Source organism: Paenibacillus gyeongsangnamensis (assembly GCF_027533625.1).
Classification (GTDB): domain Bacteria; phylum Bacillota; class Bacilli; order Paenibacillales; family NBRC-103111; genus Paenibacillus_G; species Paenibacillus_G gyeongsangnamensis.
The window spans coordinates 230,687-279,549 of the sequence record NZ_JAQAGZ010000009.1; the positions used below are offsets into that span (position 1 = coordinate 230,687).

The window sequence follows — 48,863 nt, forward strand, 5'->3', positions numbered from 1 at the left end:
TATAGAGGCCAATTATTCGGGTGAGGTAGCCTCACGTTATCGGTATCAGGGGTCTGATGATGAAATCGGGATTATATCTTCGGTAAGTGAACCCTTTTGTTCAAGCTGCAATCGTGCGCGTCTTGCTGCAAACGGTCAGCTATTCACATGCCTCTTCGCCACACAAGGGACAGACTTGATGAGTTTGATTCGGTCCGAATCAAGAAATGAAATCGTTAGAGATAAGATAGCGGAAATTTGGAATCTTCGACACGTTCAATATTCGGAGGAACGTTTTTTGAAGACCGACCTACGAATCGTCAGAAGATTGAAATGCATTATATCGGGGGATGACAACGCAATAATTGCTTGATTCCGCCGATTAGCGGAAGAGCCCACACAAAAACCTGTACAGCCGCTGAGCAGAGGCTTCATTCTGCAACCAGTTCTTTTCCATTAGCTAATGCGAATCTCCCTTGAAATCCTAAGTTTTCACATTTTCACATGTATAACATCAATAAAAAGAAGTGTGCTAATTGCTTCATAGAACGATGTACGAGTACGCTTAACAAGTCAGTCCAGGCTGTCTTTTCGATATTTACATTTTTTAATGAACCCCGACTTCCAGTCCGTAGATGCACAAATTACCGTGCGCCTAGTCAGGACAAGGGATACTGCGATTTTGGATAACATCGCATGGCTACGGTTAAAGCAGTGAAATGAATATGAACGAGCATGAGTCCCAGTCAGCAAAGCAGGACATGCGAGATTCTGTGAATGGGGAAGGAGAATATATCACTGAGCTAACATTGGTGGATCGCCTTGTGAAATAACTGTTCTTCTGCTGCTTGGAGAAGACCGTATTTACAACAAAATGAGATCGAAGTGGATCACAAGTACGAAGAGGCAAGCGAGCAGAGATACGTTCGCCCATAGCTATCCTGACTTGCTGGAAAGTTAAGGGTAGCATTAAGCCGCAAGGCGGAGCTGTGAACCAAAATGGTAACAAGATCTCACCGCCCCTTAATATCCTCGACTGTGATCTAGTAAATCTGGCTCTGAATACTTCCCGTTCTCCTCCAAATTCCCTCAAGTCGTCAAAGTTGAAAAACTAAGAGTGTTTGAGAAAACAGGACAAAAATTACTTTAAAGTGGGAGGAATGAATATGTATGCGAGAGGTATTTACTTTCAGCTACATGAAGATAAAGAACAACGGATAATACATGTGTTAGATTTGGGAGATGGTGTGCCGCTGATAAATGCTGTTCCCCTTCTTCAAAAACAACTAAACATAAAGTACGATAAAAATAATAATTGGTATTGGATCACATACAATACGGATGGAGATATCTATGAGCATAGCGCAGAGCTGATAAAACACTTAGATTATAATGAAACACATCTATATGAGCCATATACTATGATTTCTAAGGAACGTCATGAAAAATTAATAGCATTTTATCAGAAACGATTCACCTTTTGAATGCTCGTGTTTTAGCCATCAATGATATGGTTGGGGACTAGAAGCATTATCAGTCCGACGTAGAAAAGTTGATCCATCGAGCATAAAAACGATTCGTTGAAACAAGCGTAGCCGTTTCAACGGGATAGTTCATACATTAGACGAGTCTGTCAAGAATTTTGTATAAACTCTCAAAATCGATCTATGTGATCAATCAGCTTCCAACTGACTAAAAGGCTACTTTAGCGTTTGGGTAACGCCCCCCAATCCCTTTTAGTCGGATGTTTCTTACCTTGGGTTTATTCGACAAGATACAAGTATTATCCTGCCCGATCGTATTATGAGGTCAGCCATTTTTTTTGGTTGATCCTTTTTTATTTTGAAGAAATTGATGAGTATGATTTAATTCAATCGATCCCAGGAGTCGGACCTAAAATTGCTGCCACAATTTTAGCGGAGATTGGAGAAATCGATCGATTTCATCATCCAAAGAAGCTCGTAGCTTATGCCGGTATAGATCCAAGCGTCTTTTCGTCCGGAAAGTTACGGTAACCCAGAATCGAATCACCAAACGCAGGGCGAGACAACTGCGATACGCCTTAATTATGGCTGTTCAATGCGGGTTGACGCGTTCACGAAATACTCGACTTAAGGAATATTACGACCGAAAGAGAGCCGAAGGAAAGCCACACAAAGTAACCCTGGTCGCGTGTGCCATTAAGTTGATTCACTGGATCTTCGCAATCTTAAAAACTAAAAAGACATTCCGCACTATAACCTTCAAAAAAAACATGGGGAAATGGAGGGTTATTTGGCATGCCTACTTTTCACTATATTACAGCAGTTAACATTATCGTGCTGGAAATCTTGACAAGCTATTAGCTGGTATAGCTTAATAGGGCATACCGGATTTTTCCCATCTTCCATTAATTGTATGTCAACCCACTCGCTAAGCCAAGTCAAATTTTCAAAGGTGGGGGAATTTTAAATGAGCGAATGGTGGATTTTTCAGTTGACAAATACAATCATGCCCGTCTCTCCATGTAAAGGGCTTTGTCCGTCTGCTAGACCTTAATGACCAGCGGTGGTACATTCTGCTGCTGAATAGCTTGTACAAATTAGACTGGAGATAAATCGTACAAACTGCCATGAATCCGTCGCTGATTATAAAATAGGATATAGTCTGATACGGTCTGATAAGCATCCTGATAACTATCAAACTCATGTCTGGATAGACAATCCTTCTCCAGAATGGCATGAAACGCCTCAATATGTGCATTTTTGTTCGGTGTTTTTGGCGGTTTTCGCTCATGCTCTACCTGAAGCTTCAAACAGGTTTCTTCAAAGACATGGCTAATGAACTGCGGACCGTTATCGGTACGAATCATCGGTAGGGACTCTTTACCAAAGAGTTGTCGTTTCCAAAGGGCACGTTGTACGATCTGCGCGGCATGTTTGCCTTCGCAAGACAGACCCATGTGGTAATCGATGATCGACCGATCATAAACATCAATGAGGCTCAGCAGGAAAAAGAACCGCTCTTCTGCTGCGATATAACCGTACTTTACGTCTATTCCCAAAGTTGATTAGAGCCCCGGATTTCCCGGTTATTTGCCAGCTTTCTGGGATACTGCACCCGTTTTCGCCGTTGAGGCTGAAGGATGTCTAGTTCATGGCAAAGTCGATATACACCATGCTGCCGCTTGAGGCATACGGTTAATTTTCGATAACCATAGGTTGACTCTTCCCCGGCAATGAGCTCCATCAGCCATTCCTTGATCAGATTGTCACTGATGGGACGCTTTTGGTGGTTGAAAGAATACCTAGGGATTGGACGACCACCATTGTATACTCGTTCTTTCTTGAAATGCTTTTTTCGGTAGTAATACGTAGCTTCATTGAACCCGACGATTCGCAGCAACACTGCAGCTTTATACCCCCGCGCAATCCATGTGTCGGCGATCTCTATTTTGTCCGATAGGCGGGGTTCACCTTTTTTACGAGGTCACGCAGAATCGCTATCTCCAGATCCTTTTCACCCAGCAGTTTCTTTAACTTGTCGTTCTCATATTCCAACTCTTGAAATTCCTTGGGTGATGGCGTATAAGCCGTTATTTTTTTGGCTTCCGGAGCGGTCTTTTTCTAATCTGTTTGTTTGGATTGACGAATCCATCGGGATAACATCTTGCCGTCAATTCCATGACGTCTTGCGACTTGATTGGCATTTCCTACTTCGAGTGCTTCTTAGATGAGCTGCTGTTTAAATTCCTTGCTGTAACTCTTCCGCTGCATCTTTCATCCCTACACTTTGCTTAATTCATATTGTAGTGGATTAAGGGAAGGTACTTCCACAACGGCAAACAGCCTGCATCCGGGCGCAGTCAGTACGAACATAGGCATCGATCGCGATACCGGCTTCGGCAAGGCAATCCACGCCGTGCTGCGTCCATTCTTCCTCACCTCGGCGCAGGGCGCGGAGACGGCTCTTTATTTGGCTTCGAGCCGGAGGTTCGAACGGTCAATGGGGAGTACTTTTACAAAAAGAAAGTGGCGGCAACCTCTGCGAGAGCGAAAAATGATGAACAAGCACACCGGTTTTGGGAATGGAGCGAGCAAGAAGTCGGGCTCACATCGGTTCCTGTATAAGGCAGCTATGATAAGCAAAAGGCACCGTTCTCAATATGGGTCAGTTTCAGTATAATCTACGTAATCAATTCTCTATAATTTGCAAATCGAAACAGCAAAGACTAGGACTAACAGGAAAGTGCACAACGACCACATGCTGCCGGCATTACTGGGCGGCCTGTTCAGTTATAAAGGAAAAGATACAAGCATTATGCCAAGCCAGCGACCTAAGGATCATAGAAAGTCAAGCAAAAGTTGAACCTCGGATAAATTGTACCGAAGTTCAACTTTTACTTGACTTAAATAGACTCTCGGAAGTCGAAGGGGGATAAGAGCGGCAAATAGCGAAAACAACTGGAAATTCGGATATAACCGAAGTGCAAACTTCCGTTTTCAAGATATTTTCAAAAGTGGGCATGTCAAAGAAGCCGTTTCATTAGATTTTTTTTAAAATGAGCCGAGTTATGCCACAGGCAGGTTCACAAGATTTCGAAGCTCTTTCAGCTTTTCTTCCTGGTGGACATACCAAGCGTCAATATGCTGGCACATTATAATGCCGTATGTGCGGATGTACCACATCTTCGTTGAGCGATGTCGGCCGGACTCCAATTTGTAATCGATCTTCTCCCGTTTGTTGGAACGTTCGACCGTCGTACGACGCTTGTAAATGAGCTTCCACTTTTCGGAGTCGCGAGGTGTTTCCGGGAAAAGCCGCGGGTTGTCTTTGCAGGATATATGGAAAGTACGTCCATGCTTCGCGGTTGTGCAGGGCTTGGAGCATAAGTTTTCCGTACCTCGTTGTAGTGGGCAAATCCACTTGTGGCGCTTTCGTTTCTTTTCGTAGCCGTTGCGGTGCATCTTCTTTCCAATGGGACAAATGGGAATGCCTTCTGGTGAGATGCGCATATTGCCGTCTGTCTCTAGATTCTTGTACCACGGACATTAAGGTCGATGAAGGGTTCAATCTGTTGATGCTGCAGAAGATCATAGATTGCCCCGGCATCATGCGCGGCATCGAGGAGCATCTTATCCAATGTGCCCAAGGTGAAACGTTGCGAAAATTCAATGGAACTGACGACAAAGCTTACCGCATCATGGCGAGAGGCGGGCTGAAGTCTTGGATACAAAGGCAGATCGTGCTTACTGTTAGCAGCAGTGAGCATGTACAGATGGTATCCGTTGAAATACCTCTCCCGAGCGCTGTCCCAACCGGAGTCGCAGTCTGGCTGGGAATAGAGACGGGGATGGTTGCAATTCGCAAGGCCCTGGGCACTGCAAGTACAAGTCGATTTGCTGCGGGTGTAAGCAGCCGTTTGAAGGGGCGTGCCATCACCGGCAACATCAAGGGCGCTTGGATCTCCAAGCAAGCCGAGTTGTGCAGAAACCGCAAGGATCTGAGACTGAAAAAACTCCATCAGGCGGTCAAAGGGTTGGTCTTTCCGGGATGCTCCATATTTTAAATACCGGTTAACCAAACGCTGAACCTTACCAGGTGAAGTGGTTGGCGCCTTCTCTCCCTTCTTGCCTTTCTTGGGTTTTCGTTTCTTCGGCTTCTTCTTTGGTTTCAAATGGTTTTCGTCTGCAGCCCAGAAACGGGACAGGACATCGTAGAAAGTACCGACGCCGGGGATGTCGCCGGGTTCAAAACCGCTGAGAATGGCATAGAGAGGAACCCTATATAGTTCATCGACCCACTTGGTCAGGCCAATCTCTGGGTTGGTCATGAGAAATAAAAGGTATGATCGTAGCATGGAGGCGGGGTCACGGGGGGCCGGTCCTCTCAGATCGTAATAGTCACGCAGGTAGGTGGCTGTAAACGAAAGATCGGTAATAAGACAGCGGAGGATGAGGGGCCAGTCTGAGTTCACGAGCACGAGGATACCGCCGGAATAGTGCTGGCGAAGCTGCTGAAGCACAAAGCTTTGGTAAGCGGAATGCGAAACATAAACCGGTTTCAAGTGAAACACCCCAATTCGGTTGGTAAGGTAGAAGACACCCTTCTCACGCGATTTTGGGGCGACTTTAAAAAGTCAAGTGTTTTTTGCAAGAAATTGGCGAGTTTTAGAAATGTTTTTTCCAGTTTGAAGCTTGATCAAATAAAAATTCCCCCCAATAAATTGGGAGGAATCTCATATTGATGGTACGAGCAGAGCCTTGTTCCATCTGCCTCGGCATTGCCGAGAGGCTATTTAAAATATTGGGAGGGTTTCGTAGGTCTTTCCGAACATAATGGACTTAGTAGGAACGCCCATCCACGATTCAGCTAGGGTTCCAAAGACTGAACGGAAGTCGATTCCATACTTGAAGTCTCCGAAGGCATCGAGATTATGAAAGTTCGGAAGGTCTCCGTAAAGTCCTCCCTTTACCTTTCCTCCGATGACAAATACCGGATTCGCGGTTCCGTGGTCAGTTCCTCCGCTTGCGTTTTCGTGAACTCGCCGACCGAATTCACTGTAGACCACGATCACGACTCGATCCAGTACATTTCGCTGTCGGAGGTCTTGGTAGAAGGCATAGAGGGTTTCGTCGACCGTAGACAACACTCTCGCATGGGAGTTTCGTTCTGACTCGTGTTCGTCGAACCCTCCTTCAAGTTCGGTTACGTAGGCTTTCGTCGGCAAACCGGAAGCGATACATTGGGCAATAAAACTTAAACGTTGAGAGAATCCGTATTTAGAAGGATAAAGACTAGTCGGGTCTTGATATTTACTCGTTTTTACAAGTCTGTCCGATGCGATTAATGCGGATAAACCTCGGTCGAAGTTCTTGTACATAGCCGAGATAGCTCGGTCACGGCGGGCGATCTCGTCGGCTTTCGCGTGCATAACGAATTTAAAAGCTCGGGGATCGTCTATACGTGGATACTGTAAGTTTTTAGCATCTAAGGCTTTTGTCGTTGCACCGACCGTTAAGGCAAACAACGGGTCTTTCTTCTCGTTCGCGAGATCAGTATAACGTCCTACCCATCCGGTAGTTTCAATTCGATTCGGAGAAGACGTTTGCCATATCTCCTGAGCTTCAAAATGAGAACGGCTTGAATCAGGATAACCTACGTTCTGGATAATTGCAAGTTTACCGTCTCCGTAAATCGACGATAAACCTTTAAGAGATTGTTGAAATGCGAGAGTGTTATTTATCGGGATAACTTCATTTTGCTTATAGCCGATCGTCGGGCGAGCATCGTAGTAGGCTCCGATTCCGTAGGGAATGATCGTGTTAAGACCATCATTACCTCCTGTTAACTGAATAACTACGAGCACAGGGTCCGTAGAGGCAACAGAATCGGCTTTTACGAATTGTTCGGCGAAACTATTAAATAAGAGCGGGGTCAGCCCGAAAGCGGTCATTGTTTTTAGGGACAGTCCTAAGAATTCCCTTCTGCTCATCGGATTACTCATCGAATACACTCCTTAGGTATACTGTGCTTCGGGAGACACATAGACTAGATACAATAAACCTCTCAGCAACTGCATAGGGTCATTTTGCCCGTTCGCGTAGTCGTTTAAAGCTTTTCTTGTAGTCGGGGAGATGTCGTAGTATCCCGCATAGTCTAGGACTTGATCTACAGCGGCAGTTCCCGTTGACTTATCTAAACCTAGTTTTTCATATGTCGCGGTATTGCAGATTTTCTCAGCGTAGTTTCCGCGAGCAAATAGATAACTTGCCGAGAGCCACCAATTGCCACCCTTCCATCCGGCGACGTTCGGGGGTTTAAAGAGAGTCATACCCATTTGGTTTACGAGGTAGAGATCATGAATTGAGAATTCATAGGTCGGAACTTTCCTTATCAAGTCGGTCATATATTCCGTAGGGTCTTTCACTATCGATCTTAAGGCTTTATCGGAATAGAAAGCATCCGATAGGAAGATATCTCGGAATAAACCTTTTATATCGTACCCACTATCGAAGAAGCGGTCAGCAAAGGGTTTGATATCCTGATCGGTAGGATTCGGGAATACGAACTTATTCCAGACCTTCTTTACAATAAAGTTCGCACAGTCTAGCGAAGATGTTAGAATCCGAATGACATCATTAAGATCATAGTCGCCACGTTTACAGAAGACTGTTTTGAAGGAATCGTCAAAAGAGTTCCGGTCAAAATAGACGGTCTCGGATTCGCTATTTAGTCTCCAACCGGTCAGAGACTTTGCTACGTCTTTTACGTCATCCTGATTATAGTTTTCGACGCCGACTGTAAAGAGTTCCATAAGCTCTCGGGCGTAGTTTTCGTTAGGAGCTTTCTTCACGTTGGAACGATTATTTAGGTATATCATCATTGCAGGTTCGATAGAGACCTCATACAGGAAGGTCTTAAAATTCCCAAGAGCGTGAGATCGGAGAAATTGATTCTGCTCAGCCATATAAACCGGACTCACCGAAGTTAAAGACGATGTAAAATGATTATGCCAGAACAAAGTCATTTTCTCCAAGAAAGAGTTCGCGGTAGTTATGATTTCGTTATACCACCAAAATATCAATTCTTCGTTACTATTTTGATAGGTCAAGTCTACATTAGGACTCGGAGAGGTAGCGGGGGCATTTAGTATTTGGTCTACGATATTCTTGATCGGAGTACTTAGGTAGCTCTCAACTTCCGACTTCGATGTACCGAAACGAGTTCGGCGTAGTAGGTGCAATATTTTCTCTTTATCGTTCATAAAAGTTTACCTCACCGTCAATATTAGTTGACCAAGATCAGTGCCGCCGTAAGAAACATTAATTTTACTCTGTCCGGTAGGGAGATTAACTCCTGAAACAGAAACATTACCGTTCGCGTCGGCTATGTTAGCCCCACTTAGGTCTAGGTTATCACTCTTGATAGTAAAGTTCTTCGGGTCTACGGAAATTCTCAGCTTTTGTCCTAATTGATCTTTTACTGAGAAGCTAAATGATGTATCTCCGGACTTAAGTTCCTCTGGAGAATAAACCAAGGAGGTAGGGATTTGCTCGGGAAAAATCTCTAGTCTCGCTTGATAGGAGAAGTCACCAATAATAATTCCTACCTGCGCAATTCCAGGAGTGACAGGTATCAATTTTCCGGTATTATCGACTTTCACTATCCGCTCGTCGGTACTATAATACGTATGATCCCCGATGTCTATATCTTTTAAGTTAACAGAAGTTCCATTTTGATCAACAGCGGTGTCCACTACCATCATCAGGTCGAGGTCACGATTCCCATCATTTTGTACGGTAACGTACTTAGAGTCCCAAGTCTTACCTGAGAGAGTTACCGTTTTAAACGATGTAGGTCGATATCCTACGGCGGCGTCGTAGATAGTAGCCGTTGTCGCGGCAGAGTCTATAATCTTCCCTTTTCGATCCTTTAAGGTCGCAGTATATGTTACAGTTGAGCCAACAGGGAGCGGATTCGAAGTATTGTCGAAGTATCCGTCTTTTGTTACATGAGGGTCGTCGCTAGAGAATTCCACGGTTTCCCCATCACGGAGAGGTACGGAATCACCATTTTCGTTATATGTTAGATACAGAAGGCGGTCTTTCTCGACTTCGCCAGCATGTATCGATAGGCGAGTCTTAAAGGTCTTAATTGTTTTCACAGGAGAACCTTGCCACGTTACGGTAAAATTATAATTCAATCCGTTGTACTCGACAGTCTCCCAAGTTTGTCTTGCAGGCTGGAGGGAAGGTACGATTATCGTCGTTGTTTTTCCGTCCGTAAAGGTTACGTCAACTGAAGTAGGTGAGGTAGCGATCGCTTTCGTGATTGCGAGCGTTGAAGGTTCGGAGTCATGTGTTCGCTTATACTCTGCGAGTGCTACGGCGGCGATATCACCGCGCTTTATCGGGGTATCGATTTCAGAGACGGTTTCGGGAATTCCTACACGTCCGAGAATAAGGTTAACTTCATGACCGGTAACGTGGTCGTCAGGATAGAAAAGAGTATCGGTCTTTCCGTTAATCCATCCTTTTGTGTTCGCGGTTGCAACTACACTATCCGACCAATGGGTTTTCGTATCCTCGAATTTACTATGATCGGAAGCAAGCGGAAGTTCAAGAAGGTGAACGAGCACCGCTGTAAACTCTGCGCGGGTAACAAGGTCGTCTTCTCGGAAGTCGGTCATAACCGATTTATCCTTTAGGATTTCGAAGTCAGATTGACTATGGGTTTCAGATAGTACAGGGTGCTTTTGCTGAGCGATCGCGTTCGCACAAGAAGAAGTCATTAGACCTAATAACAGCAGGGTCGTAAAGATTCGTGATTTCATACGTACCTCCTAATTCCATTGATTTAGCAGATAAACTCAAGGTCGTAGGTATTCTACCTTGGGGTTCGTCTCGTTGATATTGTACGGTTTCGTTAGTTTCGTTAGGTTCTGGTCCATAATCGTATTTAGTTGATGCATAAGCAGGTGATGTCACAAATAGCATCAACGCACCAGTTGCAAGTAATATTCTTCAAAGTTATCCTCTATAAATTTTGATGTTTCTATCATTACTTATATCGAAATTGCTTTAAGAAAATATGAGAAATTTTTTTGTGGTATAACAATCTTGGTCAGGCTTGTGTTTGACATATGTATCAAATCATGGTTTTTGTACAGATGTCCGTTGGTTATCGCTCAACTAAACGGGCGAGTCTGTCAAGAATTTTGTGTAAACTCAGTGATTCCAAAGTTTGAAGCCGGACTTGACATGGAGCCTCTGGCGGGCATGACTTCTCGCGATTGGGCGATGCTGGAAAGTTAGCATCGCGAGGCTGACCAGCCTATCATGCCCGCCCTCTCCATGTAAAGTCCTTTAGCGGACCTGTACACGTTCGGGGAAGTGCACTGTGAGCTGCAGCAGGATTTGTCCCCAGTTTTGAACGCGCCCCGTCCACTTACGAATAACGTCCATTGTCGCAAGATATAGCATCTTGAGCAATGCCTCATCGGTCGGGAAGATACTTTTCCCCTTTGTGACCTTACGAAGCTGACGGTGGTAGCTTTCGATCATATTCGTTGTGTAGATTAATTTACGCAATTCTGGGGAGTATTTAAAAAAGGTAGCGAGCTCCTCCCAATTGTTCTGCCAAGAACGTACAATCAGCGGATACTGCTTGCCCCAAACCGCTTCAAATTGGTCTAATTCCTGTAGTGCAGCTTCTTCTGTCGGAGCGGTATAGATGGGACGTAACGCGGCGGTAACCTTCTTCAAGTCTTTGTAGGACACGTATTTGATGGAATTGCGGATTTGATGAATAATGCACTTCTGAATTTCGGTCTTCGGATAGCATACTGCAATGGCATTGCTGAATCCTTTCAGATTATCCACACAGATGATCAGAATATCCTGGACGCCACGGTTTCTCAAATCCGTCAAAACGCCCAGCCAGAACTTTGCAGATTCGTTCTCGCCAATCCAAATGCCGAGCACATCTTTGTAGCCTTCCAGGTCCACTCCAATGCGGAACGCTGTTGTACTTTGCGATTAATTCGTGGATTTTGGTCACGCTGTTGGTGTTCGATGAAAATAAAGTTGTAGACTGGAGTCATTGATCCCACGCGTTTTTTGGATTTATAAATCGGCAGCTAATGGGAAATAAGTTTTAGACTGATCCCAAAATGCGCCCGCCATCGGCCTGATTTTCTCGGCCAAACCTTTGGCTACCGCACCGGCATCAACGAATTTCCCGACAAGTTCCGTGCCTTGAAATGCAAAGGCAGTTGTAACGATCAAGGCTGCTGCCCCGAGAATCACGACGAAAGAACCGATAATCGTATCCGCACGTTCGTATTTCATCCAACGAGGAGTCAGACGCTTGTCGATCACGTTAGACTGTTGGAAGAACAATTGCCAAGGGGCCACTGTAGTTCCAACCATACTTATGATAAGCAGCATGACATCAGAGTTAATGCCACCTTGCACATGAGGGATAAAAAAGTCATGAATAACCGAATGAGCGTTTGGACGGCTCATGAAAGCAAGTGGAATCGCTAAAAAGTTAGCCGCTACGAAGAGATACATAAATGATTCCCACGTCCGAAAATTGCCTGCTACGGTACATGCAATCAGCAACAATACGGAAATAGGCACGGAAATATATGAACTGATCCCGAAATATTGCATCGCCAAATCGATTCCTATGAATTCGGTGACGAGGGTTAAACAATTGACAATAAACAAGTCACCGACAGAAAATGCTCCCCAAAAACGACCATACCGTTCAAAGATTAGTTTCGCATGTCCTACACCGGTTACGAGTCCGAGACGAATGACCATCTCCTGATTGACTATTAAAACAGGAACGAGTAATAAAAGTACCCAAAGCATCATAATTCGACATTATCGACTAGTATAATAGCACCAATATAACCAATTTACGGTATATTATAACTCTATTCGACATTATCAATTGTATAATTGATCCGATATTACCAATTTACGGAATCTGAGAAAATCTTAAAACTCTTCTTACAATCAATTAACAAATCTCTTCTAGACTTTAAATGCAGCAGTTGTTAATTCATAGTTAATTCATAGTAAAAAAATAGTTAAAACAACACTGCTGAGAAATTGAATTTTAAAAAAAGGAGAGTAATTATGAAAAAAATCAGTAAAAAGATGTTTGCCATTGTATTGGCGGCAACGGTAGTCGGATCCGGAACAGCCATGGCTTCTTACAATACCGTAGCAGGCCCGCAGTCGGACACTACCGGGGTTACCCCTCACGGTTGGTTTTTGTCCCCTGCCGGAAAACAGCTAACGTTGGGTAGTTTCCCTATGGGTGGGGCAATCAGTCGAGATCATAAGTATCTCGTGGTGTCCAATGATGGAGCAGGTACTCAATCTTTGCAAGTGGTGGACATTGCACAGCAAAAAGTAATTCAGACAATACCTTACCAAACTCCAGAATCCCTCTTCCTTGGTGTAACTTTCAGTCCCGATGGAAAGAAATTGTACGCCTCTGCTAGCGGCAATGACAAAATTCGAGTTTTCAATTTCGATAATGGGATCCTTACCGAACAATCCCCAATCATAATGAAGAATCAAAAAAATACCAAAATCTATCCGGCAGGAATCTCTATATCACCCGACGGTAAGTTCTTATATACGGCAAACAATTTGGATAATTCCGTTTCTCTCATTGACCTTTCTACAGGTACTATCACTGCAACCATTCCGGTTGGCAAGGACCCATATATGGCGCTTCTCAGTCGGGATGGTAGTACCTTGTACGTGAGTAACTGGGGAGAGAGCAGCATTACTGTCTTAAATGCAAAAGACTTAACCGTTCAAAAGACGATTACTGTGGGATTACACCCGAATGCTTTAGCTGAAAATCCAGTGAATGGAAACATCTATGTAGCAAATTCGGATAGCGATGAAATCTCCATTGTGGATCCAAAGCAGCAGCAAGTGATTCAAACCGTTTCCCTCGCACCGTATCGTAATGCGCCAACAGGCAGCATTCCGAATGCTCTAACGGTTAGCCCTGACGGAAAAACGCTCTACATAGCAAATGCAGGTAATGATGATATTGCCGTAGTGGATCTTGGTAATGATACAGCAAGTGTGAAAGGTCTGATTCCTACCGCTTGGTACCCAACAGGCGTTTACCTGACTAACGACGGAAAGCAGCTGATGGTACTCAATGCAAAAGGATTAGGTGCAGGTCCAAACCCTCAGCATACGATTAATTCCTTTACCGCCGACAATTGGGCCTCTCACCAGTACATTGGAAATATGATTCAAGGAACCATGTCCTTTATCGATGTACCAAGTGATAAGCAGCTCAGTGAGTATACAAAACAGGTCAATAACAACAACCAAGTAACCCAAGCAAGTAAAGACGGCGGGTTCAGCCGGGTGAAAGGAGAAAAAGATTCACCCATTCCTCGCTTTGCTGACCAAAAATCTCCTATAAAACATGTGATTTACATTTTCAAAGAGAACCACACATACGACCAAATATTTGGAGATTTGGGGAAAGGCAATGGTGATCCGAATATAACTCAGTTTGGTAAGAAGATTACGCCAAACCTGCACAAACTTGCGAATCAGTTTGTAACCTTAGATAATTTCTATGCAGATGGAGAGGTCAGTCAGGATGGACATCCATGGATGACTCAGGCTGAAGCCAATGATTATACGCAGAAGAGCTGGCCGGCAAACTACTCTTACCCTACTAGCCGTAAAGCAGGGGGCGATGCTGATGCCACAAAAGTAAGCAAAGGATTTATATGGAACAATGCGTTTAGATCCGGTGTAACGTTCCGTGATTATGGCGAGGCTGTGAATTATAATGCAAAGACGGGAATCTCTACGCCGAACGATCCCAGCATGGGGAACAACATCGATGCGCAATACCCAGGCTGGGGTAGCCCTCTATCCAGTATCTCCGATGTTCAGCGTGTAGACGAATGGGCGAAGGAGTTCCATCAGTTTGAACAAAACGATAACTTGCCACAGCTTGAAATGGTATTGCTGCCAAACGATCATACAGAAGGGACAAAGCCGGGAGCCCTCACACCTTCGGCATTTGTGGCCCAAAACGATTACGCTCTCGGCAAACTGGTCGACATTGTGAGCCATTCGAAGTATTGGAAAGATACGGCGATCTTCGTGGCAGAAGACGATGCCCAGGATGGGCCGGATCACGTCGACGCACATCGAGAGGAAGCTCTCGTCATCAGTCCTTACACACAAACAGGGAAAGTGGATAGCACCTTCTACGATCAAATGTCGATGTATCGTTCAATTGAGAACATTTTGGGCATGAAACCGATGACCCAGTTTGACGCTTCAGCGATTCCAATGCTAAATGCTTTTACGAATCATCCGAACTTCGCGCCTTATACGGCTGAACAACCGACATATCCACTGAATGAAGTCAATGGGAAAAATGCACCGATGGCCGAAGTTTCTAAACAAATGGACTTCTCTAAACCGGATGCCGCTGACCATAAATTGCTCAATCTGGCAATTTGGAAAGCAACCAAAGGGGATCAACCGTACCCTGAATCTAAAAAATAAACTAGTATTTACACGAATCTTTTAAATTCCATAAGCCGCTCTCTTGAGAGAGAGGCTGAGACTGTCGACGAACCCATGTCGGCAGTCTTTTTTTGCCCTTTTTCTTCGACAAATTACCGCGTTAATGTGGTATAATGATACGTCTTGGTTACACGCGGGGCATCCACCGAATCTGATATACCGAAGATGGATCATAAGTTCGTAATATTTCAATTGCTGATCAAAAATAAATTTTATTACAGGGACAACCGTTGACACTACCACAGGTGCCGTAACGGCTACCGCACCTTAAACGATGGACAAACTCATTACAACTTTGTTGCTCTTGACATTTATTTTTGGAATCGCTGTGTTCATTTTTCTTGGTAACGGCGGGATTGTACAAGATTTGCAAACAGGTCACAACCAGGTGACCAATACAAGACGAGGTTTTGACTAGGAAAGAACCAGAGACAGAGAGAGGATTGGCTTATGACAAAAAATCCGTTTATCCATGTCTTGGTCAATGAAAAGGGCATTGCTAACTTAATAGTCACCTTGTTAATCATGCCCTTGCTTTTATTTTTATGCTTTTCCATCGTGCCATTTTTCGTTTATTCAATGCGTCTCGATCACATGCACTTGATTGCCAACCATGCGCTTAAAGAAGCGGAAGCCGTTGGCTATGTTAGCCCTACCGTCATTGCCAATACCAATGCAAGACTTTCAGCGCTCGGACTAGGAAGTGTTGCCGTCGGGGGAACGATGTACCCCTCTTTTGCAGGCAGCACGAGTACAAAAGTGCTGAGAGATGCGCCGAATCCGACCATTACACTGACGCTGAAATATCCAGCTCCAAACTTAACCAAAATGCTAGCCGCCATACGGGGAACAGGGAGTAATGCAACAAACGAAGGGTTTTATCTGATCACCCTTTATGGAAGAAGCGAAGCGTATAACTGAAGGGAGGTTTTTAGGTGAAATGGCTGACTGTACTTCGCCAGCGAAATGAGGACTTGTTTCGCGAGCAGCGCGGCGGCGTACATATTTTGTTATTTGATTATCCAACTAGCTCAGGATAGGTAATCGTCGTAGTTGAAAGGCAACAATGAACCAGCCGATTAAATAATTCACTCTTGATCTCGCGGCGGTTAAACCGATAACAAAACTCATCAAGATAGGATTGCAGATGCTTTGAGTCTAGGCCGTGATAAGTTCCACCAATAAAAGCCTTCGCATTAGAAATGATCGTGTGAAGCCATTTCAGATGATCCGGATTTTCTTCCAGGTTGTACTCTTTCGCTTCATGGTGAAAGCCCTTCTTGGCCAAAGCTCTGTAGGAACCATATCTATCGCTGGCAATCGTTGAACCCGTTTCGATGTACTTCGTTGCAAAGTCCGTCAGAGTCGTTCCTTTGACATTAGGAATCACTTGCATTTTCAGATATTTGGGACAACCTTTCTTATCTAGAGATAATGCTACGAGCACGGGAGTTTGTTCAGTGCCGCGTCCACGTTTCCCGCCTTCCGTGGGCGCCCCGAAAAAACCTTCGTCGAGCTCGACAATGCCAGCAAGCGTATAGGTAGCATCACGTTCGCCCATCGCCTTACGGATTTTGTGAGTGATTGTCCAAGCCGTCTGATAGGCGATTCCAAGTTCTTCGGACAACTGTGTGGCTGAGACGCCACGTTTGTCTTGGGCGATCAAATATATGGCCCAAAACCATTTGAGTAAATCGGTTCTTGTCTTCTCAAAGATCGTGCCAGCAATCACTGTCGTCTGGTGTTCACAGCTTGCGCACTCGTACAGAGGCAATTTGCGAGTCTTAATTTCATAGGCTTTCGAATGATTGCATTTTGGGCAACGATACCCATCGGGCCACTTCATTTTGAACAAATGCTGGTGGCAATCTTCTTCGGATTGAAACTTCTTTTGAAATTGAATAAGGTTGATCGATTCTTGCTTAGCCATGATACCCACTCCCGAACGTACGTTTGATTTCATTATACCAAACGAATGTTCGCGTTTAAAGAGCGTCCTGAGCTAACTGGAGAATCAAAAAAGCAAATATTGCTGAAAAAATCGGCTCAAGGGAGAACAAAAAACCTACACTTTCTGGTGTGGTGTACTTTTGTGCTATAGATTGCATAACAAAGCCATAAGCACTACAAATAAATGCTAAGCCGAAAATTGCCACCCAATGTACAAGGGTACTTGGCAATGTAGCTTCTTCAAAAACAAATGTGCCTAGAGCTGCATAAATTGCAGCGAATCCAAGCTGATAAATGCCTAATTGTAACGCATCCACCTCTCGCACGAAATGGTTTGAAGCAATAATATGAATTGCGTAAAGCAAAGCGCCAGCTAGGCAATAACTAGCGCCAACGTCAAATGTAAGATGATCACGAGCAGTTAGTAATAACAAACCAATGGATACAATCACAACACCGACAACGATTTTTGGTGCTGGGAATTTGCGTTTGAGGACTGCTTGAAAGATAGGGACGATAACTACAGTAGTTTAGTTAAAAATCCTGCTGATGTCGCAGAGGTATGCTGTACACCATATAGAAGCATAAAAAAGATACCGAATAGTAAAGCACCGGAGATGGAAGCATATCTTAACGTTTTAGCTCCAACCTTGACCATCTTGTTCATAAAGATGAGCGCAGTAACAAGAAATGCAATTCCACACCGCAATGCCACTATGGTTGATGGAGACATCCCATCAACCCCCAGCTTCATAAACAAATAAGATACTCCCCAAGCCAGTGATACAGAGGCTAAAATTAGATTTGCTTGCTTTTGTGTCATTATATCCACCTTAACTCCTATCATCACGTCTTGAAAATTATCTTACCCAAGCGTACGATATAAGAGAAGTGAATATATTTTATAATGAACATTAGAAAAACTTATATTCGTCCGGAGGCATTATGAAGAGATCCAAATATGAAGTATTCATTAAAGTTGTTGAGTTCGGTAGCTTGTCACGGGCAGCAGAATATTGTAATTATTCTCAATCAGCAGTGAGTCAAATTATAACTTCCCTGGAAAATGAATTTGGCACCAAATTACTAAATAGAAGTCACGCCGGAGTTTCAGTTACTTCAGACGGCGAACAATTGATACCTTATATCCGAAAATTGAGCAGTGCACATAACGAGCTTTCAGAAAAGGTTTTTGAGTTGCTTGGTATTGAGAGTGGACTTATTCGGATTGGTACGTTTTCTAGTATCTCCTGTCATCTGCTTTCTTCACTCCTAAAAGATTTTAAGGCGCAGCACCCGAATATCAAGTTTGAGCTGATGCAGGGAGATTACCGTCAGATAGAAATATGGATCGCCGAAGGAACAGTTGATTTTGGTTTTGTTGATCTACCTACATCAAAAGAATTTGAGGTAATCCCCATCAGTGAAGACCGAATGCTCGCTATTCTACCGGCTAACCATCCATATGCCAATAAAGAGTCCGTGCCTTTACATCTATTCGAGCATGAACCGGTCATCCTATTGGAAGTGACTAAAAAAGAAGTGCTCGAAAATGTTTCGCCAAAATGATATAAAAGCCAGAATTGAATATCGTATAGATGATGACTATACAATTATGTCCATGGTGGAAAACGGGCTTGGTATTAGCATATTAGCTGAACTCATCTTAAAAAGAACTCAGTATCATATCGTTACAAAAGAAACAAGTCCAAGTTTCTCAAGGAGGATCGGAATAGCCATAAAGAACAAGAAGCAAGCCTCAATGGCTGTTAGGTGCTTTCTTGATTTTATTGTAGAAAACAATGAAAGATATATCAGTCTCGTCATTCCATAGAATTTTAAACATTTGATAGTTTTAATTTTATATTGCGCTTGGTTATATCCTAGTAATGAATTGCTGTTCTACTTTCTAAAGACTCCGCGGTAGCCTCATGATGTTTCTGAGCTATTGTCTCCCATTAGTTAAGCCAACCAGTACATTTAACTGCTAAATCCCAAGCTGATTTGAATTCCGACACACTGGAATACCTATTTTGTCTATTTGCTTTTACAGCCCTTAAAGCAACCTCATAAAGTTCCTTTCCGGCTTCCCAACATTCAAATGAACGGTCTAACTCTCCTCCGAGCAGGGCAAACGCGGTTGCTCCCATGGTAAATACGTTTGTACATCCGTCTATCTGAGCACCGAGAGAAAACTCTTCCGGGGACATAAACCGGGAAGATCCCCGTAATCTCCCCATTTTATTGAAATAGGGACTTCTTCGATAAAGGTCAATATCGCATATTTTTATCTCATTATTAGAGAAATCGTACAGTAGACTCCCATCATAAAAATCAATAGCCACAAAGCCTTTGCTTTCAACAAATTCATGAAAAGAAAAGATGTGATCCAATGTGTGTATCCTTTGTTCCACTGATAAGTGTTTATATCGATAGAATGGTGATTTAGGATCATTGTATTTTGATGGGGGTGGAAAAGACCCAGTGCGGGTGAAGGGATTCTCCGTTAAGCCATTCGAATATAGCTGCGTAACCGGCTCCAGCTTTATAATGATCAATTAGTTTAATTAAGGTGGGGTGACTCAATTTTTTATAAAGTGGCATGGCTTCCTTTAAAATTGAAACTTAATCTCCTTCACTGAACATATATTATTTATCTAAGTTAGAACAAGAGAAAAAATCATTATAAGTTCTCCTTCTCCCCCCGTTTCTTGAGCAAATCTGCCCTCAGCATTACTTCATTGCAGAGCATCATCATTTAGTGCTACTCCCTTCTGGCTGCGATATTCTGCAGGCATCATATCGAATTCTTTCTTGAACAGATTCCTGAAGTACCTGTAATCCATATAACCAATGTCTTCAGCGATTTGCCTCACTGTTTTATCGGTACTGAGAAGCAGCCTTCGTGATAGCTGCATCTTCCTTTTGACAAGGAACTTGACGAAATTCATGCCTGTTCTCTGTTTAAAGATACGGCTTAAGGTTACGGGATGGACCCCTACCGCAGCGGCAACCGATTCAAGCGTCGCATTCGGATCGCGGTTGGAATCGATCCAGCCAAGCGCCTGTTCAAACCACCCTAGATTCGGCTGGTGATCGGTGAAGCTAAGCGCCCGGACACCGTCCAATATAAACTTCCGAATTCTCTCTTTCAGCTTCAGCCATGTTTTATACTGCTCCACCCATTGAGTCCAATAATGAACTTTCTCTTCTTCCAACACAATAAATTCCTCTTTACTGGCCAAGCCTTCATCCAGCAAAGCCATCAAGCTAACACACTGCTTCTTCAGCTCCCGCAGCTCCAGCTTATACACGCAATCCAGCCACTCGTTTACGCAAGATTCAAGGTTTTTATAATCCGTCCCTTTAGCACTGGCTAGAATGGATTTGCGCAATTGAATGGCATGCTTCATGTTATCTGAATGGTTAAGTGGCCGAATGGAAGAGCAGCCGCCAAAGAAACGACCCGTTTCCCATTGCACCATGCCTTGCTGGAACATATGAAAGAATTCATTTTTAGTATGGAATTCAATTCCATGGCGGCCGTCCGATTTGACAACGATTCCTGCATAGTCGTTATTTACGGAAAACGAAAATAACATTTCTTCAGAAATCTGTTCATTGGCCCCAGCCAGAAGATCAAGACTGTCCGCGAAGATTACCTGCTTAGCCTGACGTTCATCAAACCACAAGCTAATATTAGGACATTGCATGACATCAACAAATATGTACTTATCGGATAGCTTGTCCAGATACGGCTCCAGCTCCTGTATAAAGCAAGCCTCCATATCCGACTTTACTTTTTCCACAATGGCTTTGAGCTGCCCCCGATCGGCGGGCTTGAGCAAATAATCCGCTGCTCCTAATTGGAGCGCCTTCCGCGCGTATTCGAATTCACCGAATCCTGTCAGCATTACGGCTTGAATACGGGGATAAGCGTGTTTGATTTCACCCAAAAGCTCCAATCCGTCAAGCTCCGGCATCCGTATATCCAAGAACACCAAATCCGGCTGGACCAACAGTATTTGTTCCAATGAAGCATGGCCAAATCCGACATCATAAATTACCGCAAGGGGATCGATAGATCTCAGTTTATTGATAATGCTTTGGCGAACCGCTTTCTCATCGTCGGCAACACAAATCTTCAATTCACTTCAACTCCTTGCAGGGACTTCTTTCAACAGGCACGAATTATGTACGGAGAAGGAGATGATTAGCATCATACGAATATTCAGATTACCCATCGGCAGCCTTAATAAAGTTCTGTCTCTAAAGTATAAATTATTTATTATGCTGATCGCTATTTCAATTATTCCTATAACACTTGTAAGCTACAGCTCTCTTCGCTTTATGTTTCGCTCCAGTACGGAATATACCGCAACCGTTTCTTCCCAATACCTGCAATTCGTCTCCCAGGATGTGGGCAATTACTTGCAAGAAATAAGCCGTTCCCTGGATCCTTTGGTTGTGAATAAAGATTTTCAAGCCTATATGGACCTATCGAAGGATGATATCCCTGCTCAGGCGGGGTATGAATTTAACTTTCGCTCAACGATTCAACCGGTACTTCAGGCTCACCGGGAGCTTCTTGGCATTTTATATCTTGACGGCTTGGGCAAGATGTCTTTGGAATCTTATCAGAAAAACTTGAATTTCGATTTTTCTTTTGTGAACGATCCGTTCTATAGCAAAATTTATCAAATAACGAATCAGCAATTGACGATCCCTCACGCCGCAAACTATATTTTAGGATCTCCTGAAAGCGTATTCTCCTTAGTCAAGCCCGTCATTAATTTAAGAACCGGCATCGTTTCCTCTTGGCTCGTTATTGAAATCAGGGCTGAGGAAATGAATCGGCTGCTGAACCTGTCCGGAAATAATCAAGGAAACAACCTGATATTGTATCATCCTTCAAGCGGTACCGCCATTACGAATACCGATCCGGGTTCAGCCGTCATTCATGCACTGAGGAAAGCGCTGGAGCCGAAGCATATGCCCGGAGAGCCGATTCTTTTCGAATCCGGTAAAGATGAGTTTCAAGCGGTGTTCGTGAATATCCCTTATGGTGAATGGAAGCTCGTATGGATGGCCCCGTTAAGCAGCATCTCCAGAGGCGTCGATCAATCGTTCCGAATGACTCTGATGATCGAGATCGCCAGCCTGGTTGTCGCCCTGATTGTTGCTTTTCCTATAATGAATATCGTATTGAGGCCGCTTCATCAGCTAAAGTCCGGATTACAGAGCCTCGGGATGGGCAAATACGTCCCTATTCCCAGGTTGGACCATACCGATGAGATCGGATTTCTTATCAAGAGCTACAACCAGATGCTGAACGAATTACAGAGAATGGAGCAGGAGGTTTACCAATCGAAGCTGAAGGAAAAAGAAAAAGAGCTTCTGCAGCTCCAAGCTCAAATTAATCCTCATTTCCTGTTCAACACTCTGGAAACGATCGAATCCTATGCTCATATGAACAACGGCAATGCCGTAAGCGACATGGTGCAAAGCGTATCCCGCATTATGCGATATAACGTGAGGAACGATGGAGGATGGGCTCCTCTCAGGGAAGAGCTCGATTACATCCGCCATTTTTTAAATATCCATTATTTTCGTCATGACATCCATGTGAAGATTGATTTTATTATCGAAGAGGCGCTGCTCGAGCTCTCCGTCATGAAGCTAAGCATACAGCCGTTTGTCGAAAATTCAATTAAATATGGCTGGAGCCCGAGCATGGAGGCGAAGGACTTCTCTTTGACCGTCAAAGCGGAAGCCAAGGAGAACGGGACTTGTATCGTGATCCGCGATACGGGAAGCGGCATGCCGCAAGACGTGCTGGACAAACTTACGCTGCTGTTTGAGAGCAAGGGCAACAGTTCGGAACCATTCTTTCTTAAGCATACTGGCATTTTCAATGTGTACCGCCGGTTCCTGCTTGCTTATGGAGATCAGACTGAAATTAAGATAATCAGTGTATTAAACAAAGGGACCGAGGTTTCAATTTATATTCCGACCGCTTATTGATTTAGTAATTGGACCATGTTGCGATAGCTGATTTGAATGCTTTCCAGCTCAGCCCTTTCCGACATATCCTGCTCGACAAATATATATTTGACTCCCACCTTCCGCATCGTACCGATAAGCTTCCCGATATTCATTATACCTTCGCCTACTTCTGTAAAATGCTCCGGCTTCTGGGTCTATTCCAAGGTCATATGAAATGCCTCATCATTTTTTTATGTAATCGGCGATCGCTTCTTGGTAATAAGGTGTCGGCGTCGGCCCTTTCAGGATCGGATCATCTACTCTCTCAAGCCAAGCCCATAATTGCCCGCTCAGCTCGGATAAGATGCCGGCATATGCCGGGTCGTCCGCAACATTGCAGAATTCATTCGGATCCTTATCCAAATCAAACAGCTGAACAACCGGCATCTTCTGTTTGAGCTCCGGGTTCGCAATATTCACGGGTACCTCATGCTTGCGGGCAGGCCAAAAGTGACGGATTAATTTATAATGCTCCGTTCGAACCGCCCGGCTGACGGTCGGGTGAACCATCGTCAATCCGCCTTCGAAAATGCTGAACACGGCCTTCTGTGGAGCGGCTGAGGTATCATCCGCCTCTTGACCGGGGATCAATGCTTTAAAGCTGGTGCCATCCAGATTGCGCGGTGCCGAGACGTCAATCAAATCGAGCAGCGTCGGCAGAAAATCGATGTTGCTGAGCAGCGACTCGCAGCGCTTCCCTCCCTCCAGGCCGCCTCCGGGCCAACGCATGATCAGCGCGATTTCAATTCCGGGGTCGTAGCAGTACCATTTGGCCCGTGGGAATTCGATGCCGTGGTCGGCTGTAAACACGAAGAGTGTATCCCGCTCCTGACCGGTCTCACGAAGTGCTTCTTGAATCGATTGAACCGCCGCGTCTACGCTGCGCACATCTCCCTGGAGCTGAGCGAATTGAGCCCGGGACTCTTCATTATCCAGAATGTAGGGCGGGATATAGACTCCATGGCTGTCATCCGGTTCCACGCCGGCAAAATTGAACGGGCGATGTGTCTCAAAAAAACCGATTTGCGCGTAAAAGGGACGATCCGCTTCCTTGTTTATACGCAAGAAACCGACGACTTCCCCAGCTACTTCTTGACATGAACGGGGCAATCCTGCTCCTTGACGCTGCGCGTACATCTCCTGGAAGCCTAACGAATCGGCGTTGCTTGTTTCATGCTGGATGCCGAATAACATTGTGCGGTACCCCGCCTCGCTCATCAAGTGAGACAGATGCCGTTCCCCTTCATTCAGAGCCCAGCTCCAAGGTGCATGAGTCAAGCCCATCAGACCGTTCGATTGCGGATAGCGTCCTGTCAGCATCGTTCCGCGGCTTGGGCTGCACACCGGGCTAACCGTAAAATAATTCGAGAACAGCACCCCATCCTCAGCCATCCTGTCAATGGACGGGGTCTGAACCGTAGATACACCATAGCAGCCGAGATGCCTGCCCAAATCGTGACACGTAATAATGACTACATTCGGTCGAATGACCATGCTTTACACCCCCATGTTTACATTATTGATTAGAGTGAACGAGGCAGCTGCTTCCACACTGTCCTTATATCCTATGCGAACGGCCTTCGCCCGGATGACGGCAGCTCCTTCGTTTATAGGGATAGGTCCTGTATACAGCTTCCATTTCGGTTCCGGTCCCTCGTCCAGCGAATAGGCAATGGAAGCGCCTTGAGTTGCGGAATGAAGCATGATCATTGTCGGTTCATTGACGCTGGCTTGAACTGTCGGGTCTATGCCTGGATGCTTACTGTTGATCGGAATAAAAATCGGGGCTGCCGTTTGAGGCTGAGCGCCTCCGGGCCACATTCGCGACACCATCTGTACCTCCGCGACATCACCCCACGTATCGTATTTGCTGCACCACGAATCAAGCTCTGACCGGAGGCGCTCCAATTCCTCCTGATATGCGAGATTCCCGGCCAAATTACAAGTCTCATAAGGATCCTGAATGCAATCGTAAAGCTCCTCGGCCGGACGCTTGTTCTGCAGAAGAAGCTGCTGATCCCCTTCGAGCTGACCGGACTGTTTCAGCCTCCACAGCTCTTGAAGCATCGGATGCTGATGGCTGAATGGAATCCAGAGCAGATAAGGCTTCTCCGGATAGTAATTCCGGATATATTTGAACCGCCCGTCACGCACGGCGCGAACCCTATCGTAAGCTTCGTCATAACGGTCGCGGGTAGCAAAGACATAGCTTCTCGCCTTTGCTTCCGGGCCTATAAACGGTTGGCCCTCCAAATGATACGGGAGTGTGGCCCCCGCCAAAGAAAGCACTGTCGGCCCCAAATCCACCAAACTGACCATTTGCTCACTGATCTGCCCCTCTTCCAGAACACCAGGCCAACGGACAATGAGAGGCACGCGGATACCTGCATCGTAAGGCCAACGCTTGGCGCGGGGAAGACCTTCACCATGGTCGCTCCATAAGAATACGATCGTATTCTCAGTCAATCCATCTTCTTCCAGCTGTCTCAGAATTTCTCCCACATATTCATCCGCCTCGGCAATATGGTCATAATGCTTGGCAAGCGTTTGGCGGGACTTGGGCGTATCCGGCAAGTAAGGAGGAATGGTCACCTTATCAGGATCGGTAACCAAAGGCCTGTTCCTCTCTTGATCCGGATAGTACCTCTTCCGGATCATATCGGACCACATACTGCTTTCGTGAGTGCATATGTAATTAAATACGGCAAAGAAGGGCTGTTCAGGCTCCCTATTTCGCCAGTGGGCGTTCATGCTGTTCTCATCCCATGCCGTTAACGGCGGCGCGAATTGATAGTCCGTCTTCCAGTTATTCGTACAATAGTACCCTTCGGCGCGTAAATATTCGGTAAAGGGCTTCACATGTGCAGGCGGAACTGCAAAATAAGGGGTCGGCAGCTCCGGCGTGTATTCGTTCGTATGCTCGGTACGCATATGATGCGTGCCGATAGAGGTCTGGTACATGCCTGTAATAATGGCGGACCGGCTGGGAGCACATACGCCTGCCGTTGAGAATGCATTGCGGAATATCGTTCCCTTCTCCGCCAGCTTGTCAATCTGGGGTGTCCGGGCCAAGGGATCGCCGTAGCAGCCGAATCTGGGACTCGTATCCTCCAATGAAATCCATAAAATATTGGGTCTATTTTGAGTCGCACTCATGGGCTTCAATTCCTCCTCCGTACCTTTTATCCTTTTACCGATCCGGCAATTCCCTCCACGAAATAACGTTGAAATGAAACAAATACAATAATGATAGGCACCAGTGCGATGGTAGCTCCGGCAGCCATCCCTGTATAATCGATCGCATGCTCCCCGATGAAGGAATACATGCCGACGGATAAGGTCCGAAGCTCCGGTTTATTCAGAGTGAAGATCAACGGAATGAAGAATGAATTCCACGTCCATATAAACTGCATGATTCCTGTAGTGGCGATAATCGGCTTGGAGATCGGAAGCATGACTTGTACGAAGGTTCTAAGAAACCCGCAGCCGTCCATCTCCGCAGCCTCCTCCAGCTCCTTGGGAAGACCTTGAAAATACGACATGAACAGCAGGATGAACAATACATGTGCTCCAGACGATTCAGCCACAATGACGCCCGGCAGCGTATTCAGCAGGCCCAGCCCTTTAATGATATGGTATACCGGAATCACAGTATATCCTTTAGGGATAAACATCGTTGCTGTAACGGCTGCGATGAACAGCTTTTTACCCGGGAATTTCACCCTGCCCAGCGCATAGCCTGTCAATGCACACAGCACAATTACAATTATGACGGCAGATACCGTAATCATGATGGAATTTTTAAAATACGTGGAAAAATGAGCGATTCCCCAAGCCCGGGTATAGTTCTCCCATTGGAACACCTCCGGGAACAGCTTCAAGCCGGAGCTGATGTACTCAGTGTTCGTTTTGAAGGAAGAAAAGATCATCCATACGAAGGGATATACCCAGAAGACACCCAGAACGATTAACCCGATATGCAGTAGGACATGCATCAAGGCTTGCTTCCTCATGCCAGTCACCTCCTTTCCTTAATGTCCGATCACGCGTGATTTGCCGGAGTCATTCGACAGCTTCACGAACCAGCCGAGCACGAGCGTGATCGTAAAGATGGCGACGCCGAACACAACCCCTGCAGCAGAGGCGTACCCCAATTGAGGGAAGCCACCGGAGCCGAAAGCATATCTGTAAATATACAGGTCCACCATATCCGTACCGAAGAACGGGCCGCCCTCCGTCAGCGTCTTAACCAAATCGAAAACATGCATACCGTTCACTACGGTTAACAGCAGTATTACTGCACCGACCGGGGCTAGCAGGGGCAGTGTGATAAACCGGAGCGTTTGCCATGCCCCCGCCCCATCGATTTTGGCTGCTTCGTAGTTATCCGCCGGAATCGTCTGCAAGCCAGCCAGCCAATATACCATGATGATGCCGAATATTTTCCATACTCCCACGATAATGAGTACTCCCATCGCCGTGATCGGCTTGCTGAGCCAAGCGACCGGTTCGCGGATAATACCGAGCGCAAGCAGGAAATTATTGAATAACGCATTATCGTTTCCGAAAATAAACTTCATCACGGCTCCGACAATGGAGGCTGTAGTAATGACCGGAAGGAAATAGATCGTTCTGTACAATGTTCTGCCTTTTAGAAAGGATATATTGAGAAGAATGGCCATGATTAGTGTAAGAGGCAGGACGAGAGAGGTTTGCAGCAGGATGTAGATCATATTGTTCTTAAATGCGTTCCAGAAGGCATGATCGGCCAGAACAGCCTTAAAGTTGTCCAAGAATACAAACTTGTTCAATGGTCCGATTCCGCTCCAGTCATAGAAGGAGTATACGTAGCTCATCAGAATCGGATAGACGGTAAAGACAAGAAAGAATGCGAACTGCGGAAGTATAAAAAGGTACGCCCACATATACCTTTGGGCCGATCGCGAATGGAGCCTGCTTACGCTGTTTGGATTGCTTAAGCCGGTTGATTTGCTGATGCCGTTCACGCTACTCCCTCCCTAATGGAAATATGGAAGGAGTTTTTCGCAAAACTCCTTCTTGATAGCATTCTGTCTTATTTGGCCCCATAAGGCTCGTACGGTTTCCAATCAGGGAAGATATAGTCGGATTCGCTTACCTTTGCGCCGGAGCTTTGCACTTTCTTCAAGGCGTCCGAGAACACCTTGTTGGAGTCATTCGTCAGCTGATCCAGTGCTTGCTTAAGATCCTTGATTTGTCCGGTTAAATATCCTTCCGAGATGTCCGACAAGGTGGTTTTAGGCATTTTGCCGCTCATTTCGGTCGCAACCTTGATCGTCTCGGCATTTTTCTGGAACGGCCGCGGAATAAGCACGAAATTTTTACTTTGAATTTTCAAAGCTTGTTCGGCAACCGGATGATTCACTTTAGTGTTTTCATTAATGCTTGGAATAGGAGAATATTCAATTCCGGAGGACACAAGCTTTGGATATAGATTGTCGGCCAAAAACTGGAGGAACAGCTTGACTTCCTTCGGATTTTTTGTTGTTTTGGCGACATGCAAGGAGACCTTGGACTCTCCATAGAAATGGTTGTATTGCGGCTTGCCGTCAAACGTAGGAAGCGGTGCAACTCCATAATTAGCAAGTTTATCCTTCTGCATCTGTGAAGCGAAATAGACCCCGTCCAAGACGAGCGCAACCTTGCCCCCTTCCATCAGTGCGGTTCCTTCACGGGCCGACATGACCAGACTGTTCGGGTGAAGCAGCTTCTCATCCTGCAGCTTCTTGAACATTTGCAGCGTCTGGATAATGCCCGGGGAGTTAAACTCATATTTTCCGGTTTTATAGTTGAAGGGCCCCAAGGAATCTGGTATAACCTCCGGTGTGACGGAAGTCGCCATCTGAACGAGAATAGAGCTCATATAGGTGGTTGGCTTAATCCCAACGACTACGCCATACGCCTGCCCGTTCGTATTCTCTTTCACCTTCTTGCTGAAATCATATAGCTGATCCCACGATTTCGGAATATCTTTCTCCGTTAATCCCGCCGATTTCAACACTTCTTTGTTGTAATACATGGCAAAAGACGGCCTCAATGGATTAAAGATTGGAATCGCGTATATATTCCCTTTCATTGTTGTGTAGCCTTCCGACCAGGTCCCGTCATAATACTGCTTGCGTTTATCTTCCGGTATGACATCATTTAACGGCATAATCGCATCCAGCGCCGTAAGCTGATATGTTGGGATGCTTGGTGTGTAGCCGAAAATATCCGGCAGATCTTGTCCGGAAAGCGCCGTCTGTACTTGAGCTACATATTGTACGCTAGGCACATCAGTATACTTTACGGTAATATTGGGGTATTTCTTCTGAAACTCGGCGATCGTTTCGTTCATGACGCCAGTCACTTCCGGCCAACGCCCCCAGAAGTTGATGGTGACCGGTTTGCTTGAAGCTGCGCTGTCCGCCGAACCGGAGTTTCCCTTTGCCGTATCTCCCGAATCGGATGAGCACCCGGCCAAAGCGCTAACCATTGTTGCAACGAGTATGGTGCATGCGGCTGCTACCTTTTTCCCCATTCGTATCCCCCTCCAATTGGCACCGCTTACATTATTCAGTATACGCGGTAATCCAGCCGGTAAAAAGCGGAATAATTTAGCCGAGGGCGAGAACTTTTTAACTAATGAATCCTCCACTCAAATCAAAAAAAACCAGAAGCCCTGTTTAGGATTAAGGGCCACTGGTTTAGATGTTTAAAATCCTTGCTATTACTCTTTACTTGTCTCCAGGATAGGGTTGGTCTCCTTTTGTCGCCTTCCAATTTGCTCGGTCGAGCTTATCCTTGTCTACGGTATCTGGTTGAGAGAAATCTAATTGCTTCGAAACATCAGCCATCGGTGCGTTCTGCCCATTCATCTGATTCAGTGGATAGAGCGGCTCTTCCACTTTATAAGGCGCAAAGTTCGGACGATCTGTGAAAGAATTCAGCATCGGTACTGCAGAAGCGTCAAATTGGGTCATTGGCTTCATCCCCAAGATCAACTGCACTGTCCGTATTATTGAAGTCTGATCATAGAGAGTGCTATCCACTTTGCCGGTTTGTGTATAAGGGCTAATGACCAGAGCTTCAGTCCGATGTGCATCTACGTGATCAAAACCGTCCCATGCGTCATCCTCCACCACAAAGATAGCCGTATCTTTCCAGTACTTCGATTGGGCCACAGTATCCACCAGTTTCCCAAGAGCATAGTCATTCTCTGCTACCATTGCTTGAGGTGTTGGCATCCCAGGGGATGTACCTGCTGTATGATCGTTAGGAAGGTACACCATTTCTAGCTGAGGTAAGTTGCCGTTTTTCTCGAATTGCTTAAACTCGGTATTCCATTCATTAAATCGAGTAAGGTCATGAATGTTTAAATCCCATCCTGGATAATTGGCATCATAGTTGTTACCCATGCTTTTATCGCTTGGTTCCCACTGAGATTTGTCTTTAGTGGGAAACATAAATTCACCATAGTTCCGGAACGATACCCCAGAAATAGCAGCATCATTCCACAAATGCCCTGCCTTCGAATAGCTTGCGCTATCGACTCCTTGCCAATCATAATCGTGATCCTGAGCTCCATAGGTCTTTTCTTTCCAGTCATTCGCTTTTGCTGCTGTTAACCAATCGTGTCCGTCAGCACTGACCTGCGAATTCACATAGAAGTTATCAAGAGTTACAAACTGGTTAGCGAGTTTGTGGAGGTTTGGGGTAATATTTTTACCATACTGAGTTAAGTTCGGATCTCCGTTGCCTTTACCCAAATCGCCTAAAATTTGGTCGTAGGTTTTGTTCTCTTTAAGTACGTAAATAACATGTTTAATCGGAGAATGTTGATCAGCAAATCGAGGAATTGGGAAATCGTTGTTTCCTTTCAATTTGCTCAACCAACCGTCACCTTCAGCCTTATTTCCTTTGTTATTATCCTCGACCTGTTTTGTATACTTTTTCAACTGCTCATCACTAGGCACATCAACGAAAGACAGGGATCCATGGATAAGGTCCTCTATCGTTCCATTAAGATGAGGACCTGCCCCCAGTCCCTTTGCACTCAGTGCCATAAGCTTCTTTCCATCTTTACTCAAAAAAACGCCTGACGGATACCAAGCCGTAGGAATGAGACCTTCCACTTTCGCCCTTGAAGAATCTTCAAGACTCACCACCGCTATATCATTATTACCTGCATTCGCAACGTACAGTGTTTTCCCATCTGGGCTAACAGTTAGAGCATCAGGTTGACTACCTGTTGGTGCCCCACTATATGGAGAAAGAGAAATGGTTTGGATAACCTGTTCCGTGTTTGGGTCAATAACAGAGATTTGATCACTGTCCGAACACGAAACATAAATAAATCCATCTACTGGATTTTCGGCAACAGCATTCGGATGTAATCCTACATTGATCGTCTTTTTAACGGTGAAGTTCTCCGTATCCAAGATGCTGACACTACTCTCGCCCCAGTTAGTGGCGTACAATTTACTACCATTATGGCTTAGAAAAGCCGTATACGGGTTTTTCCCAACCGACTTGATTGCAGTTACCTGACCTAAAGTGAGGTCAACACGGGAGACTGAGTTATCCAAGTTGTTCGCTACGTATAAGAACTTACTATCGGGGGACACAGAAATCCCCGCTGGAGAGAACTTATTATTAGGATTATTTACGTCATTCATAATAATAGACGGTTTCTCTGTGAGGATGCCGTTGTCGAAGTGATACACGGCAATTTTATTACCTGATGCTGAAGCATAAAGTGTCTTTCCATCCGGGCTGAAAGCTACACCTAACCATAACGACAAACCTTCCGAAGGAATTACTTCTGAAACTACTTTTTGTTGTTCAATGTCCACTACTTGTAAAGATTGTCTACTTTTCACACTTCCCCAAGGTTCTTCCCCATTAGATACTACAAGGTATCGATGATCCGGACTGATCGCACCACCCCATGGTTTATGTCCCAAGTTTAGTTGTTTCCCCGCAGGCGTAAGGAGCCAACCGTGAGGCGTAACCCCAGTACCATTCGCTTGTGGTCCTGCTACTACATTATAGGCGGCAAAAGCAGTGCTTGAACCAAGAAGCAATGTCGCTAATGTAGTTGCAATTAACTTTTTGCTTACTTTTACTGTTTTCATCCTGTTCTCTCCTTTTTGAGTCCATTATTTTCTGAATTCAGTTCAGGTGGTAAAGAATAGTATAGCAACAAAAATTTTTTTATTTTTCTCAGCAATCACCCCCTTTAAATGTCCTTTTTTGTACCCCTTTTTCTACTTTAAACTGAGGCATATAAAAAAAGAGAAAGCCAAACAACAAACGAAGGCATTTTCCTGCCCGGTTTATTGTTTAGAGCTTTCTCTTAGTCCTCACTCTAAAAACAATTATATAGTTATGTATTTTGCAGGATATCCTCCACCACATCAGAAAATTCCCGAATAATTTTGGGTATTGTTCCCGGCATAAGTTCAATTCCGTCTGGCTCGATGTTCTGAGCTAATTTTAAACTATTTACTAATGCCAACGAATCTAAAATAAAGAGATGTAAAATGCCGTATAAACCTGCTCGTTTGGCCTCTTTGATTAAGTGGATTTTCGGAGTCACGATACCATCTGCCTGAACGTAATCTGCAATAAAATCTACGGTTTCTTTATCCATGTTGGAAAGCCCGCGGATTAAATCCACATGATCAAATGCACCTTTATTTGTGTCCTTCGTAAGTCGAACCGCTTCTATGATTTCCTTTACATTCCCACCCATGAAAAAGAGATTGTCTACCTGGCTCTCCAACGCTAAGTTCACATCACAAGGCTTACGGACAGCAGCAATAGTCGGTTTTTTCCCGAAAGCATACAATAAGGACATGTTTACTATTCTTCCTCGTTCATAGTGCCTTCATGATTTAATATAACTGAAATTTGTAATTACAGAGTAAATTAGGTGTTAAATTTATGTGAACCCTTCTATTCGTCTCTTCGTTAGCCTTTATATATGCTCTCCTTTTTTATCTCTCGTATGCTCAATCAAAGTCGTGTTTTTCCATTTTCTCCAAAGATACTTTCAATTTTGACAGCTCTTTTATATAACGAAGTGACGTGCTTACTTATCATAGCACGTCACTTCTCTCAGAGATTCAGAAGATCCTTTTTATCCTCTTATCATTTTTTTGATTCCGGATATGGCTGGTCTCCTTTGATCGCCTTCCAAAGCTCACGGTTGTGCTTATCTGCAGAACCCGAATCTGGTTTGTCGAGGTCTGATGCAGGTGAACTTTGGATCGCAACCGGACCCGGTTGTCCATTTAACTGATCAAGCGGATATTTTGGTTGCTCAACTGAATACGATTTAAAGTTCGGATGGTTGGTAAATGCATTAAGCATCGGAATGGCTGCAGCGTCAAATTGAGTCATTGGCTTCATGCCTAAGATCATTTCCACTGTCCTGACCATGGATACTTGACTATATAAGGTACTATCCACTTTTCCTGTTTGGGTATATGGACTGATGACTAATGCTTCCGTGCGAAGAGCGCTCACGTGATCAGGACCATCTTGGGGATCGTCTTCTGTTACAACGATCGCCGTATCTTTCCAATACTTCGAGTGACTCACCGTATCTACGAGTTTCCCAAGGGCATAGTCGTTAGTTGCTACATATGCTTGAGGTGTCCGTTTCCCTGGCGCAGTGAATGCAGTGTGATCATCTGGTAAATATACTGTCTCGAGTTGAGGCAGGTTTCCATTTTGGTCAAATTGTTTAAACTCTTTTTCCCATTCGTTGTAACGTGTCATGTCGGTTGTATTTATGTCCCAACCCGCATAATTAGCGTCATAATTATTTCCAATGGAAGGATCATCCGGTGTCCATCCCTTAGTTTTGTCATAACTCGACCACCAATTGATGTACTCGCCATAATCACGGAAGGATACCCCTGATCTTTTAGCGTTCGCCCAGATACGTCCTTCCTTTGTTTGGATTGCGTCAACATCCATATCTGCTCGGCGTCCGGAATAATCCGCAGGCCAACCTTTTTCCGAATAGTCATTGGATTGGGCAGCAGTTACCCATTCATGCCCTGGTGAACTTGTCTCTCCATTTGAATAAAAATTATCAAGGAGCACAAACTGATTAGCCAATTTGTGAAGGTTTGGCGTGACATCCTTGCCAAATAACGTTAAACTCGGATCACCGTTGCCTTTACCCATATCACCAAATACTTGATCGTAGGTACGATTTTCTTTGATCACATAAATGACATGTTTAATCGGAGATTGTTGGCCAGCAAATTGAGGGATCGGAGATACTTTATCCCCTTTCTGCTCGCCGTCTGCCTTGTAAACTTTGTTATTATCCTCGACTTGTTTTGTATATTCCTTCAGTTGTTTATTATCAGGTATATCAATAAAGGACATTGTACCCTGCACTAGACTTCCAATATATTGGGATTCAGGAGTCCAAAGATTAAATGTGTGTTTCGGATTGGGGCCTGCCCCCAGCCCTTTTGCATTGAGAACCATAAGTTGTTTCCCATCTCCACTAGGAAAAACGCCTGTCGGATACCATGCTGTGGGAATGAGACCTTTTACCTTCGCTTCGGTATGACCTTCTCCATCCCCGAGATCGACTACAGCAATATCATTATTACCTGCATTCGCTACGTAAAGTGTTTTCCCATCTTGACTTACCGCCAGAGCATCAGGTGTACTCCCTGTTGGTGCATTTCGATACGGAGCAAGGGAGATAGTTTGAACCACTTGCTGCGATTGGGAATCCACAACCGAGATTTCATCGCTGTCGGAATTAGCTACATAGATTAGCCCGTTTACTGGGTTTGCAGCTAAAGCATTCGGGTGTAAACCTACGGAAATTGTATTTTTAACGGTGAAACTCTTTGTATCTAGGACGCTGACGCTACTCTCTCCCCAGTTGCTGACATATAACGAATTTCCATCATGACTGAGAAGCACCATATAGGGATCCTTCCCAACGGCAATAGTTGCAGAGATTTGACCTGTAGCGAGGTCAATTCGAGAAACCGATTTATTCAAATTGTTAGCCGTATACAAGAACTTACCGTCTGGAGATACAGTAATTCCCGCTGGATTGAAATCCGTATTATTTTGATCCTTCATAAGTATTGGTGATTGTTCTGTAAGGGAACCATTATCGAAATTATAAACGCGGATCTTCTGATTGCCACCAGCAGAAGCGTACAATTTCTTTCCATCAGGACTAAAAGCTACGCCAAGAAACAGAGATTCTGGACTCTTATAAGAAATGGTTTGGATCACTTTTTGTTGTTTGATGTCCACTACTTGTAAAGATTGGGGTCCCTCTCCATCATTAGACACTACTAAATATTGTTGATCCGGACTGATCGCCCCTCCCCAAGGCTTATCCCCCAAACTCAGTTGTTTTCCGGCTGGGGTAACTGTCCAACCAAGAGGAGTAACTCCTGTATCGTTCGCTTGCGGGCCTGCTACAACATTATAAGCTGCAAATGCTGTCCCTGAACCAAGAAGCAATGTCGCCAATGTAGTTGCAATTAATTTTTTGCTTACTTTTACTTTTTTCATTCTATTCTCTCCTTTTTGAGTCCATTATTTTCTGAATCTGTTCAGGTGGTAAAGAATAGTAAAGCGACAAAAATTTTTTCAATTTTTTCTCAGCAATCACCCCCTTTAAAATGTTCTTTTTGTTTCTTTTGCGGTTTTAAAATCATTTCGTATAAGTCATATATACTTCTTACTGTTAAGTCAGAATATTGATGAGATAGTTCTTTATTTACGTTATTTGTAACCCATACCGTCTTCATTCCAACTCTCCTGCCACCCAGGATATCTGTGTCAAGATTATCCCCGATCATGACACAGGAGTCCGGTTTCGTTCCATACATTCGCAACCCGTGCAAAAAAAGATAAGGCTCTGGTTTCCCTATATATTCTATCGTTGTACCTGTAACGGCTTGAATGGCGGCAATAATTGCACCGGTTTCAGGTATCTTTTTCCCGCCTTCTCCAGGATGATACAAATCTGAATTCGTACCAATGACTAGACTACCTCTCCCTACTTCTTCTGAAATTTTTTGCAGTTTTTCATAGGTAAAATCAACGTCCCTGCCAACAACGATCACATCGGTCTTTTCTTTATCTTCCAAAGGTATGATTCGGTGTCCCTCTATTGCAATAGCATAATTGAGATTAGCGCTGCCTACCGTTTTTACAGAAACTGTACCAAACTTTTCTTTTAAATATTTACCGATCACATCTGTAACAGGAATGATTTTCGTTGCTGCCACATCCAGGCCAAAGTTTTTCAGCTTTTCTGCAATTTCTCGGGCAGTTTGTCGGGAATTATTCGTGATAAAGCTGTATTGAATATGATTCCTATCCAATTCATGCAGAAGCGACTTTACTCCTAAGGCCAGCTTATTGCCAAGATAAATACAACCGTCCAAATCAAAAAAATACACTTTTATCCCTGGATGAAATACTTCATTCAATTGTCTAACCCCTTTTTCTATTATTAAACTGAGGTTTATAAAAAAAGAGAAAGCCAAACAACAAACGAAGGCATTTTCCTGCCCGGTTTATTGTTTAGAGCTTTCTCTTAGTCCTCACTCTAAAAACAATGATTAATATTTTGTTATGTATTTTGCAATTCTTGGAACGTAATATTCCACAAATGAGGGCTACTTACCGATAAGGTGGTCACTCCTGCATCAAGGCTTTCTATTACTTCTTCCTTCGAATGAATTAAACCGCTGGCGATAATCGGGATATCCTCCACCACATCGGCAAATTCCCGAATAATTTTGGGTATTGTTCCCGGCATAAGTTCAATTCCGTCCGGCTTGATGTTCTGAGCTAATTTTAAGCCATTTACTAATGCCAACGAATCTAAAATAAAGAGATGTAAAATACCGTATAAACCTGCTCGTTTGGCCTCTTTGATTAAGTGGGCTTTCGGAGTCACGATACCATCTGCCTGAACGTAATCTGCAATAAAATCTACGGTTTCTTTATCCGTGTTGGAAAGCCCGCGGATTAAATCCACATGAACAAATGCACCTTTATTTGTGTCCTTCGTAAGTCGAACCGCTTCTATGATTTCCTTTACATTCCCACCCATGAAAAAGAGATTGTCTACCTGGCTCTCCAACGCCAAGCTCACATCACTAGGCTTGCGGACAGCAGCAATTATCGGTTTTTTCCCGAAAGCATACAATAAGGACACGTTTGCTATTTCCCTCTTTCATTGTGCCTTCATGATTTAAATATAACGAATAATTGTAATTACAGAGTAAAATAGGTGTTAAATTTATGTGAACCTTTCTATTCGTCTCTTCGTTTGCTTTAATATATGCTCTCCTTTTATCTTATGACCATCAAGCTTCTTCTGGTTTAGCTTAACGAGTCACCCGATCTTCCTCGGAAACCTCGTAGTGTTGTATGTTAAACTCTCGTTCATTTTTGAGCTATTTTATGACACTATAATGCTATCTTGAAAATCTAAGTACGTTCGAAGTAACTTTTTAGACAATACGAAACTAGACCCTTGCTACTTCATTTTTTTGAAGGGTCTTGTAATGTTATATTAAGATCGAGCATCAGAATTAGGCCGATTTATCGATGCTGACTTTCACTCCAAGAGATTCCAGCCGTTTGATCGACTGTTTGATTACCATGTCTTTGCGCCGTTGATCATAGAAGTCTGCGCCCAGTTCGATATAATCTTCATTTCGAGTCAATAGATAATAGACGATAGTTAGTATTGTGTGCCCAACAGCAATAGCAGCTCGATTGGCGCCTCTACGAGCGGCAATTCGATGGTATTGTGAAGACAAATATGTGTTTTTAGTTCTTGCTGCTGATCGTGCCGCTTCCACTAACGCCTGTCGTAACTTTTTGTTCCCTTTTCGTGTTCGACCGGACTTTCGCTTTCCAGCGCTTTCATTGTTACCGGGAGTCATCCCAGCCCAAGAACACATATGGTTAGCCGATGGGAATTGATTTTTCACGTCCGTACCAATTTCCGCAAGTATTTGTTCAGCTGTACGGCGTCCTACACCAGGTATCGTGTCTAACCGCTCTAAGTCCTTCTCAAAAGGCTCCATGCGCAACTTAATTTCTTCATCCAGTTTGGCGATTTGCTCGTCCAGAAAGTCTATATGTTTTAATTGTGCTTCGAGCATCAGCTTTTGATGTGGGCCGATCAAACCCTGTAATGCCCTTTCCAGATCATTTTTCTTGTTTCTCAATTTGTTTTTAGCCAGTTCGGCTAAAGTGTGGGGATCCTCTATTCCGGAGATCATAGCCTCAATCATTGCTCGTCCCGAAACTCCAAGAATATCCGTGGCGACAGAGGATAATTTAATGTTTGCTCCTTCCAATACCTTTTGAATCCGGTTTACTTCACGAGAACGTTCGTCAATCAAGCTTCTACGATATCGAACTAATTCACGCAACTCTCGTTGTTCACGATTCGGAATAAAGCTGCCTTGTAGAAGGCCGTGTCGTAATAAATTGGCGATCCACTCGGCATCTTTCACATCGGTTTTGCGGCCTGGTACCGCTTTTATGTGCTGGGCATTCACAACCATTATTTCAAGCTCTTCTAGTTCCAAGAGATTGAAAATAGGCTTCCAATATACTCCGGTACTTTCCATAGCAACGTGAGTACAACGATGACTTTTAATCCAGTCGGCCATCTGAATCAGATCATCACTCATCGTTCCGAAAGTCCTAATCTCCTTGCCTTTCGGTGTAAGAACACAAGCCGTGACGCTCTTCTTATGAACATCAAGTCCGCAGCAATGTTTATACACCACTTTCACGACAAATCATCCTTCCTACGACTGTTGTGATTTCGAGGCTGGTGCAACAACCATTTCCCGGTTATTCTATCTTGCGTGCTTCCCAAGACGGGAGCGACAATCTGTGGTGCACCTGGTCGCTGTGATCAGTCTACATAGCGGACTCGAAGTACCATAGCATTACGACCTACCTTCGCCAGCCGTATAAAAAGTATACAGTATACACCCCATTTTCATCATCTGATGGTGCCGCCGTAAGGCGGCATGGGAGTCTACATAGAAACTAGACAGCAAAAAAGGAGTTTCTTAGTTGTATGACGACCAGCAGAAGAAAGTTTACACCTGAGGAACAAGCTCAAATCGTACTGGAAATTCTGAAAGAAGAAAAGTCAATTTCGCAACTCGCTTCGGAGCATGGCATTCATACAAATGTCCTCAACCGGTGGAAAAAAGAAGCGGTTCAGAATATCTCTCGCAACTGTTCGTCGATGATCGGAAAGGCATCACGAAAATGAAAAACGACTACGAAAAGACGATCAATGACCTCTACACCGAGATTGAAAACTCATCAGTCAGCTGTCGTGGCTCAAAAAAAAATCTGGCCTCTGAGCTACCTCGTGACGAGTGCATCGCCCTCTTGGATTGGGATGGCTCTGAACTCCCAATCACTGTACAAGCCGATCTGCTAAGCCTGAATCGTTCGTCTGTATTACAAGCCGGTTCCTCCCTCTCCGGAGGAAATTCGCCTCAAGCACCGGATTGATGAGATTTACACGGCGCATTCGTTCCTGGGTTATCGGAAGATTGCGGCGATTATGAATCGGGAAGGAGACAGGTTACATGAAAACACCGTGAGGCGCTATATGCAGGAGATGGGGTTGATCGCCATCTATCCCGGACCAAACCTGAGCAAGCGTGACCTTCAGCTTCGGATCTATCCCTACTTGCTTCGGAAGCTGTCTATTACAGTCGCTGCAAAACCACACGCCGGTTGTTGTGTATAACCGAGATGTAATTCTGTAATCCACAAGCCAATGTTTAAAAGAAAACTAATTGCCGGGCAGTTGGATGCCACGCCAACCGCTTACATCGCATTGGCCATACCGATTATTACCCACAATCGTCACCGTGCCGTCCGATTTAAGCCCGACGGTATGCCAGTCACCCGCCGCTACCGCCACCATATCACGCCAGCCACTTACATTGCATTGGCCTTCATTATTTCGACCCACAGCCACCACCGTGCCATCCGATTTAAGCCCGACGGTACGTCGCCAACCCGCCGCTACCGCCACCATATCGCGCCAGCCGCTTACATCACATTGGCCATATTTATTATCACCCACAGCTGTCACCGTGCCGTCCGATTTAAGCCCGACGGTATGACGATGGAGCAGGACCATCGATTCATAAAGAAAATTACAAATGCAATGATGGGATTCAAATCATTCCGGTCAGCCGAGAAAACAATTTCTGGAATTGAAGCTTTTCATATGCTCAGTAAAGAACAGGTTGAAATATCACCTGTTCTTTCCGATGTTGATTGGATCCATAAATTGTTCGAATTGGCTGCATAAATTTCTTATCATTTAAAATTAAGACTATCGTTTTTATTTTTGCAACACAACCGTCGGAAGATAACCTCTGGGTGCTGCTGGCCCAGATGATTCCATGGTGGAAGATAGAAGAGAAATACACGAAAAACTTCAAGCGGAGTCTCAAGGGACAAAAAGCAGTATTGATTCGCGTCGCGATCGGTGCGCTGATCATTCAAGAACGGCTTGGCACCGACGATCGGGAGACGCTCCGGCAGATTCTGGAGAATCCGTATTTGCAGTACTTCCTAGGCCTATCGGAATACCAGTATCGCCGTCCCTTCCATCATTCGCTCATGACGCATTTCCGCAAAACGGCTGGGTGGCGACATTTGTTCAGTGAAAATAAAGTACTAGACCGGAACCCCTTTTGGTACAAGGAGTCCCGGTCTTCTAAATCGCTAGATATTTGAAAATTAGTTTTAAACTCAACGTCAGAATGAAGCAATTCATGGATCTAAACTGAATAATAATGTTATAGACTGCCTCATTGCTATCGTACCCGAGGGAGTTCAGTAACTTCAGGGGCAAAAGACAATAAAAAGCCTGCTCCTGACATATCGTCAAAAAACAGGCTGTGATGTCAGTATTACAGTTTTACAACATTCTCCGCTTGAGGTCCACGTTGGCCTTTAACAACATTGAATTGAACGCGTTGCCCCTCGTCCAAAGATTTGAATCCTTCGCCTTGAATGGCAGAAAAATGAACGAATACATCGTCGCCGTTTTCCCTTTGAATGAAGCCAAACCCTTTTTCCGCATTAAACCATTTGACAGTACCTGTTTCCATTACTAAATAACCTCCAAAGTTAAAAACATTATGCCCCTAACAAAACGGGGGTATTCATAGTATATCTCATTGAAGGTAATACCACCAACTTTATGCTATCGTTCTCCGTTTAGTTAAATACAGGATTTTTGCGATGTTTCGTTCTTTGTTCAAAAGAAGCTGCACTGACGGCTAAAGCCTTACACCAGCAACGGTAGAAGAGTTCTTAACGGATTTTTTTCAATGAAATCATCGATATTTTTCTGGAGCTTCGGACCGGTACTTGTCGTATGTTTCCTCAAATCCCGAAAATCTCTCGACATTGCCGCCTTTTTAACAGGCGGTTTTCTTTTGTGTCAGGTCGTATTGGTCACGAACAAAAACACGTTGATTCTTGAAACGATTTCACGTCCAACAACGTTAATAGAAAATTCACTATTTATTCCCATTTTTTAAGAGTAAGATTAAACCGTATCACAATCTATTTAGGGAGGTCATCTTATGCATCAATTTCTTCTTTCCCGTCATCATCACCATTTGGAAAAGCACCCTCATTTTGGTCACACCATTACTAACGATTCCTATGGCCATCAGCTTCACCCATTATCCCTTCACGCTCCTGTTGTTCACGTAAAGGCCCAAATCACAAAATTATTGCCGGATGCCCATGCCAAGGGTGCCATGCATCATCATTTGTTCGTAAAAATCACGGATGTCCTTCAAATACGAGGAGCAGATAGGGCCATCATAGATATGCAAAAGGAACATTTTGTTGCGATTCGTTACGGGGATCATCTTGGAATTAATCAACCTATCCCAGGCCTCGAGGTTGGGCAACCAATCGAGCTTCAAGGTGAATATATTGACGAGAACCATGTGTATCTAACTCCAGATAATCAAGAAGGAGACCCAGTTATCCATTTCACTCACAGTCCCGTCGGTTACGTCATCTATCAAGGAAAGGAATATCAATAAACCGGATTCCTCTATCTCTATAATATAAACGGCCATCGTTGACGTGATGTAGCTAAATAGAAATGTTTAATGGAATGGCTGCGCCTAAAAAGGCATGTGGTTTCGAAAAGCCAATCTCTAATCCTATCGGTGGCGCAACTGCTTCTGCCGCGCAGATAAGTATTCCAAAACGGGCCATGGCGGAGCCTCGTTGTTCCTTGGGGGCCAGATCGGCCACGGTTGCGAACGCTGCGCCAAAGAAAGCGGCAGGCCCAGTACCGAAAAGAATTTGACCAATAATGAATCCGAGCATTGTTGGAAAAAGGAAGATGATAATTCCACCAATCGCCATCATTAACACACCTAATAGCAGTGCCTTTTTTCTGCCCTGGTTGTCCACAAAATTACCGAGAGCGGGCGAGGCAATCATTTGAACAAGAAACGAAATGCCTACGAGCAAGCCCACCTCAACGGACGATGCACCTCCATGCAGGAAGATAAGCGGAGCGACCGCCACTAAAAGATAACGAGCCGAAATCGTAAGAAAACTTCCGATGTACATGCGAGCTAACAATTGGAACAACTCCTTCCTCAGTTTGAAGACGCGCAAGTTTGCTTTTATCTCGCTCATATTAAAAGCCTTTGCAAAAGCATATTCAATAACAAATTTCATTGAAGATGTGGGTGAGGTCTTTAACGTCGCTAACTTGCGGCAACAGATCCACTGATGCGTAAAAAGGAACTTCAGCGACGGATCTTTCACTTTTTTTCAGATATTACCAATTCTTAAATCATATATATGAGTACCCTAATTTCGAGGTGACTCTTATGGAAATAAAGATATTTTGTGCCTCATGTAGAAAAATAAAGCTGAAAAACGAACCAAATCCAAGCATTCAAACTCTTCTTCCAAAATCGAATAAATTTTTAGTATCAATTTGCTCCGAATGTGAAGCAGAAATATCTTTGTTCTCCCACGGATTAGGAAAATGTGTGGAACAAGCGCTCTGTTCGGAGGAAGCATTAGAGAAATCAGGTTTAAATTAGATGGTCATTCAGAAGCCTATACAAACAGATAACCAGATTGAGGTTAGTGGGTACAAAGCCAACATCCGCCAATCTGATCAGCGAGTACTCGGTGTGGTAACTGATCGTTAAAAGATCGTACAGAATCACGAGGCCTTCGCCATTACTGATGAACTTCTAGGCGAAGGAGTTCGATTCAAGACCGCAGGGAGCTCACAGAACGGAAAGAAAGTGTGGATGCTTGCAAAATTACCTGAAAACTATACCATTACTGGTGACAATGTTAGTCCCTATTTGATTTTCTCTAACAGTCATGACGGTAGCGGCACTATTAGGGGTAGTACCAGCGTAGCTGTCACAGACCGCAAACGTATGGAAACGATATGGTAATTATCACTATGTTTTTTCACTCTACCCCTATCAATTATCAATCAAAGTTCCGAATTTGTTTTCCCTATTAAAGTCGCTATGACCCCTGTACGAACGTTAAACCTGGCCATAAGTAATGCCCACAGAATTTGGTCCACTACTCATAAAGGGGACTATTCATTGGAGAGTAATGGTAACCCTAGCTCTAACCACAGGACCTTCGCCGCGGCGAATTGCTCGGGCTAGAATGGAGTCATGTTGACTGGAAAACGGGTGTTCTTAATGTAATACAGAGCGTTTCTATGTCTCCGGCAGGTATCGCCCACGTAAAGGAGCCCAAGACGAAGAACTCAAAACGAAAAATTTGCCCTTCCCGGTTCAATGAAGGAGGAATTGAAAGAATACTATTTATACAAAATTGAGGAACGTGTGAAAATGGGAGATAGGTTTCAAGGTGGTGAGTATGATTTCATATTTTGTCATCCGGACGGTAAAGCTTTTCATCAAGAACGACCCTACTTATGGTTCCGTGACTTTATAAAAAAGAATAATTTAAGGTATATCCGTTTCCACGACCTTCGTCATACTTCAGCGACGTTACTGATTAACCAAGGCGTACATGCTAAGATTATTTCCCAACGTCTTGGACACAGCAATATCAATACTACCATGAACATTTATGGACATGCACTACGGTCCGCCGATCAATCCGCTGGTTGTTGTTACTTCTACCATTTCGGCAAGATGTTCAAAAAGCTGTCCGGCCTCCTCCTAATCGATGAAGTACGAGAAGTGGAAATACTCTGGTTAGCGCTTTCAATCATTTTTCCTTACCCCCTTGGGAATAGACCTTTAACAGGATGACGGGTTGGATATCATTTATTCTTAATCGCCGCATTTTATCTTAAAATTATGGCGAACTCCGCTTTTTTTGTTCTAGGATCACTTAAAATTTCGAGTGCATAAAAATGCGTCCCTGCCGCACCTTCATTTGCACTTCACCATTAAGATCGGTCCGGTGTACCATAGCACCGGTGGCTGTCAGGCGATCCAGTACTCCCTGATTCGGGTGGCCATAAACATTATGCGCCCCTACCGAAATGACAGCCTGTTTCGGCTTCCACGCCTCAAGCCATTCGGGCGAAGTTGAACTTTTACTTCCATGATGGGCTACCTTCAATACATCAATCCGCTTTTGCCGCGCTTCACCTTAACCCCTCCGCAATTTGTTGTGGTTATAATTACCATCTTCGATGTTTGGTATAATCTGCCAGTTAGTTGAGAAAAAGGCAGCTGATTTACCGGTTGCCTTCCGTATAAGCTTATTAAGCTATCGTATCCCGTAATCAGTAGGCCGAAGCTCCTACGATTTCTTATATCCCCCTCTTTCACTTCACAGAGACCCGTCGGGAATTAGATAATGTACTTGTCAGCCTACACCAAGTTCATTCACGATTATGCGCATATGTTTGTGTCGTAAATCGATTATGCACATATGTTTGTGTCGTGACTTCGCGACACAAACATATGTGCTTTCAAATAAAAAATCCCCAATTAACGGAGATCTCAAAGCACCTATGTTTGTGTCGCCGGACAATCGGTGCAACTCACGCTTGGAAAATGATCGTTCTTTTCAGTTAGACTTGGGGCTGTTCCTCCGCTTCCATTACAGAAGGTTCATCAGTCGTGCCCCTGCCCTCACAAGGATAAATACATTTCGGCGAAAGCCTTATAGCAACCGTTTCGGGTGACAGCACTTGTTACAACGTCCCTTGTTTTCCAAGTCCCTTACAACCTAGCTCTTCGTTCTGGACTTAGGTGCTCCCTCTGAGCCTGTGAGCTGGATGCCGCCATTGTCCGGCATAGCGTATTTCATAGGAAAAATTTTTACTTTACGCCGCTCACCCCATCGTATGATGGTCCATATGTTTCCATATGTTCTAACTTTAGACCCGTACATTCGGTTGTTCGTCAGTTCCTTTTCGCGAAACATTCTCACCATATCCAGTTTTTCAGCCGCGCGGCATATCCATTGGCTTACCTTTTCGATTTGAATGGCTCTAGCCTTCGTTCTGCCGAATCTACCTATACTTCATACCTCATGACCTGTCAGTCATGACGCATGCAGGAGTGTTGACGGGATGGTTTCGGGAAACATGGCTCCGTCATTCCCATCCTCGATTGTAAAGTTAAGATTAATCCTTTAATCTCCTGCTTTTCACGACGTAGCGCTTGTAGCAGAACTTGTCGTGCTTATCCGTTAGTGCAGCGAAGGCTACCGTGCTGCAGTCCTTTGGTCACTAACTTGCGTACTCCGCAAGAACATTGATTTTAAACATACATTGCTAAAGCATGAGCTTTTAAATCGTTTTCCAGTTACGCATGGTTGAAGGTACGTTCAGCTTATAAAGATTGTTCGCAAGCTTTGAATTACAGACGCCATCACCAAGTAATAGGTAAACTTCCATACCATGAATTCTAAAAAAGATAACGCTTACCTATTGCTACTATAACGTAAGAGGATATGGCTGAGGTTATCGCGAATATCTGTTATTAAGACGCCAAGGAATTTTTTTCATTCCAGTTAAACTGACTGAAGCCGCCAAGGCAGAATGGAGTAGAAAGCCTGTGAGAGAAGCCCAGTATGAGGATCTGAAGCGAACAGAAAAACGAGCAAGATGCTGACCAGTCTATACTCGCCGTATTGTGATTTCATACTTTACCCGTCCAGCCGGGACCCTTCCAATACTCTTGCTATGCGTGTTCTGAAGCCTGCACAGCCCGGCTATATTCAAGCTGGCACCCATGGCTGGCATATGTCCATTGATGCCTTCGAGCATATGGAGCAGCCGTCGGAGGGAATAGAATACCTCACCCTGCAGGTGGATATGCGCGGTCGAGCATATTCAACTGGAAATCCCGACTGCAACGGCTGGGAACTGTATGACGTAATTGATGCAGTGAACTACGCTAGAGAGCGCTATTCCGAGTTCATCCTTGATCCAGAGGTGGTCTACTTCGAGTCGGGAAGCGGCGGCGGCGGCAATGCATTTGCGCTAGCAGGGAAATTCCCGGACTTTTTCGCGGCGATTAATGCACTGTACGGCATCTCGGATTACGCCCTGTGGTATGAGAATGACAGCGTAGGTGAATTCCGTGATGAGCTGGATGTTTGGGTTGGCTCCCCCCCTGAGGCAGACAGGATGGCATATGACGCCCGCAGCGGCATTACTACCGTAGGAAATTTGCTGACTCCCCTCTTTGCGGTGCACGGAGAGACAGATGTTCGGGTGCCGTCGGAGCATTCCCGGCTTTTTATCAAAAAGGCGGAGGAACTCGGCAAAAAAGATCTGGTGAGCTATTACGAGATGGAAAGTGTGGGAACCCGCAGTCATCTTGGTAATATAACGCAGGAGCAGCATGTACGAATGAATACACTGGCGAGTGAGAATCTGGCTGCACATCGAAATCCCGTGCAACTCCCCCGCAAGGGAGTACTGGTAGTAGCCGGCTATCTGTTCACCAAAGCATTCTCTGTTGTACTGGATTCTATTGACAAGGTGGCGCATCTCAATTACGACCTAGAAAAAAAGAGCTTCACTCTGGATTGCGCAGTGCCATGCGGCTTCACCCTGCAACTCCATGCTGTGGTTGACTGAGCTGGGTATTGAATGTAAAAAAGGAACTATTCCTGTATTGAATTAAAAATGCAGATTGCAAAACAATATGCGCAACGCCTCCTGTATTTGATTCTCGTAAGTAGACCAATATGTCTCCAGGCTGACAATTTGAAATTTCGTTGATAGTTAACATCGCCACCTTGTAGGCGATGTTTTTTTATGTTCAATATGTCGAGGTCATACTGCAGTAATAGGATAAAGTTCTTGTCATTTACGACTTCAAGTTCTTGTCAACCGACATCAAGTATGCTGCCCGTTAGGTGAGCAAAGGCTGCCGAACTTGCCGGCAGCCTTCATCATGAGTGTATTGAGCTCTCGTATCCGTCCCTCAATCGCACAATTCAGGCTCAGCTACTTAACAAGTACCGAAGTGAATTTTAGAGCAATCTGGCGTTTCAAAATGGTCAGTAGGACAAGGGCAATTTATAATATCTTTTCAAGGAAGCGTAAGATAGTATCATTTACGAATACCGGGTTCTCCCGACTCATGTGAGGGCGGTGGCTGCACTCAGGTACGATAACATATCGGGAGTCACGAATGAGATTGGTTACTCGTTTGAGATCTTCCTCAGGAGCAAATTCATCATGCTGTCCAGCAATAAACAATGTGGGGCATTGGATGCTACCTAATTGTTCATTGCTAAGTTGCGGGTATGTCCGCCAATCCCTTATTTTTTGTCGTAAGAATTCTTGCCAATTTCCACGATGTGCCTCTATATGTCTTTCAATCATGGAACTAATAAAATCATTCCGATTATTCCGTACTAACCATTCAGGTTCAAATTCCTCAGAACCTTGGGAGGCGACAAATCCACTTTGTCCAATTGAAGTCAACGATGCAATTCGATTAGGATGTTTGATGGCACAATAAAGCGCAACTCCCCCACCCATTCCATAACCTATTAAATGAGCTTTTGAAATCTGTAATTGATTCATAAAAGCAACAATATCTTCGGCATGTTGTGGAGTACTCCATTCAAGACTTTGGCTCCTGGTTCGACCATGTCCTCGAAAATCGGGGAAATAGCATGTATATTTTCTTTGAAAATCGAGTAACTGATTTGCAAACGCTAATATTCCTCGTGAAAAGCCGCTATGTAAAAAAATAACGGGGTCACCAATACCCATCTGTTCATAAAACATTTCGATATCGTTACATTGTAAATGTGGCATCTTACTAAGCCCCCCCTATGAGCGGAATTAGAATACCTATTTTTCCCATAATAACAAACGTTTGTTCTTGTGTAAATGAAATATATTGAACTCGTTTGAGATCAAAATTTTACGACACTATGCTGCCCAATAGCTAACGAGGCCACCGATCTGCGGCAGCCTCGATTTGTTGTTTTATTTGCACTATCGTTTCCGTTAACATTCCTGTAGGTGTTAGTAGATTCAATTTGCAGAAAAACGGACGCCTCGCTAGGATGAGTATGTACTGGGTTGCGGCCCTCAGAACTCACCTTAGGAGGCGTTATTATGAAGTCTAGACTAATTAAAGCTCAAAATCAACGTGTAGAGCGTATTTCCACTTCCACTCTTGTCATAGGCATCGACATTGCCAAGGAGAAACATGCTGC

General features: G+C 44.4%; 37 protein-coding genes and 9 pseudogenes (1 of these 46 cut by a window edge). 18 read left to right on the forward strand and 28 right to left on the reverse strand.

Annotation, left to right across the window (positions count from 1 at the left end):
• The 3 genes and pseudogenes from moaA to O9H85_RS15745 all read left to right on the forward strand — a co-directional run.
• Positions 1-333 (forward strand): annotated as a pseudogene (moaA, locus tag O9H85_RS15735) (GTP 3',8-cyclase MoaA) (it extends 582 nt beyond the left edge of the window).
• 812 nt (positions 334-1,145) lie between these two features.
• Positions 1,146-1,463, forward strand: a complete 318-nt coding sequence (locus tag O9H85_RS15740; RefSeq protein WP_269882383.1) for a hypothetical protein — start codon at positions 1,146-1,148, stop codon at positions 1,461-1,463.
• 363 nt (positions 1,464-1,826) lie between these two features.
• A pseudogene (locus tag O9H85_RS15745) lies at positions 1,827-2,290 on the forward strand (transposase); the annotation flags it as partial.
• Between the two features lie 270 nt (positions 2,291-2,560).
• Here the strand turns inward: O9H85_RS15745 and O9H85_RS15750 are convergent.
• Positions 2,561-3,734, reverse strand: a pseudogene (locus tag O9H85_RS15750) (IS3 family transposase).
• A gap of 52 nt (positions 3,735-3,786) precedes the next feature.
• Between O9H85_RS15750 and O9H85_RS15755 the strand changes: the two are divergent.
• A pseudogene (locus O9H85_RS15755) lies at positions 3,787-4,088 on the forward strand (short-chain dehydrogenase); the annotation flags it as partial.
• 899 nt (positions 4,089-4,987) lie between these two features.
• On the opposite strand, the gene O9H85_RS15765 reads toward O9H85_RS15755, so the two are convergent.
• From O9H85_RS15765 to O9H85_RS15790, 6 genes and pseudogenes are all read right to left on the reverse strand, one after another.
• Complete coding sequence (locus tag O9H85_RS15765) at positions 4,988-6,025, reverse strand: hypothetical protein (protein ID WP_269882384.1); 1,038 nt, start codon at positions 6,023-6,025, stop codon at positions 4,988-4,990.
• Positions 6,026-6,256: 231 nt separating this feature from the next.
• The gene (locus O9H85_RS15770) at positions 6,257-7,465 is read right to left on the reverse strand and encodes a DUF1501 domain-containing protein (protein ID WP_269882385.1); all 1,209 of its coding nucleotides are present in this window, start codon (positions 7,463-7,465) and stop codon (positions 6,257-6,259) included.
• A 12-nt stretch (positions 7,466-7,477) separates the two neighbouring features.
• Positions 7,478-8,725 carry a DUF1800 domain-containing protein gene (locus O9H85_RS15775; RefSeq protein ID WP_269882386.1) on the reverse strand — a complete coding sequence of 416 codons (1,248 nt, stop codon included), beginning with the start codon at positions 8,723-8,725 and terminating at the stop codon, positions 7,478-7,480.
• Between the two features lie 6 nt (positions 8,726-8,731).
• A complete protein-coding gene (locus O9H85_RS15780) occupies positions 8,732-10,294 on the reverse strand; it encodes an S-layer homology domain-containing protein (protein WP_269882387.1) in 1,563 nt (520 codons plus the stop codon).
• Between the two features lie 532 nt (positions 10,295-10,826).
• Positions 10,827-11,474, reverse strand: a pseudogene (locus tag O9H85_RS15785) (IS256 family transposase); the annotation flags it as partial.
• 111 nt (positions 11,475-11,585) lie between these two features.
• Positions 11,586-12,344, reverse strand: coding sequence for an NRAMP family divalent metal transporter (locus tag O9H85_RS15790; protein ID WP_269882388.1), 759 nt, complete (start codon positions 12,342-12,344; stop codon positions 11,586-11,588).
• A 267-nt stretch (positions 12,345-12,611) separates the two neighbouring features.
• Here O9H85_RS15790 and O9H85_RS15795 point away from each other — a divergent pair, with 267 nt between their 5' ends.
• The gene (locus tag O9H85_RS15795) at positions 12,612-15,044 is read left to right on the forward strand and encodes a bifunctional YncE family protein/alkaline phosphatase family protein (RefSeq protein WP_269882389.1); all 2,433 of its coding nucleotides are present in this window, start codon (positions 12,612-12,614) and stop codon (positions 15,042-15,044) included.
• Between the two features lie 471 nt (positions 15,045-15,515).
• Positions 15,516-15,986: a hypothetical protein gene (locus O9H85_RS15800; protein ID WP_269882390.1), complete on the forward strand. Its 471-nt coding sequence runs from the start codon at positions 15,516-15,518 to the stop codon at positions 15,984-15,986.
• A 97-nt stretch (positions 15,987-16,083) separates the two neighbouring features.
• On the opposite strand, the gene O9H85_RS15805 is transcribed toward O9H85_RS15800, so the two are convergent.
• Genes O9H85_RS15805 through O9H85_RS15815 form a run of 3 tightly spaced genes read right to left on the reverse strand, consistent with a single transcriptional unit; the run spans position 16,084 to position 17,838 of the window.
• Positions 16,084-16,995: an IS1595 family transposase gene (locus O9H85_RS15805; protein ID WP_269882391.1), complete on the reverse strand. Its 912-nt coding sequence runs from the start codon at positions 16,993-16,995 to the stop codon at positions 16,084-16,086.
• A gap of 55 nt (positions 16,996-17,050) precedes the next feature.
• Positions 17,051-17,533, reverse strand: a complete 483-nt coding sequence (locus tag O9H85_RS15810) for a DMT family transporter (RefSeq protein WP_333474208.1) — start codon at positions 17,531-17,533, stop codon at positions 17,051-17,053.
• Between the two features lie 2 nt (positions 17,534-17,535).
• Positions 17,536-17,838, reverse strand: a complete 303-nt coding sequence (locus tag O9H85_RS15815) for an EamA family transporter (RefSeq protein WP_269882392.1) — start codon at positions 17,836-17,838, stop codon at positions 17,536-17,538.
• Positions 17,839-17,960: 122 nt separating this feature from the next.
• Here O9H85_RS15815 and O9H85_RS15820 point away from each other — a divergent pair, with 122 nt between their 5' ends.
• Together O9H85_RS15820 and O9H85_RS15825 are read left to right on the forward strand one after the other, a co-directional pair.
• The gene (locus O9H85_RS15820) at positions 17,961-18,584 is read left to right on the forward strand and encodes a LysR family transcriptional regulator (RefSeq protein ID WP_269882393.1); all 624 of its coding nucleotides are present in this window, start codon (positions 17,961-17,963) and stop codon (positions 18,582-18,584) included.
• Entirely contained in the window at positions 18,568-18,849 is a 282-nt protein-coding gene (locus O9H85_RS15825; RefSeq protein ID WP_269882394.1) for a LysR family transcriptional regulator substrate-binding protein, read from the forward strand. The genes O9H85_RS15820 and O9H85_RS15825 overlap by 17 nt, the downstream gene beginning before the upstream one ends.
• 124 nt (positions 18,850-18,973) lie before the next feature.
• Here the strand turns inward: O9H85_RS15825 and O9H85_RS15830 are convergent.
• Positions 18,974-19,595, reverse strand: a pseudogene (locus tag O9H85_RS15830) (protein kinase domain-containing protein); the annotation flags it as partial.
• Positions 19,596-19,753: 158 nt separating this feature from the next.
• The gene (locus O9H85_RS15835; protein WP_269882395.1) at positions 19,754-21,163 is read right to left on the reverse strand and encodes a response regulator transcription factor; all 1,410 of its coding nucleotides are present in this window, start codon (positions 21,161-21,163) and stop codon (positions 19,754-19,756) included.
• A gap of 283 nt (positions 21,164-21,446) precedes the next feature.
• Here O9H85_RS15835 and O9H85_RS15840 point away from each other — a divergent pair, with 283 nt between their 5' ends.
• Positions 21,447-23,039 carry a sensor histidine kinase gene (locus O9H85_RS15840; protein ID WP_269882396.1) on the forward strand — a complete coding sequence of 531 codons (1,593 nt, stop codon included), beginning with the start codon at positions 21,447-21,449 and terminating at the stop codon, positions 23,037-23,039.
• Here O9H85_RS15840 and O9H85_RS15845 read toward each other — a convergent pair.
• The 12 genes from O9H85_RS15845 to O9H85_RS15900 form a co-directional block, all read right to left on the reverse strand.
• Entirely contained in the window at positions 23,033-23,173 is a 141-nt protein-coding gene (locus tag O9H85_RS15845; RefSeq protein WP_269882397.1) for a hypothetical protein, read from the reverse strand. The genes O9H85_RS15840 and O9H85_RS15845 overlap by 7 nt on opposite strands.
• Positions 23,174-23,243: 70 nt before the next feature.
• Positions 23,244-24,554 (reverse strand): sulfatase family protein, encoded by a 1,311-nt coding sequence (locus O9H85_RS15850; protein WP_269882398.1) that lies wholly within the window; start codon positions 24,552-24,554, stop codon positions 23,244-23,246.
• Positions 24,555-24,557: 3 nt separating this feature from the next.
• On the reverse strand, positions 24,558-26,216 hold the full coding sequence (locus tag O9H85_RS15855; RefSeq protein ID WP_269882399.1) for a sulfatase-like hydrolase/transferase: 1,659 nt from the start codon (positions 26,214-26,216) through the stop codon (positions 24,558-24,560).
• A 26-nt stretch (positions 26,217-26,242) separates the two neighbouring features.
• Positions 26,243-27,073 (reverse strand): carbohydrate ABC transporter permease, encoded by an 831-nt coding sequence (locus O9H85_RS15860; RefSeq protein ID WP_269882400.1) that lies wholly within the window; start codon positions 27,071-27,073, stop codon positions 26,243-26,245.
• 18 nt (positions 27,074-27,091) lie between these two features.
• Entirely contained in the window at positions 27,092-28,066 is a 975-nt protein-coding gene (locus O9H85_RS15865) for a carbohydrate ABC transporter permease (protein ID WP_269882401.1), read from the reverse strand.
• Positions 28,067-28,134: 68 nt separating this feature from the next.
• Positions 28,135-29,619 carry an ABC transporter substrate-binding protein gene (locus O9H85_RS15870; RefSeq protein ID WP_269882402.1) on the reverse strand — a complete coding sequence of 495 codons (1,485 nt, stop codon included), beginning with the start codon at positions 29,617-29,619 and terminating at the stop codon, positions 28,135-28,137.
• 196 nt (positions 29,620-29,815) lie between these two features.
• Entirely contained in the window at positions 29,816-32,215 is a 2,400-nt protein-coding gene (locus O9H85_RS15875; protein ID WP_269882403.1) for a bifunctional YncE family protein/alkaline phosphatase family protein, read from the reverse strand.
• A 251-nt stretch (positions 32,216-32,466) separates the two neighbouring features.
• The gene (locus O9H85_RS15880; RefSeq protein ID WP_269882404.1) at positions 32,467-32,940 is read right to left on the reverse strand and encodes a glycerol-3-phosphate responsive antiterminator; all 474 of its coding nucleotides are present in this window, start codon (positions 32,938-32,940) and stop codon (positions 32,467-32,469) included.
• Between the two features lie 293 nt (positions 32,941-33,233).
• Positions 33,234-35,651, reverse strand: coding sequence for a glutaminyl-peptide cyclotransferase (locus tag O9H85_RS15885; protein ID WP_269882405.1), 2,418 nt, complete (start codon positions 35,649-35,651; stop codon positions 33,234-33,236).
• An 89-nt stretch (positions 35,652-35,740) separates the two neighbouring features.
• Positions 35,741-36,577, reverse strand: coding sequence for an HAD-IIA family hydrolase (locus O9H85_RS15890; RefSeq protein ID WP_269882406.1), 837 nt, complete (start codon positions 36,575-36,577; stop codon positions 35,741-35,743).
• Between the two features lie 143 nt (positions 36,578-36,720).
• A complete protein-coding gene (locus tag O9H85_RS15895; RefSeq protein WP_269882407.1) occupies positions 36,721-37,311 on the reverse strand; it encodes a glycerol-3-phosphate responsive antiterminator in 591 nt (196 codons plus the stop codon).
• Between the two features lie 379 nt (positions 37,312-37,690).
• On the reverse strand, positions 37,691-38,911 hold the full coding sequence (locus tag O9H85_RS15900; protein ID WP_269882408.1) for an IS110 family RNA-guided transposase: 1,221 nt from the start codon (positions 38,909-38,911) through the stop codon (positions 37,691-37,693).
• A 293-nt stretch (positions 38,912-39,204) separates the two neighbouring features.
• Between O9H85_RS15900 and O9H85_RS15905 the strand changes: the two genes are divergently transcribed.
• The 3 genes from O9H85_RS15905 to O9H85_RS37775 are packed head-to-tail and all read left to right on the forward strand — an operon-like array spanning position 39,205 to position 39,894.
• Positions 39,205-39,405, forward strand: coding sequence for a transposase (locus O9H85_RS15905; RefSeq protein WP_269882409.1), 201 nt, complete (start codon positions 39,205-39,207; stop codon positions 39,403-39,405).
• The gene (locus O9H85_RS15910) at positions 39,402-39,653 is read left to right on the forward strand and encodes a hypothetical protein (protein WP_269882410.1); all 252 of its coding nucleotides are present in this window, start codon (positions 39,402-39,404) and stop codon (positions 39,651-39,653) included. Before O9H85_RS15905 ends, O9H85_RS15910 begins: the two co-directional genes overlap by 4 nt.
• Positions 39,654-39,693: 40 nt before the next feature.
• The gene (locus tag O9H85_RS37775) at positions 39,694-39,894 is read left to right on the forward strand and encodes a hypothetical protein (RefSeq protein ID WP_409348151.1); all 201 of its coding nucleotides are present in this window, start codon (positions 39,694-39,696) and stop codon (positions 39,892-39,894) included.
• Positions 39,895-39,957: 63 nt separating this feature from the next.
• On the opposite strand, the pseudogene O9H85_RS15915 reads toward O9H85_RS37775, so the two are convergent.
• Positions 39,958-40,275: pseudogene (locus O9H85_RS15915) on the reverse strand (chromosome condensation regulator); the annotation flags it as partial.
• A 3-nt stretch (positions 40,276-40,278) separates the two neighbouring features.
• Between O9H85_RS15915 and O9H85_RS15920 the strand changes: the two are divergent.
• Together O9H85_RS15920 and O9H85_RS15925 are read left to right on the forward strand one after the other, a co-directional pair.
• Positions 40,279-40,467, forward strand: a pseudogene (locus O9H85_RS15920) (DDE-type integrase/transposase/recombinase); the annotation flags it as partial.
• Positions 40,468-40,529: 62 nt separating this feature from the next.
• Positions 40,530-40,898, forward strand: a pseudogene (locus O9H85_RS15925) (transposase); the annotation flags it as partial.
• Between the two features lie 176 nt (positions 40,899-41,074).
• Here the strand turns inward: O9H85_RS15925 and O9H85_RS15930 are convergent.
• Positions 41,075-41,275: a cold-shock protein gene (locus O9H85_RS15930; protein ID WP_269882411.1), complete on the reverse strand. Its 201-nt coding sequence runs from the start codon at positions 41,273-41,275 to the stop codon at positions 41,075-41,077.
• A gap of 480 nt (positions 41,276-41,755) precedes the next feature.
• On the opposite strand from O9H85_RS15930, the gene O9H85_RS15935 reads away from it, so the two are divergent.
• A complete protein-coding gene (locus O9H85_RS15935) occupies positions 41,756-42,229 on the forward strand; it encodes a hypothetical protein (RefSeq protein WP_269882412.1) in 474 nt (157 codons plus the stop codon).
• A 52-nt stretch (positions 42,230-42,281) separates the two neighbouring features.
• On the opposite strand, the gene O9H85_RS15940 is transcribed toward O9H85_RS15935, so the two are convergent.
• Complete coding sequence (locus O9H85_RS15940) at positions 42,282-42,839, reverse strand: MFS transporter (RefSeq protein WP_269882413.1); 558 nt, start codon at positions 42,837-42,839, stop codon at positions 42,282-42,284.
• A gap of 530 nt (positions 42,840-43,369) precedes the next feature.
• Here O9H85_RS15940 and O9H85_RS37780 point away from each other — a divergent pair.
• The 3 genes from O9H85_RS37780 to O9H85_RS15950 all read left to right on the forward strand — a co-directional run bounded on the left by O9H85_RS37780 (position 43,370) and on the right by O9H85_RS15950 (position 47,262).
• Positions 43,370-43,624 carry a DUF932 domain-containing protein gene (locus tag O9H85_RS37780; RefSeq protein WP_409348152.1) on the forward strand — a complete coding sequence of 85 codons (255 nt, stop codon included), beginning with the start codon at positions 43,370-43,372 and terminating at the stop codon, positions 43,622-43,624.
• A 372-nt stretch (positions 43,625-43,996) separates the two neighbouring features.
• Complete coding sequence (locus O9H85_RS15945; protein WP_269882414.1) at positions 43,997-44,467, forward strand: site-specific integrase; 471 nt, start codon at positions 43,997-43,999, stop codon at positions 44,465-44,467.
• Between the two features lie 1,814 nt (positions 44,468-46,281).
• Entirely contained in the window at positions 46,282-47,262 is a 981-nt protein-coding gene (locus O9H85_RS15950; RefSeq protein ID WP_269882415.1) for an alpha/beta hydrolase family protein, read from the forward strand.
• A gap of 444 nt (positions 47,263-47,706) precedes the next feature.
• Here O9H85_RS15950 and O9H85_RS15955 read toward each other — a convergent pair whose 3' ends face one another.
• A complete protein-coding gene (locus tag O9H85_RS15955) occupies positions 47,707-48,456 on the reverse strand; it encodes an alpha/beta fold hydrolase (RefSeq protein WP_269882416.1) in 750 nt (249 codons plus the stop codon).
• Between the last annotated feature and the right edge of the window lie 407 nt (positions 48,457-48,863).

Coding starts and splice junctions, on each gene's coding strand:
- O9H85_RS15740 (WP_269882383.1), top strand. CDS start 1,146: ATGTATGCGAGAGGTATTTACTTTCAGCTACATGAAGATAAAGAACAA.
- O9H85_RS15770 (WP_269882385.1), bottom strand. CDS start 7,465: ATGAGTAATCCGATGAGCAGAAGGGAATTCTTAGGACTGTCCCTAAAA.
- O9H85_RS15775 (WP_269882386.1), bottom strand. CDS start 8,725: ATGAACGATAAAGAGAAAATATTGCACCTACTACGCCGAACTCGTTTC.
- O9H85_RS15780 (WP_269882387.1), bottom strand. CDS start 10,294: ATGAAATCACGAATCTTTACGACCCTGCTGTTATTAGGTCTAATGACT.
- O9H85_RS15790 (WP_269882388.1), bottom strand. CDS start 12,344: ATGATGCTTTGGGTACTTTTATTACTCGTTCCTGTTTTAATAGTCAAT.
- O9H85_RS15795 (WP_269882389.1), top strand. CDS start 12,612: ATGAAAAAAATCAGTAAAAAGATGTTTGCCATTGTATTGGCGGCAACG.
- O9H85_RS15800 (WP_269882390.1), top strand. CDS start 15,516: ATGACAAAAAATCCGTTTATCCATGTCTTGGTCAATGAAAAGGGCATT.
- O9H85_RS15805 (WP_269882391.1), bottom strand. CDS start 16,995: ATGGCTAAGCAAGAATCGATCAACCTTATTCAATTTCAAAAGAAGTTT.
- O9H85_RS15815 (WP_269882392.1), bottom strand. CDS start 17,838: ATGACACAAAAGCAAGCAAATCTAATTTTAGCCTCTGTATCACTGGCT.
- O9H85_RS15820 (WP_269882393.1), top strand. CDS start 17,961: ATGAAGAGATCCAAATATGAAGTATTCATTAAAGTTGTTGAGTTCGGT.
- O9H85_RS15825 (WP_269882394.1), top strand. CDS start 18,568: ATGTTTCGCCAAAATGATATAAAAGCCAGAATTGAATATCGTATAGAT.
- O9H85_RS15845 (WP_269882397.1), bottom strand. CDS start 23,173: ATGAATATCGGGAAGCTTATCGGTACGATGCGGAAGGTGGGAGTCAAA.
- O9H85_RS15850 (WP_269882398.1), bottom strand. CDS start 24,554: ATGGTCATTCGACCGAATGTAGTCATTATTACGTGTCACGATTTGGGC.
- O9H85_RS15855 (WP_269882399.1), bottom strand. CDS start 26,216: ATGAGTGCGACTCAAAATAGACCCAATATTTTATGGATTTCATTGGAG.
- O9H85_RS15860 (WP_269882400.1), bottom strand. CDS start 27,073: ATGAGGAAGCAAGCCTTGATGCATGTCCTACTGCATATCGGGTTAATC.
- O9H85_RS15870 (WP_269882402.1), bottom strand. CDS start 29,619: ATGGGGAAAAAGGTAGCAGCCGCATGCACCATACTCGTTGCAACAATG.
- O9H85_RS15875 (WP_269882403.1), bottom strand. CDS start 32,215: ATGAAAACAGTAAAAGTAAGCAAAAAGTTAATTGCAACTACATTAGCG.
- O9H85_RS15880 (WP_269882404.1), bottom strand. CDS start 32,940: ATGTCCTTATTGTATGCTTTCGGGAAAAAACCGACTATTGCTGCTGTC.
- O9H85_RS15885 (WP_269882405.1), bottom strand. CDS start 35,651: ATGAAAAAAGTAAAAGTAAGCAAAAAATTAATTGCAACTACATTGGCG.
- O9H85_RS15905 (WP_269882409.1), top strand. CDS start 39,205: ATGACGACCAGCAGAAGAAAGTTTACACCTGAGGAACAAGCTCAAATC.
- O9H85_RS15910 (WP_269882410.1), top strand. CDS start 39,402: ATGAAAAACGACTACGAAAAGACGATCAATGACCTCTACACCGAGATT.
- O9H85_RS15930 (WP_269882411.1), bottom strand. CDS start 41,275: ATGGAAACAGGTACTGTCAAATGGTTTAATGCGGAAAAAGGGTTTGGC.
- O9H85_RS15935 (WP_269882412.1), top strand. CDS start 41,756: ATGCATCAATTTCTTCTTTCCCGTCATCATCACCATTTGGAAAAGCAC.
- O9H85_RS15940 (WP_269882413.1), bottom strand. CDS start 42,839: ATGAGCGAGATAAAAGCAAACTTGCGCGTCTTCAAACTGAGGAAGGAG.
- O9H85_RS15950 (WP_269882415.1), top strand. CDS start 46,282: ATGCTGACCAGTCTATACTCGCCGTATTGTGATTTCATACTTTACCCG.
- O9H85_RS15955 (WP_269882416.1), bottom strand. CDS start 48,456: ATGCCACATTTACAATGTAACGATATCGAAATGTTTTATGAACAGATG.